This window comes from Arthrobacter sulfonylureivorans (assembly GCF_022637435.1).
GTDB lineage: Bacteria > Actinomycetota > Actinomycetes > Actinomycetales > Micrococcaceae > Crystallibacter > Crystallibacter sulfonylureivorans.
This window is the reverse complement of sequence record NZ_CP093326.1, coordinates 2,330,226-2,387,896: the sequence shown is the minus strand read 5'-3', so window position 1 is coordinate 2,387,896 and position 57,671 is coordinate 2,330,226. Positions and strand designations below refer to the sequence as shown.

The following is a 57,671-nucleotide window of genomic DNA, read 5'->3' as shown; positions in this document are numbered from 1 at the left end:
TCCCCTGGAAGCGCCGCGTCCCCGGTGTCGGCTTCCCGTGCGGTCGAGTTGTTGGCCTACTTGGTACTGCATGCCGGGTCCCTGCTGCCGCGCCAGCATCTGGCAGGGGTCTTCTGGCCCGATTCCTCCGGCAGCCAGTCGCTGACCAATCTTCGCCGCGAGCTGCATCAGTTGAAGGGGCTGCTGGCCGGCGCCGGTTGCCTGGTGGCGGAAGACGGTGCCCTCGGCTGGCGGGACAGCCCCGGTTGCCTCGCGGACGTCCGCGAATTCGCCGTTGCCCGGGATCTGGCCGAAGATGCCCAGCGAGCGGGGGACATGCAGCGGTTTCTCGTCCATGCCCAGCAGGGCATCACGCTCTACCGTGGTGAACTGATGCCGGGACATTATGCAGACTGGGTGCTGGAATCAAGGGATAGCCTTCGGAACGACTTCGTCAGGTTCTGCGACGGTTCCGCGGCCGCTTGGCTGGCGGGCGGGGAGCTGGACCGCGCTGCGGCGGTGGCGCGGCGGCGCATCCACGCCGAGCCGCTTGAGGAAGCGGGCTATCGGCAGCTCATCCGTGTGCAGGCCGCCCAAGGGGACCGGGCCGCGGCCATGCACACCTACCATGAGTGTTCCGCTGTATTGGAGCAGCAGTTGGGCGTCGGGCCCGATGCAGTTACCGTCAAGCTCGCACAGGACCTGCTCGGTACCCGTCGACCCGGCGGACCGGTCCAGGCCAGCAGCCCGGCTTCCGGAGCGGCCAGTGGGCTCCGGACAGCGGCCGCGCGGGCGTTGTCTGCCCGATCCGTTGCCGGGCCGGGAACTCGCTCGACTTTAGTCGGCAGGGAGCAGGAGATGGCGCTACTGGAAGCGCGCTGGCAAGCGGCAGCCGCCGGACCGCCCGGCATGGTGGTGGTCGTGGGAGAACCGGGTGTGGGCAAGAGCCGCCTGGTGGAAGAGCTTGCCGCAACCGTCCGCAGTTCCGGTCATCTGGTGGCAACTGCCCGGTGCTTCGGGGCCCCCGGGCGAGTGCCGTGGGCGCCAGTCACGGCATGGCTGCGCAGCAGGGCGCTGAGATCATGGTTGGCAGCGCTTCCACCGCACTGGCAGGCGGAGGCTGCCCGGTTGGTGCCCGATCTGCTGTCCGGTGCAGCGGCAGCGGAGGCCGCTGCTGGCGACGAGGTGGGCCGGGTAGACCGCGCCATGGTCGACTCCTGGCAGCGGAACAGATTCTTCGAAGGGCTGGCACAAGCGGTCGGGGGAACAGGCAGGCCGGTCCTGCTCATTTTGGAAGATCTGCAATGGTGCGACGCAGAGACAGCCGCCTGGCTGGCGTTCCTGCTGATGGCGGCCCGCAGCGGGCCCTTGTTGCTGGTAGCCACGATGCGCGGCCACGACAGCGCCACGGGGGAATCGGTCCGCGCGCTGCTGCACGGCATGCGGTCGTCAGGGCTGCTGACCGAGCTGGCTTTGGATCCACTCGCGGCAGTGGATGTGGGCCGCCTCGCGGAACAACTGTCCCGGCGCACCGTCACCGACGATGAGGCGGCGTGGTTGCTGGCAGCCACCGGCGGCTATCCGCTGTTCATTATCGAGGCAGCACGCGTGCTCCCGGACGGCAGCAGCGGTAGCCTCGAGTCGGTCTTGTCGCGGCGCTTGGCGCAATGCTCGGAGCCTGCCCGCGAGGCCGCCGGCTTGGCGGCCGCCTATGGGCGGGATGTCAGTCTGGACCTGCTCCGCGAGGCATGCGACCTGGACGCCGCCACGCTGGTGGATGCGGTCGACGAGCTCTGGCGGCAACGGATCCTGCGGCCGGCCGGCGCAGGCTACGACTTCTCCCACGACCTGCTGCGCAGCGCCGCCTACCATCAGGTGGAGCCTGCCCGGCGCTGGCTGCTGCATCGGCGGCTGGCCCAAGGACTGGAACTGCTCTATGCGGGTCGACCGGACGATGCCGCCGCTCAACTTGCCGAGCAATATTTACTCGGATCCCGCCCGGACCGGGCGCTGGAGTTCTTCCAACGGGCGGCCCTCGCCGCAGCCGCGGTCTTTGCCAATGCCGAAGCGTTGAAGTTCTTCGCCCGCTGCCTGGAACTGATCGGCGACCTGCCCGCCGGCAGCGGGCGGGACAGGTGGGAGCTGGCCATCCGGCGCCAGATGTCTCCGCCGCAGACGGCGCTCTATGGGTATTCGTCAACGCTGCTGCTGGAAACGGTGCAGCGGACCGCCGAATTGGCGGTGCGGGTACAGCAGCCCAAAACGGAAACAGCGGCGCTGATCGCGATGTTCGCCTGCCGTTTTGTGCAGGGCGCCACCGCGGAGTCGTACCGGATTGGACAGCGGGCCCTTGAACTGGCCGCGGTCGAGTCGGATCCCGACCTGCTGGGCCAGGCGCACTTCGCGGTTGCCGGCCCGGCGCTGAGCTTAGGGCGTCCGCTGGAAGCCATAGAGCACTTCCGGCGCTGCTACGAGGCCAACGCCGGAGGCTACTCCTTCATCCTGGGCACCAAGTTGGAGGTCCACGCCCGCGGCTGGGCGTCCCATGCGCATTGGCTTACTGGGGACGACGACGGTGCCGTCTCGCTGAGTGCCGAGGCGCTAACCCGTGCCCACGGCTCGGGGCACCCCTATAGTCTCGCCGTGGCTTTGAGCTACGCCGCGATGCTGCATCAGTTGCGCGGCGAGAAAGCGCGGGTGGCGGACTGCGCAGCGGAACTCGAACGGGTCTGCAGTCGATATGACTTCGCCTACTACCGGCAGTGGGGCTACATCTTGACGGGTTGGTTGGACGGCATCGGCGGTCTGGACAGGATCCGCGAAGGCATCAAGAACCTCCAGCGCCTGGACGCATTTGCCCGGATGCCCTATTGGCTGTCGCTGCAAGCCGATGTCTTGGCCGCCGGCGGAGATCGGGCTGCGGCACGGTCCGCTCTTGATGCGGCGCTCGCGGCAGCCGAACAGCGGGATGACCGATGGTGGCTACCGGAAGTGCTGCGGCAGCGTTCCCTACTGGAGCCCGCGGAAGCCGCAAACGGAACGCTGGACCGGGCACGACAGTTGGCCGAAGCACAGTCCAGCCCCGCCCTGATGCGGCGGATCATGCAGCAACGGGCATAGCGGGCACCAACTGACGGCCTCAACCCGGTGGGCGTCTGCGCTCGCAGCGTTCGCAGCCTGGCTCTGCAGGGCGAACGTCCACCGAACGCATGGCTCCCTAGCGTGGTGTGCACCGCGGCGGAACAGCGCGCCGTAGCAACGGGAGGACCCAAAGCACCATGAACACCATGACAGAAACAGCAGGCCGGACCGGAGGCGTAGCACCGCCCTACCCGGACCTCGCGGCCACGCTTCGCGGCAGGCTGATCACGCCCGAGGCGGAGGACTACGACGCGGCGCGCGCCGTCTACAACGCCATGATCGACCGGCGACCGGCGGCCATGGCCCGGGTTGCCGATGCGGCGGACGTGGTCTCCTGCGTGAACTTCGCGCGGACCCACGGGGTCCACCTGGCGGTCCGCGGCGGAGGGCACAATGCCGGCGGCCTCGCTGTGTGGGACGACGCCCTGGTCGTCGATCTCGGCGGTCTGCGCAGCACCACGGTGGACCCGGCCGGGCACACCGTACGGGTGGACGGCGGCTGCACCTGGGCCGACGTCGACCACGCCACCGTTGCGTTCGGAATGGCAACACCTAGCGGATTCATCGGCTCCACCGGCGTCGCCGGCCTCACGCTGGGCGGCGGAGTGGGCTACCTGACCCGTCGCTTCGGCCTCACAGTGGACAACCTGATCAGCGCCGACGTCGTCCTGGCTGACGGGCGACTGGTCACCGCCGACGCCGAACACTATCCGGACCTCTTCTGGGCCTTGCGCGGCGGCGGCGGGAACTTCGGCATCGTCACCTCGTTCCGCTTCCGGTGCCACAGCATCGGCGACAACGGGACGGTGATTGGCGGACCGATCATCTACGATTTGGCAGACATGCGGGAGGTTCTGCGGTGGTACCGCGAGCTTCTGCCCGGGCTGCCGGAAGAACTGAGCGGCTGGTTCGGAATCATCGCCGTGCCGCCGGCTCCGCCGTTCCCCGAGGAGCTCTGGGGCCGCAAGACCTGCGTCATCCTGTGGTGCTACACGGGGGAGCACTCCGTGTCCGACGCCGTGCTGGCACCCGTGCGCGAATTCGGGACACCGTTGGTGGACGGCCTGCAGCCAATGCCGTTTAACGTGCTGCAGACTGCGTTCGACGAACTCTTCCCCCCGGGGCTGCAGTGGTACTGGCGGGCGGACTTCGTGGAGGAGATCCCGGACGAGGCCATTAGCGTGCACGAAAAGTTCGGCGCCGAACTGCCTACCGGGTACTCGACCATGCACTTGTATCCGATCGACGGCGCGGCCGCGCGGGTGCCCGAAGACGCCACTCCGTTCGCCTACCGCAACGGAGGCTGGGCCGGCGTCATCGTCGGCGTGGACCCGGACCCGGCCAATGCTGAGCTGATCACCGGCTGGGCCACCTCCTACTGGGAGGAACTGCACCCGACCAGTGCCGGCGGCGCCTACGTCAACTTCATGATGGCCGAGGGGGAGGACCGTATCCGTGCGTCCTATCGCGGCAATTATGACCGTTTAGCGGAGATCAAGGCGGTGTACGACCCGGAAAACCTGTTCCACATCAACCAGAACATTCCACCGGCACGGTAGCGGGATTCGGCCTCGGCGGCGGACCAGCATGAATTTTGTGCTGGTCGCCGCTCTGCGTGCGGGCCCCGCCCACGTCGAACGTCGCAGCGTGGGCCGATGTCTTGGGCACGCCCCTTGTCCGGCCGCTCGAACCGTGCTTAGTCTGGCGGATAGGTGGCCGCCCGAACCGGCGCGGCCGTCCCGGCAACGAACGGTGGAGCGATGGCGAAGAACCAGCCCGAATTCGATCGGCGCATCCAGGACGAGCAGGAACATGGTCCGGGCCCGGACAAGACCGACGCGGAACGGGTCTCGGCCGATCAGGGCGCCTCGGCCAATCCCGATCCCCAAGACCAGAACATCACCGGTCTGGAACCGGGCGGCGGCGTTCCGCCCGGAGAAACTCCGCCTGCCGAGGACCAGATGAGCGCAGACCAAGGACACGAGGAATAACCCGGCCCGCCATTCCGGCGCCGGCCCGCTAACCCGGCCCGCCATTCCGGCGCCGGCCCGCTAACCCGGCCCGGCATCCCGGCCCGTTAGCCCGGCCCGTTAGCCCGGCCCGGCATCCCGGTGCGGGGGACCGGCGGGCCACACGGTCCCGGCTGGGCCTGCTGGCTAGACTGAGGCCGTGCTGAGAATCGGACTGACAGGTGGAATTGCCGCCGGAAAATCGCTCGCCGCCCGGCGGCTGGCGGAGCTCGGCGCCACCCTGGTCGATGCCGACGCAATCGCCCGCGAAGTGGTGGAGCCGGGCACCGACGGCCTGCTCGCCGTCGTCGAAGCATTCGGCCCGGAGATCCTGGACGACGAGGGCAGGTTGAACCGCCCGGCGCTGGGTGCCTTGGTGTTCAATGATCCAGCGCAACGCGAACGCCTGAATGCGATTGTGCACCCGCTGGTCCGCGCGCGGGCGGCCGAACTGACAGCAGCCGCAGGCGAGGGCGGAATCCTTGTCCAGGACATCCCGCTGCTGGTGGAAACCGGGCAGAGTCCCTCCTTCCACTTGGTCTTGGTCATCGACGCGCCCGAAGAAGAGCGGCTGCGGCGCATGGTTGAAGACCGCGGCATGACCGACGCGGATGCCCGCTCCCGGATGGCCGCCCAGGCCTCCTCGGCAGAACGCAGGGCCGCCGCTGACGTGGTGCTGGATAACACCGGCACACGTGAGCAATTGCTGGCTGCGTTGGACGTCCTCTGGGAGGAGCGGTTGGTGCCGTTCAACCAGAACTTGCTGGCCGGCAGGCTGGCTCCGCGCGTCGGGCCGCCGGTCCTGCTGGCCCCCCAGCCACAGTGGCCCGCGCAGGCAGCCCTGCTCGCCGAACGCATCAGGCGCACCGACCCGCGGATTCTGGCGGTCGACCACATTGGGTCGACGGCCGTTCCGGGCCTGCCGGCCAAGGACGTGCTGGACCTGCAGGTCACGGTGGCCAGCATGGCCGACGCCGATTCCGCCGCAGATGCCCTTGCCGCGGCCGGCTTCCCCCGTTGGCCCGGCAGCTGGCGCGACACCGCCAAACCGCAGCATCCGGAGCCGGGCGACTGGGCCAAGCGGCTGCACGGCAACGCCGATCCCGGCCGGGCCGTCAATGTGCATGTCCGGGCGGTGGGCTCGCCGGGGTGGCGCTTTGCCTTGCTGTTCCGTGACTGGCTGCGGGCCGATCCCGGCGCGGCCGAAGCATATGTGGCAGAGAAGCGGCGGCTGGCCGGCCTGCATGCCTCCGACGCATCCACCGGCCGCTACGCACGGGCCAAGGAAGGCTGGTTCAGCCAGACGGCGGACCCGCAGATGAATCGGTGGGCCGTGGACACCGGGTGGAAACCGCCCGCGCTCGGCGGCTAGAGACGCCCGCCCTCGGCGCCTAGAGTTGGCGCGCCTCGGCGGCTAGCGACGGCGCGGCTTCTCAGCCCGACGGAGGGGTGAACTGGCTGGCGGTGAAGACGGCTCCGAACGGGTCGCTGATCACCGCCTCCCGCGTCCAGTCCGTGTCGGTCCGGTCAACCACCTTCCCGCCCAGGCGTTCGGCGTCGAGCGCTGTCGCATCGCGGTCGGCCACAGCGAACGCCACGTGCCAGTGCGGTGCCTCCCCGGGGTCTGGGTCAGTGAGCCAGCCGATGGCGTCGGCGAATCCCGGCGGAACGTTGATGTCAGACTGGCGCTCGCGGATGTCCGGATCACTGGTTGCCTGCAGGTGGTCGCCATAACCGGGGACACGGATCATGTTGCCGAAGCCGACGTCGTCGAACTCCCAGCCGAAGACCCGGCCGTAGAAGTCAGTGGCCGCGCCAGCATCGGCGGTGTGCAGGTCGCTGAAGTTCCACGCTCCGGGCACGTTGACGATCTGGGCACCCGGCCGGCGCCTCGCCTGCCAGAGCCGGAACAAGATACCGGCCGGATCGGCACAGACCGTGGCGCGGCCGCCTTCCCCGGCGTCGGCCGGGCCGGAGAGCACCCGTCCGCCCGCGGCGCGGATCCTCTCCACCGCCGCCTCGGAATCGTCGACTGCCACGTACGTGTTCCAGGTGGGCTCAGCGCCGCCGGCGGCGCCTTCGCCGAGACCTGCGACGTCGCGGCCGTCCAGCTGGGCGATCACGTAGCGCGGGGAGACGCCCGGCGGTGTCGCGTCGGCGAACGTCCAGCCGAACAGCCCGCCGTAGAAGTGCTTGGCCTTCTCGATGTCCTGATGTTCGACGTCGATCCACGACGTCACGCCCTCGGGATAGGTCCGGACCGGGTCCATGGTGTGCCTTCCGTTGCTGGTCGGGTTGATGGACAGATCTACCGCACGCGGCCCTGCGCGGCAACGGTGCGCGGGCGTTGCGCGGAGCGGAGGGGTCGATTAGGCCCAGAGCGATTCAGGACCCACGCTGACCGGAATCGGGTCTACGGTTAATCGCATGAGTCTTGCGCAGGACATCAATCGCGTCGTAGCGCCCTTCGAGGTGGTCAGTGAATTCCAGCCTGCCGGCGACCAGCCGACGGCGATCAAGGAGCTGACCGAGCGGATCCAGGCCGGAGAGAAGGACGTGGTGCTGCTCGGCGCCACCGGCACCGGCAAGTCCGCCACCACCGCCTGGCTGGTGGAACAGGTCCAGCGGCCCACCCTGGTGATGGTGCAGAACAAAACGCTGGCGGCCCAGCTGGCCAACGAGTTCCGCGAGCTGCTGCCGAACAATGCAGTGGAGTACTTCGTTTCCTACTACGACTACTACCAGCCGGAAGCCTACGTGGCACAGACGGATACGTTCATTGAGAAGGACTCCTCCATCAATGAGGAAGTCGAGCGTTTGCGCCACTCGGCTACCAACGCGCTGCTGACCCGGCGCGACGTCATCGTGGTGGCCACCGTGTCCTGCATCTACGGTCTGGGCACGCCGGAAGAATACATCGCGGGCATGGTCACGCTCCGCAAGGGCGCCGAAATGAACCGGGACGACATGCTGCGCCGGTTCGTCGCCATGCAATACGCCCGCAACGACATCGACTTCCACCGGGGCACGTTCCGGGTCCGCGGCGATACCGTGGAGATCATTCCGATGTACGAGGAACTGGCGGTCCGGATCGAGTTTTTCGGCGACGAGATCGAGCAGATCCAGACGCTGCATCCGGTCACCGGGGAAATCATCCGCGACGAGACGGAAATGTACGTCTTCCCGGCGTCGCACTATGTGGCCGGCGAGGACCGGATGAGCCGGGCGGTCAGGGACATCGAGGACGAACTGCGCGACCGGCTGCAGGTGCTCGAGTCGCAGAACAAGCTGGTGGAGGCACAGCGGCTGCGGATGCGCACCACCTATGACCTGGAAATGATGCAGCAGATGGGGTTCTGCAACGGCATCGAAAACTACTCGCGGCATATCGACGGCCGCGGTCCGGGCACGGCGCCGCACTGCCTGCTGGACTACTTCCCGGACGATTTCCTGCTGGTGATCGACGAATCGCACGTCACCGTGCCGCAGATCGGCGCGATGTACGAAGGCGACATGTCCCGCAAGCGCAACCTGGTGGACTACGGTTTCCGCCTGCCGTCCGCGATGGACAACCGGCCGCTGAAGTGGGACGAGTTCCTGGAACGGATCGGGCAGACGGTCTACCTTTCCGCCACGCCGGGCAAGTACGAGCTGTCCAAATCCGACGGCTATGTCCAGCAGATCATCCGGCCCACGGGCCTGGTGGATCCCGAGGTGATCGTCAAACCGACCAAGGGCCAGATCGACGACCTGCTGGGCGAGATCAACGCACGGGTGGAGCGGAACGAACGCGTCCTGGTCACCACGCTGACCAAGCGGATGGCCGAGGACCTGACCGACTACCTCAACGAGCACGGCGTGAAGGTCCAGTACCTGCACTCCGACGTGGACACGCTGCGCCGCGTGGAACTGCTCCGTGAACTGCGGATGGGCACCTTCGACGTCCTGGTGGGCATCAACCTGCTGCGCGAGGGCCTGGACCTGCCCGAAGTCTCGCTGGTTGCCATCCTGGATGCGGACAAGGAAGGCTTCCTGCGCAGCAGCACGTCGCTGATCCAGACCATTGGACGTGCCGCCCGCAACGTCTCCGGCCAGGTGCACATGTATGCGGACAAGATCACGGACTCGATGGCCAACGCGATCGAGGAAACCAACCGACGCCGTGAGATCCAGGTGGCGCACAACAAGAAGCACGGCGTGGACCCGCAGCCGCTGCGCAAGCGGATCGCGGACATCACCGACCAGCTGGCCCGCGAAGACGCCGACACCCAGCAGCTGCTGAAGGACTTCGACTACGGCAAGGGTAAACGCGGGATTTCCGCGGCCGTGTCGAAGGACAAGATCCGCCGCGACGGGCTGGCCGCAGCGCCGGCCGAGGACCTGGGCGAGCTGATCGCGCAGATGACCGAGCAGATGCACGCCGCTGCGGCGGAACTGCAGTTCGAACTGGCCGCCCGGCTGCGTGACGAGGTCTCCGACCTGAAGAAGGACCTGCGGCAGATGCGCGCTGCCGGCCACGCCTGATGCGGCGTTGCCCGCCTCTGCAGAGCGGGTGGAGAGGACGACGACGGCGGTGCGCCCCGCCGTCGTCGTCCTGCCTTGCGCTACACTTGTCCGAGCGTAGGGGAGTATCCCGAACACTGTGAACGTCAGCACGCGGGGCATCGAAGCCCCGCCGGGCGCAGTGGCCTGGCCGATCAGGGCAGGCGGAGAGACTTGCGGCGAACACTCGCACCCGCGCACCGCACGCGCGCGGCATCTTCTGTGAAAGGCAAGGTTCCGTGTCGGACCAATTATCGCTGCCCTTTGAGATCATCTCGTTTGTGGTCCTGGGCATCATCCTGCTGTTTGACCTGCTCTACGTGGTCAAGCGGCCGCACGAACCGTCCATGAAGGAAGCCGGACTGTGGGTGGGCTTCTACGTCACCCTGGCCCTGATCTTCGCCGGCATGCTGTTCTGGCAGGCCGGGCCGGACTACGGCCAAGAGTTCGTCGCAGGCTGGATCACCGAATACAGCCTCAGCGTGGACAACCTGTTCGTCTTCATCATCATCATGGCCAGGTTCTCCGTACCGCGGAAGTACCAGCAGGAAGTGCTGATGTTCGGCATCATCATTGCGCTGATCCTGCGCGGTATCTTCATCCTGCTGGGCGCCACCGTGATTGCCCACTTCAGCTGGGTCTTCTACATCTTCGGTGCCTTCCTGCTCTGGACCGCCTGGAAGCAGGCCACCGACTCCGGCGAGGACGAGGAAGAAGGGTCCGAGTCCGGACTGGTGGCCCGGTTGACCAAGAAGCTGCCGGTCAGCGAGCACTACGACGGCAACAAGCTGCGGACCACGGTGGACGGCAAGCGCCTGTTCACCCCGATGGTCATGGTCTTCATCACCATCGGCATGACCGACCTGCTGTTCGCGGTGGACTCCATCCCGGCGATCTTCGGCCTGACCCAGAGCGCCTTCATCGTGTTCACCGCAAACATCTTCGCGTTGATGGGCCTGCGCCAGCTCTACTTCCTGCTCGGCGGGTTGATGGACCGACTGGTCTACCTGAAGCACGGCCTGTCAGTGATCCTGGCCTTCATCGGCGTAAAGCTGATCTTCCACGCCCTGCACGAGAACGAGCTGCCGTTCATCAACGGCGGCCAGCACATCGAGTGGATCCCGGAGATCAGCACCGGGTTGTCGTTGGCCGTGATCATCGGCACCCTGGTGGTCGCCACGGTCGCCAGCCTGCTCAGCCCCGCCGGGCGCCAGGCCGCCGTCGACGCGCGGCTGGCCAAGGACGCAGAACGGGCCAAGTCCGACGAGCCGGCCACGGACGCAGAACGGGCCAAGTCCGACACCGAATAACACACGTATGACCGGTTGACTGTCGACTAGGCTCGGCGTGTGAAAGAACAAAGCAACGCGGCGCTGAACGCAGACCCTCGCACGAGGGCCGTCCAGCGCCGCGTTGTCATTTCCCTGTCCCTGGCCCAGCTGTTCAGCGGCCTGGGCCACGGCGCGGGGCTGGCCATCGGCTCACTGCTCGCGGTAGAACTCACCGGCAGCGAGGCGCTGGCGGGAACGTCCACCATGGCGATTTCGCTGGCCGCCGCGCTGGCCGCCCTGCCGTTGGCCGGTGCCGCCGCCCGTTCAGGACGCCGGCGCGCGCTGGTCACCGGCCTGCTGCTGGCCCTGCTGGGTTCGGCGCTGATGGCGCTCGCACCGGTCACCGGATCTTTTGCGGTGCTGCTGGCCGGCTCGGCCCTGCTGGGGGTCGGAAACGCAGCCAACCTGCAGGCCCGCTTTGCCGCGGTGGACCTGGCCGAGCCCCAGCATCGGGGCAGGGACCTGGCTTTCGTCGTCTGGTCCATCACCGTGGGCGCCGTCGCGGGGCCCAACCTGATCCGGCCGGGCGCCGAGCTGGGTGCCGCGCTCGGGTTGCCGGAGTCGTCCGGCCCCTTCCTGTTCTCGATGGCCGGCATGGCCATTGGCGCCACCCTGCTGCTGATGGGGCTGCGGCCCGACCCGCTGCGCTACGCACGCTCGCGCGGCACCGGCCCCGGCCCCGAAGAATCCCTCCCGGTCCAACGCCGCGGAACGCTGCGCACCGGGATGGCCGCGGTGCGCCAGCAGCCGATGGCAATGCTCGGGCTGTCCGCGGTGGTGGGCGCCCACCTGGTGATGGTGGCGGTCATGTCCATGACGCCGGTTCACCTGCAAGCGCTGGACCAAGCGGGCGGACACCAGCACAGCCAGACCGACACGTTCGCGATCATCGGCTTCACCATCTCACTGCATATGGCCGGGATGTATGCGCTCTCGCCGCTGATGGGCTGGCTGACCGACCGGCTCGGTCGAACCCCAACCATCATCCTCGGACAGCTGATGCTGCTCGCCGCCGCCGCACTAGCGGGGGTGGGGGAGCAGGACACCTGGCTGGTGGGTGCCGGACTGATGTTGCTGGGCCTGGGCTGGTCTGCCTCGGTGATCGCCGGATCCACCCTGCTGGCCGAATCCGTCCCGGATGCGGGACGCATTCCTGCCCAGGGCTTGTCCGACACGCTCATGGGGGCGGCCGGGGCCTTGGGCGCCGCGTTCTCCGGACCGGTGCTGGCCGCTCTGGGGTTCGCGGGCCTGAACGCGGCCGCGGCAGTCGTCGCCGCGGTCCTGCTGGGTGCCGCTGCCACTGCCTGGCGGCGGGATGTGCGCGCGGGAGCTGTCAGCTAGTTCCGGACCATGCCGAGCAGCCGGGCGAAGATGGCCTCGCCGTCGTCGGCAATGCCGTCATGATGGAACTCGTCGGTTTCCCAGACCTGGAGCCCGTTGACCTGGCCTGCCGTCTCCAGCGACAGTCCGCGCTCTACGTAGATATCGTCGCGGTACACGGCGGCGGCCACCGGGACGGTGTTCCCGGCCAGGCGGCTGAGGTCGTAGAGGGCGGGCCAATCGGACTTGGCCGCGAGCAGGTCGGCGACCTCGCGGAGCGGGACCAGTGCCGGATCCTGCTCGAAGTACCAAGGGTAGATCATCTCGCCGGTCAGCAGCGGCTCCGCGGCCTCCGGGGCGAATTGCGGGAAGTCCCCCAGGACGCGCCACGCGGCCCAGTTCGTCGCTTCGCCCTGGGCGTAGATCGACTCGTGCATCAGCGCGTACAGCGGGTTGGTGGCCCGGCTGACCAGCGTCGCGACCTGCTCAAGGAAGGTATCGGAGAGCCGCTGGCCGGTCGGAGTCTGGACGAAGGCGTCTTCCAGCAGGTAGTGCAGCGCATCGACCCGGGTGTTGCCGCCCAGGAACTGCCCGGCCATTTGGAAGCGGCCAGTGGTCAGCCGCTCACCGGAGGGCAGGTACTCGGGCACCGCGTCCAGATGCCGTGCCACGGCGGTGACCCGCTCACGGTCCTGCGGATACCGGTCGAAGTACTCCCGGTTGCGTGCCTCCACCCGGGGGAAGGTGGCCCGGTAGACCCGGTCTGCTCCTCCCGCCAGTGGGGCCAGGCCGCCGGTGATCAGGACTTCCTGCAGCCCTTCCGGGGCGAGTGACAGGTAGGTCAGGGCGCAGAAACCGCCGTAGCTTTGACCGAAGATACTCCACGGACCGCTGCCGAGCTGCCGCCGGATCAGTTCGGCGTCCCGCACAATAGAGTCCGCGCGGAAACGCGTCAGGTAATCCGCCTGCTCCGCGGCGCCCCCGCGCAGCGGCAAGGTCTGCCGGTTCACCGGAGCGGATAGGCCGGTGCCCCGCTGGTCCAGCATCAGGATCCGGAAGGACTTGGCCGCTTCTTTCATCCAGCCGCTCAGCGAGGTGACCCGGTTGCCGCGGCCACCGGGCCCGCCCTGCAGGAACAGCAGCCAGGGCAGCCGTGAGGCCGAGTCGTCGTCGTGCTCCAAGGATGAATAGTCCCGGGCAAAGACCTCCAGCGTTTCGCCGCCGGGATCGGCATGGTCCAGTGGAACGGTGAAGAAATGCTCCGTTGTCCGCAGCCGGCGGAGGCGGTACGCGCCGGCCACCCGGTGTGGCTGCCCGGTCACAGGGACACTCGATCCACCGCCCCGAAGGCGGACAGGGCATCGCCGGTCAGCCGGAACGTTGACCATTCCTCCTGCGGGCGGGCGCCCAGGCTGCGGTAGAAATCGATGGACGGGCTGTTCCAGTTCAGCACCGCCCACTCCACCCGGGCGTAGCCGGACTCCACCGCATGGCTGGCCAACGTCTGCAGCAGGGACTTGCCGTAGCCGCGGCCGCGGGCCTCCGGCCGCACGTAGAGGTCCTCCAGATAGATGCCGTGGACGCCCTCCCAGGTGGAGAAATTCCGGAACCAGAGCGCGAAACCCTGCACGCCGCCGTCGTCTTCGGCGACGTGTGCGAAGACCGACGGCTGAGCCGAGAACAGCGCGTCACGCAGCTGGTCCGGTGTGGTCTTGACCGCGTCCGGTTCCTTCTCATAGACCGCCAGATCGCGGATCAATTCCAGGAGGACGGGGACATCGGCTTCTTCAGCAGGGCGGATCATAGACATGTTCAGAGCCTATCGTCCGGAAGCAGGCCGCGTTGGTAGGGTCGGTCCATGGACGGGACGTTGGGGAAATTCGTTGACAACTTCGCTGCGCTGGTGGCACTGGCACAACAGGCGCAGCAAGCCACGGTCCGCGGGGACAACCTCCTGGACCGGCTGGGCAGCTACCTGGAAACCGACGTCCGCGACCTGCCGACCGTCGTGGAGGAGATCCCGGGGCACCGGTTGGCGGACGCCGACATCATCCTGGCGGCCTTCGCCGGCGAGGACCCGGAGAGCGGGCTGATCGGAATCGGCGGCGGCGATCAACGCCACCACATGTCGCTGAGCGACATCCTGCAGCACGCTTCGCAGTACGGAGGCTTCCCGGTAGGCCAGCCGGACTACACCAACTTGGCCATCGGACCCGCGCAGCAGCGGCAGGCATTGGCCCTCGGCATGCGCTTGTTCCGCCGCAACGGCCACCCGCTGGCGGTGCTGATCCGGGCGGCAAATCCCCGCTTCGGACAAACTGCGGCCATGCTGGAAGTTTTGTCTCCCGAGCCGGACGCGGTGGCCGGGTTCCTGACCGCGTTTCGCGAGCGAATGCGCACCCAAAGCGTGCTGAAGGGACAGGTGGTTTCGTTCACCATGCAGGAATTCGGCGCCACCGGTGCCGGCGTGACCTTCCACGAGCGCCCGCAGGTGGCAGCCTGCGACGTGATCCTTGCCCCCGGGGTCCTGGCACGGATAGCCCGGCATGTGGTGGAGATGGCCGAGGCGCGCGACAACCTGCGCAGACTGGGCCAGCACCTCAAGCGGGGCGTCCTGCTGTACGGCCCGCCCGGCACCGGAAAGACACATACCGTCCGCCACCTGCTCTCCCGCAGCGAGGGCACAACGGCGATCCTGCTCTCCGGCGGTTCCCTCGCCTTCATCTCCGAGGCGGCCAGGATGGCCCGCGCACTGCAGCCGTCGATCGTGGTGCTGGAAGACTGCGACCTGATTGCCGAAGACCGCAGCTTTGGCCACGGGCCCCAGCCACTGCTGTTCGAAGTCCTGGACGCGATGGATGGGCTCGACGACGACGCCGACGTTGCCTTCGTGCTGACCACCAACAGGGTGGAAGCGCTGGAACACGCGCTCGCGCAGCGGCCCGGCCGGGTGGATCTGGCGGTGGAGATCCCGCGGCCGAACACCGAGCAACGCGAGGCCTTGATCCGGCTCTACGCGCGCAGCCTTGCCTTTGGAAGCGAGGCAATAGCGCAGGCCGCGGAACGAACCGCCGGCACCACCGCATCGTTCGCCCGCGAGCTGGTACGCCGGACGGTGGTGGCCGCGGCCGCCAGAGGCAGCGAACCCGGCGACGCGGACCTGCTGGCCGCAGTCGACGAACTGATGGCCGACGGCGAAGCCCTCACCCGCAGCCTGCTGGGCAGCGATGGCGGCGGCGGAGGACCGGGCGGACCCCTGTCGCGGATGCAGGCCGCAGGGCCGCCGGCAGCGACCGGTTCCAGCGGCTACTTCGCCTACGCCAGCGAGCTGCAACTGGACTCGGACGAATCCTAGGCACAAGCTGGGGAACCTCTCCCGGACTCGGTGTTTGGCCGGCAGGTCTGCGAGCGGACCTGCTCAGGCTCCGCCGACGGGGCCGACGTCGAGAATTCGGACGGCAGCGGAACCGGTTTCGTTGCTGGCGGCCAAGTCCACCTCTGCGCTGATGCCCCAGTCCCGGTTGCCGGCCGGGTCGTCGAAGATCTGCCGCAGCTTCCAGACCGCCGGCTGCTCCTCGATGATCAGCAACGCCGGGCCGCGTGCGTCGGGCCCGGTGCCGATGTCGTCGTATTCCTCGAAGTAGGCGTCCATCGCGTCGGCCCAACGGTCTGCATCCCAGCCTGCCTCGGCATCCAGGGCGCCCAGCTCTTCTTCCTGCTCGTCGGCAAAAAGCTCTACCCGGCGGAACAGCTCGTTTCGCACCATCACGCGGAAGGCCCTGATGTTGTCGGTCAGCTTCGGCGGCTCTTTGGTGAGCACCGATTCGGCGGCGTGTTCGGCGGCCAGATCGGCTGCGCCCTTGCCGGCGGCCAGTTCTTCCCACTCGTCCAGCAGGCTGGAGTCCACCTGGCGTACCAGTTCACCCAGCCACGCAATGATGTCGGCCAGGTCCTCGCGCAGCGCGTCGGCTGGCACCGTCTGGCGCAGGGCCTTGTAGCCGTCGGTCAGGTAGCGGAGAACAATGCCTTCGCTCCGGGCCAGTCCGTAGAACTGCACAAACTCGGCAAAGTTCATCGCCCGTTCGTACATGTCCCGGATGACCGATTTCGGCGCGAGTTCGAAATCGCCCAGCCATGGGGCTCCGTGCCGGTAGGTCTCGAAGGCTGCCTCGAGCAACTCGGCCAGCGGCCGCGGATAGGTGACCTCGTCCAGCAGGGCCATCCGCTGGTCGTACTCAATTCCGTCCGCCTTCATGGCGGCCACCGCTTCGCCGCGGGCCTTCTTTTCCTGGGCCGAGAGGATTTGGCGGGGTTTCTCCAGCGTGGCCTCGATGATTGACACCACGTCCAGGGAGTAGCTGCCGCCGTCGGGGTCCAGAAGGTCCAGACTGGCGACGGCGAACGGAGAGAGCGGCTGGTTCAGGGCGAAGTTCGGCTGCAGGTCCACCTTCAGCCGGACAAGGTGACCGTTCTCATCCGGGGCGTCCAGCCGTTCCACCAGGCCGGAGACCACCAGCTCCCGGTAGATGCCCAGTGCCTTCCGGATCAGCTTCAGCTGCGAAGCGCGCGTTTCGTGGTTGCGGGTCAGCAGCCGCTTGGCGGCGGCGAACGGGTCCCCGGGACGCTCCAGAACGTTCAGCAGCATCGCATGGCTGATCGTGAAGCTGGATGTCAGCGGCTCAGGGTCGCTCTCCACCAGCTTGTGGAAGGTCGGCTCGCCCCAACTCACAAAGCCGGTCGGCGGCTTCTTCTTCACCACCTGGCGCAGCTTTTTCTGGTCGTCGCCAAACTTCGCCACGGCCTTGGCCATCGCCTTGGTGTTCTCCACCACGTGTTCCGGGGCCTGCACGACGACGGTGCCCGCCGTGTCGTACCCGGCCCGGCCTGCGCGTCCGGCGATCTGGTGGAATTCGCGGGCGTTGAGCAGGCGGGTGCGCACGCCGTCGTACTTGCTCAAGGCAGTGAGCAGCACGGTGCGGATGGGCACGTTGATGCCCACGCCCAAGGTGTCCGTCCCGCAGATGACCTTCAGCAGTCCGGCCTGGGCCAGTTGTTCCACCAGCCGGCGGTATTTGGGCAGCATGCCCGCGTGGTGGACGCCGATGCCGTGCCGGACCAGGCGGTTGAGCGTCTTGCCGAAACCGGCCGCGAAGCGGAAGCCGGAGATCAGCTCCGCAATGCGGTCCTTCTCCTCGCGGGTGCAGACGTTGACGCTCATCAGGTTCTGGGCGCGCTCGATGGCCTCCAGTTGGCTGAAGTGCACCACGTAAACGGGCACCTGCTTGGTGGACAGCAGTTCTTCCAGCGATTCCTGCACGCTGGTCTGCACGTAGTAGTAGTGCAGCGGAATCGGGCGCTCAGCGGAACTCACGGTGACCGTCGTCTTGCCGGTGAGGTCGGTGAGTTCCTTCTCGAACCGGGTGACGTCGCCCAGCGTCGCGGACATCAGCAGGAACTGCGCCTGGGGCAGTTCGAGCAGCGGGACCTGCCACGCCCAGCCGCGCTGCGGATCGGAGTAGTAGTGGAACTCGTCCATGATCACCGTGCCGAGGGCCGCCGCGGAGCCTTCGCGCAGCGCGATGTTGGCCAGGATCTCGGCGGTGCAGCAGATGATTGGGGCATCCTGGTTCACCGCCGAGTCGCCGGTGACCATGCCGACGTTCTCCGGTCCGAAGATGTCGCACAGGGCGAAGAACTTTTCCGACACCAGCGCCTTGATCGGGGCCGTGTAGTAGCTGACAGACCCGGTGGACATGGCATGGAAGTGGGCGGCGATCGCCACCATCGACTTTCCGGACCCGGTGGGGGTGGCCAGGATGACGTTGTTTCCGGTGACCAGCTCCATGACGGCTTCGTCCTGGGCAGGGTAGAGCGACATGCCGCGGGATGCGACCCACTCGGTGAACCAGGTGTAGACGTCGTCGGGATCTGAGGCAGTGCCGGTGTCCGGCAGCAGTTGGAGAAGATTCATGTTCTCTCCAGCTTAGGCGCTGGCGCGGCGGGACCATGCGGGGCGCCGGTCGGCATCATCCGTGGCGTAACGTACTGCCCATGCACTGGGACCCGCACAAGTACGTTGAGTACGCCGGCTACCGGAACCGTCCGTTCTTCGACCTGACCGGCCGCATCGCTGCCACCGAGCCTGCCCTCGTGGTGGATCTGGGCTGCGGCCCCGGCAATCTGACGGCTGCGCTCGCCGAGCGCTGGCCCGGTGCCAGGGTCACCGGGGTGGATTCCTCGGCGGAGATGATCCGCCAGGCCAGGCAGCGGGACAATCCGGCCAACACGGAGTTTGTGCCCGGGGATATCCGCGACTGGACACCGCCGGACGGGCTGGATGTGCTGGTCTCCAATGCCGCACTCCAGTGGGTGCCAGGGCACCAGGACCTGATGCGTTCGTGGCTGCGTGCCCTGAAGCCCGGTGCATGGCTGGCCGTCCAAGTGCCGGGTAACTTTGCTGCACCCTCGCATGCGCTCATGCGGGCGCTGGCCGGTGCGCCGCACTGGCACCGTCGGTTGGACGGGGTGCTCCGGCATGAGGATGCCGTGTCCGAACCGCAGGACTACCTGGAGCTGCTGTTGGACGAAGGCTGTGAGGCCGATGTCTGGGAGAGCACCTACCAGCAACTGCTGCACGGCCCGGATCCGGTCCTGGAATGGGTCCGGGGCACCGGGCTGCGTCCGGTCCTGGCGGCTTTGCAGGCCGCCGAAGCGGCCAAGTTCGAATCGGAGTACGCCACGCTGCTGCGCGATGCCTACCCGGAATCCGAACATGGCACAGTCTTTGGTTTTCGCAGGATTTTTGCCGTGGGGCGCAAGCTCGGCTGAGGCTGACTGGTCCCAGGTTTCCTCCGACACGTTCCCCTCCGTTGCCCCGTCTGGTGGCGGGGTGTGGGGCCGGGTCAGGGCGTGGGCGTCCCGCCATTGACGTTCAGCGTCTCGCCGGAAACGTAGCTTGACTCCGGCGAGGCCAGGTAGACGTAGGCCGGAGCGAGCTCAGTGGGTTGTCCGGCGCGGCCCAGCGGCACGTTCTTGCCGAACTCGGGCAGCTTGTCCTTGGGCTGGCCTTCGCTGACCTGTAGCGGAGTCCAGAAGGGCCCGGGGGCCACCGCATTGACCCGGATGCCCCGGCTGGCCAACTGCTGGGCCAAGCCCTTGGTGAAGTTGTTGATGGCGGCCTTGGTGGAGGCATAGTCCAGCAGGAAGGGCGACGGGTTGTAGGCCTGGACCGACGTGGTGTTGATGATCGTCGAACCGGGCGGCATGAGCGGCACCGCCGCCTTGGTAATCCAGAAGATGGCGAAGATGTTCGTGCGGAACGTGTCCTCGAACTGCTCGTCGCTGATGTCTTCGATCTGTTCGACGGCGATCTGCCGGCCGGCGTTGTTGACCAGGATGTCCAGGCCGCCCAGTTGCTCGACCGCCTTGGCTACCAAATCCCGGGAGGCGGCGGCGTCCGAAATGTCGCCCGGCAGCAGCACCGCCTTCCGCCCGTCTTTCTCGATCACGGACGCGATGTGCTGGGCGTCGGATTCTTCCGCAGGCAGATAGGAAAGGGCGACGTCGGCGCCTTCCCGCGCGAAACCAATGGCAACGGCTGCACCGATGCCGGAGTCGGCCCCGGTGATGAGGGCCCTGCGGCCGGCCAGCCTGCCGGTGCCGCGGTACGACTCTTCGCCGCGGTCGGTCTTCGGTTCCAATTCCTTGTCCAGCCCGGGCTCCGGCTGGCTCTGCTTCGGCGGCGAGATGCTGGGGTAGCGGTCAACGGGGTTCTGGAACGTGTACTGATCCGATGTCATCGGTGGCTCCTTCCTGCGGCCGGTTCCGGAGGCACCCGGCAGCCATGGCTGCGTTGAAGCGGGACGGTGAGGTCCGGACGGCCAAGATGGTCAGTATGCTGATCGTATCGCCACCCTACGCCGTAGAGCATCGGCCGCAAAGCCCGGCCGCCAGAGCCGGACGGCTCGTCAGCTGGACCGCAACAACCCGGAAAGGGCGTCACCATGGCTCCGCTTGACCTGATACCCCTCCCTGTCGACTGGCGCCGGGCGCTGGTCCTGATGGCGCATCCCGATGATCCCGAGTACGGGATCGCGGCGGCTGTCGCCGAATGGACCGGACAGGGCAAGGACGTCGCGTACGTCTTGGCGACCCGGGGAGAGGCCGGCATTGCCGGCCTGCCTCCCCATGAGGCCGTTCCGCTGCGCGAACAGGAGCAGCGGGCCGCCTGCCAAGCGGTGGGGGTCGAGGAAGTGTCGTTCCTGGATTATCCGGATGGCCGGCTGGAGGAAACGCTCCAGCTGCGCCGCGATCTTGCCCGCGAGATCAGGACCTTTCGGCCCGACGTCGTAGTGACACTGAATCACCGGGACACCTGGGGTCCGGGAGCGTGGAACTCGCAGGACCATCAGGTCATGGGCCGGTCGGTCCTGAATGCAGTGGCCGATGCCGGCAACGAATGGATCTTTCCGGAGTTGGCAGAGCAAGGGCATCGGCCGCACACCGTTTCGTGGACGGCAGTCGCCTCCACCCGGCCCACGCATTATCTCGACGTCGGACAGCGTGCGCTGGACTGTGCGCTGCGCTCGCTGTCCGCGCATCGTCGCTATCTGGAGGCGCTCAGCGACCGGCCCGTGGAGGAACAGGCGGCGGAGCAGCTCGCCCTGGTGACCGGCGGCCGGCCCCGCATCAGCTTCGAAGTGTTCGGGCTGTAGCGGGGGCATTGAGGTTTCCTGCGTCAACTCGCGGAAAAGGTCAGCAAGCTTTCTACTTTGCGTGAGGCGATGTAATCTGGCTGCACCTGTTGAAATCCTGAACCGAAAGAGGTGCTGTCATGGGTATTGGCGACAAGTTCGATGCTGCGAAAGACAAGGTCACGGGCAAGGTAAACGAAGCCGTCGGCGACGCGACCGATGACAAGTCGCGCGAGATGAAGGGCAAGGCCCAGCAGGTCGAGGGCGAGGCCAAGGACAAGCTGGCCGATGCCAAGGCCCATCTGAACGAGGACGCCGACCGGGCCACCGATGACACCGAAGGTGGCGGCTTGCGCTAAGCGTTTCGCCAACTGGGGAGCCTCCGTGGACTACTGGTTCGCGGAGGCTTCCGGCGTCAAGCGAGCGAGACCTGGTTGTCGAGACCCCGGCTCCAGTCAGGTGTTTTGGGCCGGGATGCCTGTAGTGTCCCGTGCTTTAGCGTGTCACCATCCCGACGCCGCAAAAGATGGCGCCGCGATGTTTGGTGATTCGTTGCCATTCGTTGCCGCGGGGGAGAAGCGCTTGTAAGCTCACTGCAGTGGAGCCGAATCGGCTCCCGGGGCTACCTGGAGGCAGCGCGTGGACGGGTCAACTGCCGGTCGGTCAGGAGTGGCGCGTTTAGGTTCGGGGGGAACCTAATGCGGCATCGTCACCTGCCTCCCGCGGACGAGTTTCCGGTGGAGTTGGCTCTCCTCGGCGACCCCGAGCTGCTGGCGTTGTACGGCAGGGCCATGCGGCAACTCGAACGGGAGAGTATCCAATTCGGGGCGGCGGAGCCAGAGACCGAGTTCCGCCTTGAGGAGCTGCGCGTCGAGTTGGACCGGCGGGACAGCAGGGATGCGCTGAAGGCCAGCAAACGTCGAATCCGCGGGCTCTACGGCGGGATCGGAAGCGAGCCGCCGGATTCGCTGTATGGCGGAGACTTCTAGGCCGGTCTCCTGGCCACCTCGAAGTCGCCGTGGCGGGCATAACGCGAGAAGCAGAAACATGGCGCCGTCCTCTTCGCTGCCGTGTGTGCGGTGCCCGAAAAGCGCCTGACTGCGGCTTCGGGTGGATGCAAGCTGCCCGCGCCTGTGGCGGCAGAAGCCACTCCCTTGCTGTGTGCCGCCTCATGTGCCGCACTCCCCGGCTTCGGTATAGTTATAGACAGTAGCCTTACCAATATTGATGTTGATGAGAAGGGGCGGACGATCATGATCGCCAACGACAGTTCACGTGCCCATGCCGGCGAGTACGATTTCGGGGGATCCGGGGGCGCGTTGCCGGATCCTTGGTGCTCCGCCTGCAACAGCGACGAGTACCTGGTTTTCGACGATGTCACGCTGCTTCCGCCGGGGCCGGGCGCTCCTGCACTGCCGCGGTGGGACGTTAGCTACTGGTGCAGTCATTGCGAGGGCTATTACGGCCATCAGACCTTCAAGGTGCCCGCGTCGGAAACAGGGACGGTAGGGATCGATTTCGGTGCCGAGGGCTACATGCACTGCGGGGAACCGATGCAGCCGGTGGAACGAGTCGATCAAGCCATCCTCGATCCTGTCGATGCAAGTTCGCCGGAGACCGGCCCGCTGCCGACGGTACGCGTAAACGTTGAAATCCTGCGCTGCCGCTGCGGCTTCAAGATGGAGGTACCCGTCTGAGGCTGCGGCGGAGCAACATCCGTGCTCCCGGCATATCCCGCCGGCGGCACGGGACCGGATTCTCCTACCGCCACCCCGATGGTTCGAAACTTTCCGGCGACGAGCTCCGCAGGGTCAAGGCGCTGGCGGTTCCACCGGCATGGTCCGACGTGTGGATCTCACCGGCGGAGAACGGCCATATCCAGGCTGCGGGAACGGACGACGCCGGGCGGCGGCAATACATCTACCATCCCCGTTGGCGCGAACTCAGGGACCGGGAGAAGTTCGAACGCGCGCTGGCCTTCGGCCGAACCCTGACGGCTGCACGCCGGAGGGTGACGTTGCTGCTCAGGTCGGGGGACACCACTCCGGAGGTGGCCTGCGCCGCGGCGTTCCGCTTGCTTGACAGTGCGTCATTGCGGATCGGCTCCGACGTCTATGCCGAGGACAACGGGTCCTACGGGGTGACCACCTTGCTGGTGCGCCATGTCCTAGTGCACGAGGACACCATCAAGCTGGATTTTCCGGGCAAGAGCGGGCTGCAGTGGGACGTGGAAGTGAAGGATCCGGACCTCGCCGCATGGCTGGCCATGGCCAGAGGGAAGCAGGCGGATGATCCCGCCGTTGGCTACCGCAACGACGACGGGAGCTGGTCCGGACTGGCGGCTTCCGAGCTGAACGATTTCATTCATGGGCTCTGCGGGCAGGATTTCAGTGCCAAAGATTTCCGGACTTGGCAAGGGACCGTCGCCGCCGCGGTTGAACTGGCTCGCTATGACGGCAAGCCCGGCATCACGGCCCGGCGCAAAGCAGTGGTGGCCGCCATCAAAGCCGTGGCAGAGCGCCTTGGCAACACGCCCGCCATTGCCCGCTCATCGTATGTCGATCCGCGGCTGGTGGACCGCTTCATGGACGGCCAGATTCCGGATGCCGTCACCTATTCCGCGGCCGAGCGCAGCCTGCCGTCTTTCCTTGGCAACGAGGAACAGAAATAGCCCGCGGCGCTAGAATGAGAGAGCCCCGGCAGGCGGGATTCCCCCCAACGTCCACGTCTGTCGGGGTTGTTGACGCCTGCCTACCAGCCGCGGGATTTCCACTCGTCCAGATGGGGCCGCTCCGCGCCAAGCGTTGTTCCCTTGCCGTGTCCGGGATGGATCACGGTGTCGTCAGGCAGGTATCCGAACAATCGGTCGTGGACGTCGTTGAAGAGGGTGGCAAAGCGCTCCGGATCCTTCTGTGTATTGCCCACTCCGCCGGGAAACAGCGAGTCGCCGGTGAAAACATGTGCGGGGCCGTCCGGGGCGCGGTAGAGCAGCGCCACCGAGCCGGGGGTGTGTCCTCGCAGCTTGATGGCCTCCAGCGAGAATCCATCGAACCGGCCCACGTCCTGATGCTCGAGCGAAACATCGGTCGGCACTTCGATCGCAGGAATATCCTCCGCGCCGGCGGCTGTCTTGGCCCCGGTGGCGGCTACCGCGTCCGGCAAGGCGCGGACATGGTCCCAATGGCTGTGCGTGGTGATGATCAACTCGACTTTGGCGGGACCGGCCGCATCCGCGGCCCCGTCGCGCAGGAGATGTTCAATGGCCGGAAAGTCGTCGGCAGCATCAATCAGTACCTGCGCGCCGGATTTTTTGGCTGTCAGCAGATAAACGTTGTTATCCATGTCGGAAACCGAAATGCCGCGGATAGTGACTGCAGGATCTTCATGAAGCAACATGCGTCCCAGCCTACCTACAGTCGACCCGGGCGGCTCCGGATGTCATTCTGGTTGTAGCAGTGGACAGGCCGGTTGCTGCGGACACGACGAGGAGGGGGCGCGGGCGATGGAAGCGAGTGGTTTTGACTGGCGGATGAACCGTGACAGCGCCGTGCCGCTGTTCGAGCAACTGAGGCTGCGGATCATTGAAGCGGCCGATGCCGGGGAATTGCCGGTGGGCACCAAACTGCCGCCCGTCCGGCGGCTGGCCGATCATTTGGGTGTGGTGCCGAATACGGTGGCCCGCGCGTACCGGGAGCTGGAAACCGCCGGCCGGGTGGAAACGCACGGCCGGGCCGGCACGGTGGTCAGCGCCGGAGCGGGCAAGGCCCGGCAACAATTGGGCGACGCCGCCGAAGCATTCGCGCTGGCGGTTCACGGTCAGGGAATCGGCACGAAGGAGGCCCTGGCCGCCGCCAAGGCCGCCATGGAACGCCACGGCATCAAGTAGCGCTGTATCAAGTAGCCGGATAACACCTAGCAGATCAAGCAGGAGACCCGGGCCCCACCGAAGCCGGCCCAAGAATCGTTGCCGAGCCGCGCCGTCGTGCTTTGCGATGGCGCCAGGCCGCGCCAAATGCGGACAGTGGTTGTCCGCGGTAGCCGCCGGCCGTGACCGATGTAATACAAGTTCGAACGAATTTTCGATTAGAGTAGATACCGTGCTAAAAGCAAGTGAAACGTCCGTCCCGGCGACCGATTCGGAGTCCGCCACCCCCGTTTCCCACCCCGCGGATATGTCACGCTTGGTCGTCAAGGGCGCCCGCGAGCATAACCTCCAGAACGTCAGTGTGGATCTTCCCCGCGACTCCATGATCGTCTTCACCGGGCTGTCCGGCTCCGGAAAGTCGTCCCTGGCTTTCGACACGATCTTTGCCGAGGGCCAGCGCCGGTACGTGGAATCGCTGTCGTCCTACGCGCGGATGTTCCTGGGTCAGGTGGACAAGCCCGATGTCGATTTCATCGAGGGACTGTCGCCTGCGGTGTCGATTGACCAGAAATCCACCAGCCGGAACCCGCGATCCACCGTCGGAACCATCACGGAGATCTACGACTACCTGCGCCTGCTGTGGGCCCGGGTGGGCCGGCCCTTCTGTCCGCAGTGCGGTGAGCCGGTGGAGAAACAGACGCCGCAGCAGATTGTGGATCAGCTGCAGGAGTTGCCCGAGGGGACGCGCTTCCAGGTCCTGGCACCGGTGGTGCGCGGCCGCAAGGGCGAGTTCGTCGACCTGTTCAAGGAACTGAGCGCCAAGGGATTTTCCCGCGCCAAGGTGGACGGCAAGCAGGCGCAGCTGTCCGAACCGCCGAAGCTGGGCAAGCAGTACAAACACACCATCGAGGTGGTGGTGGACCGACTGGTGGCCAAAGACGGTATCCACCAGCGGCTGACCGACTCGGTGGAGACCGCCCTGGCGCTGGCGGAGGGCCGGGTGCTGGCCGACTTCGTGGACGTCGACGAGGACGACCCGGGCCGTACCCGTGCCTTCTCCGAACACCTGGCCTGCCCGAACGAGCACCCGCTGGCCATCGACGAGATTGAACCGCGCTCGTTCTCGTTCAACAATCCGTTCGGCGCCTGCCCCGCCTGCACCGGCATTGGCAGCAAGCTCGAAGTCGACGTGGACCTGGTGGTCCCGGATCCGGACCGGAGCCTGGCCGACGGCGCCATCGCCCCCTGGTCGCTCGGCAAGGCCACCCAGGAATATTGGACCCGGCTGCTCGAAGGTCTCTCGCACGAGCTCGGATTCTCCATGGACGAGCCGTGGAAGAACCTGCCGAAGAAGGTCCGCGACGCCGTGCTGCTCGGCAAGGACTTCAAAGTGGTGGTGCAGTACCGCAACCGCTTCGGACGGGAGCGTAAATACTCCACCGGCTTCGAAGGCGCCTTCCAGTACATCCACCGCAAGCATGAGGAAACCGAGTCCGAAATGGCCCGGGACCGCTACAAGGAATACATGCGGGAAGTGCCCTGCCCGGAGTGCAACGGCGCACGGCTGAACCCTGCCTCGCTGTCCGTGCTGATCAACGGCAAGTCCATTGCGGACGTTTCCGCCCTGCCGCTGCGCGAGGCCAGCTCCTTCCTGGACGGCCTGGACCTGACGTCCCGCGAAGCGCAGATTGGCCACCAGGTCCTCATCGAGATCCAGGCGCGGCTGCGCTTCCTGCTGGATGTTGGCTTGGAGTATCTGAACCTGGAACGGGCGGCCGGCACGTTGTCCGGCGGCGAGGCCCAGCGCATCCGGCTGGCAACCCAGATCGGTTCCGGTTTGGTCGGCGTCCTCTACGTGCTGGACGAGCCCTCGATCGGCTTGCACCAGCGGGACAACCGGCGGCTGATCGAGACCTTGACCCGCTTGCGCGATCTGGGCAACACCCTGATTGTGGTTGAGCACGACGAGGACACCATCGCTGAGGCCGACTGGATTGTGGACATCGGACCGGGTGCCGGTGAACACGGCGGCGAAGTGGTCCATTCCGGTTCCCTGCAGGAACTGCTGGAGAACACACGTTCCATCACCGGCGACTACTTGTCCGGCCGCCGCCGGATTGAGCTTCCCGCCAAGCGCCGGAAGGTGGACAAGAAGCGTCAGTTGAAGGTGGTCGGTGCGCGGGAGAACAATCTCCGCGGCATCGACGCGCAGTTCCCGCTGGGCGTCTTCACCGCGGTCACCGGCGTCAGCGGCTCCGGCAAATCGACCCTGGTCAACGACATCCTCTACAAGGTGTTGGCCAACAAGCTCAACGGGGCCAAGCACGTTGCCGGCCGGCACACCAGGGTGGAAGGGCTGGACCAGCTTGACAAGGTGATCCACGTGGACCAGAGCCCGATCGGACGCACCCCCCGGTCCAATCCGGCCACCTACACGGGTGTCTTCGACAACATCCGCAAGTTGTTCGCCGAGACCAACGAGGCCAAGCTTCGCGGCTACCTGCCCGGCAGGTTCTCCTTCAACGTGAAGGGCGGCCGCTGCGAAGCGTGCTCGGGCGACGGCACACTGAAGATCGAAATGAACTTCCTGCCGGACGTCTATGTCCCGTGCGAGGTCTGCCACGGCGCGCGCTACAACCGGGAGACGCTGGAAGTCCACTACAAGGGCAAGACCATTGCCGAGGTGCTGGACATGCCGATCGAGGAGGCGGCGGATTTCTTTGCCGCGTTCACCCCGATTGCCCGCCACCTGCGGACCCTGGTGGACGTCGGGCTGGGCTATGTCCGGCTGGGCCAGCCCGCCACCACGCTGTCCGGCGGTGAGGCGCAGCGCGTCAAGCTCGCCAGCGAACTGCAGCGGCGCTCGAACGGGCGCAGCGTTTATGTGCTGGACGAACCGACCACCGGCCTGCACTTTGAGGACATCCGGAAGCTGCTGCAGGTGCTGCAGGGTCTGGTGGACAAGGGCAACACCGTGATCACCATCGAACACAACCTCGATGTGATCAAGAGTGCGGACTGGGTAGTGGATATGGGTCCCGAAGGCGGCTCCGGCGGCGGTCAAATCATTGCCAGCGGTACACCTGAGCAGGTTGCGGCAGCCGAGGGGAGCCATACCGGCCGGTTCCTGGCGGAGGCAATCGTTCGCCAGTGAGCCGCGACGGGATGACATATTCCGCCGCAGGAATGGATTCCGGCCGATCCGCGGATTTGTGGGAAAATGCCCGGGTGACTCATTTGCCTGCGCTGGTCTTGTTCGACCTTGACGGAACCCTTGTTGACCCCGCGGGCGCTATCACCAGTGGAATTGCCGGTGCCTTGGAGTGTGCCGGACTGCCCGTTCCGTCGGAGGACATGCTGGGGACGTTGGTGGGACCGCCGCTCGGCGATTCGTTGCGTGGCGCGGGCGTGCCGGAGGACAGGCTCGGCGAAGTGATCGCCCTGTACCGCGCGGGCTACCGTGCGCACGGGATGGCGGCAAGCCGCGTGTACCCCGGCATCGCCGAATTGCTGGAGCGGCTCCTGGCGGCGGGCATGACGTTGGCGGTTGCCACGCAGAAACCGACCGGCCTGGCCCGCGAACTCCTCCGCCTGAAGGGCCTGGACACTTTCTTCGAGGGCATCCACGGCGCCGACGGCGACGATCCGGCACCTGACGATCCGGGACTCGGCAAGGTGCCGATCCTGCAGGCTGCGCTGGAGGCCGCGGACGAATTCGGGCCGGTGATGATGGTCGGCGACCGACTCTACGACATGGCTGCTGCGCGCCATCTCGGCATTCCGGGCATCGGGGTCAGTTGGGGATTCGCCGCCGACGGCGAGTTGGAAGCCGCCGGTGCTTCCGCCGTCGTGCATTCCATGCCGGAACTCGAAGCCGTCATCGGACGGCTGGCGGTTGGCCAACCCGAGGCTGCCTCGGCCGGTGGACCGGTTCCGGCCGCATGAAGACGTTCGAACTGACCCGTGCCTCGTTCCGCGCCGCCCTCCGGGGCAGTTGCCGGCCGACCATTGAAGGCATCGACAACTTTCCCGACGCCGGTCCGGTGATCGTCGCCCCGAACCATCTGTCCTTTCTGGACAGCATCATCATCCAGGCCATGATGCCGCGCAAGGTCGCTTTCTTTGCCAAGGCCGAGTACTTCACCTCGAGGGGGCCCAAGGGGGCTGCCATGCGCTGGTTCTTCAGCAGTGTGGGCTCGATTCCGGTGGAACGGGGCGAGCAGGCGGCCAGCGTGGCGGCGCTGCAGAGCGCGGTGGACGTGCTGGGGCGCAACGAGGCTTTTGGGATCTATCCTGAAGGAACACGGTCCCGTGACGGCAAGCTTTACCGCGGGCGAACCGGTGTGGGATGGCTGGCCCTGACCACCGGAGCACCGGTGCTGCCGGTAGGGCTGATCGGCACCGAACAGCTTCAGCCCGCCGGAAGGATGACGGTCCGGCCGAAACACTTCACCGTCAGGATCGGCAAACCGCTGTACTTCGAGCGGACCGGGCCGCAGCATTCGCTGCCGGCACGCCGCTCGGCGACGGACCAGATCATGGACGCGATCGCGGACCTGACGGGCCAGGACCGCTCACACAGCTATAACAAGACGCCGTCGGAGTAACCGGCCGGACGGCAGATCAGGACTGAGATGACGAAGGGAGTGACCGACAATGGCTGATCCGGCGTCCTACCGTCCGCGGACGGGGGAGATCCCCACCAATCCCGGCGTCTACCGCTTCCGGGACGAGCACGGCCGCGTCATCTACGTGGGCAAGGCGAAGAACCTGCGATCGAGGCTCAACAACTACTTCGCCAGTCCCAAGAACCTGCTGCCCAAGACCTATGCGATGGTGCATACGGCGGCTTCGGTGGAGTGGACGATCGTGGGCAGCGAACTGGAAGCCATCCAGCTCGAGTACACGTGGATCAAAGAGTTCACGCCGCGCTTCAACATCATGTTCCGGGACGACAAGTCCTACCCCTACCTGGCCGTGACCATGGGGGAGAAGTTCCCGCGCGTCCAGGTGATGCGCGGGGAGCGGCGCAAGGGCGTGAAGTACTTCGGCCCGTACTATCCGGCCAAAGCGATCCGCGAAACCGTGGACACGCTGCTGCGGGTTTTCCCGGTCCGTAGCTGCAGCACCGGCGTGTTCAACCGCGCCCAGCGCACCGGCCGGCCGTGCCTGCTGGGCTACATCGACAAGTGCTCGGCGCCCTGCGTAGGGCGGATCTCGCCGGAGGACCACAAGGCGCTGGCCGCCGAGTTCTGTGCGTTCATGGGCGGGGAAGCCGACCGGTTCATCCGTGCGCTGGAAAAGAAGATGGCGGCGGCGGTGGCTGAACTCGACTACGAGTCGGCGGCGCGGCACCGCGACGACATAGCCGCGCTGCGGCGGGTCTTCGAACGCAATGCCGTGGTGCTCAGCGAAGACACCGACGCCGACGTGTTTGCGCTGGCGCAGGACGAGCTGGAGGCGGCCGTCCAGGTGTTCCACGTGCGCGGCGGCCGGATCCGCGGCCAGCGGGGCTGGGTGGTGGAAAAGGTCGAGGACCAGAGCACCGCGGACTTGGCCGAGCACCTGCTGCAACAGGTGTACGGCGACGCCGACGGACCGGACCGGATCCCGCGCCAGGTGATGCTGCCGCAGGAGCCGGAGAACGCCGCCGAGCTGCAGGCCTGGCTGAGCACGCTGCGCGGCAGCAAAGTGCAGATCCACGTGCCCAAACGCGGCGACAAGGCTGCCTTGATCTCCACCGTCCGGGAAAACGCCGAACAGGCCCTGGCGCTGCACAAGAGCCGGCGGGCCGGGGACATCACCACGCGTTCGGCCGGCCTGCAGCAACTGCAGGAGGCGTTGGATCTTCCGGTCGCGCTGCTGCGGATCGAGTGCTACGACATCTCCCATGTCCAGGGCACCAACGTGGTGGCCTCCATGGTGGTGGTGGAAGACGGGCTGCCGAAGAAATCCGATTACCGCCGCTTCGCGATCACCGGCGACGCCGCCCGCGACGACACCTCGGCCATGTACGACGTCATCAGCCGGCGGTTCCGGAACTATTTGGTTGATCAGGGACGCCTGGCAGCTCCGGCCGCCGCCGAACCAACCGCTGCGCCGGCGCAGCCTCCCGCGGACGGCGGGGACACCGCCGTCGTGCGCGGCGAGGCCGTGCCGGACGCGGCCGTGACGAAACAGACCGTGCTGGAAGAAGCGGTGCCGAACGACACCGTGCTCGAGGAGACCTTGACGCCGGCGCCGAAGACCAAGTTCGCCTACCCGCCCAATCTGGTGGTGGTCGACGGCGGGCCGCCGCAGGTTGCCGCGGCCTCCCGCGCACTGGCCGACCTGGGCATCAGCGACGTGTTCGTGGTGGGCCTGGCCAAACGGCTGGAAGAGGTGTGGCTGCCCGGCGACGATTTCCCGGTGATCCTGCCGCGCACGTCCGAGGGGCTGTTCCTGCTGCAGCGCATCCGCGACGAGGCCCACCGCTTCGCGATCGCCTACCATCGGCAGAAGCGAGGCAAGGCCATGACGGTCTCCGTGCTGGACGGTGTGCAGGGACTGGGGCCGGCCAAGCGTAAGGCACTACTGAAACATTTCGGCTCGGCGAAGAAGCTGAAGGCAGCCAGCGTCGAAGAGCTGCAGCAGGTGCCGGGCATCGGCCCCGCGATGGCCGCGTCACTGAGGCGGCAGCTGGCGCCCGGGGCCGCGGACGACGCCGCGCCGGCAGTGAATATGGCGACCGGCGAAATCATCGAATCTTAGTTAGGCTAGAGCTGAAATCGAGGGGTGTGTGGTCGGGATGGATGGTACGACGATGACGGTGGACGAGGATCTGACGCCGGAGAAGCCGGTGGAATCCGAACTCCTGGTGGTCACCGGCATGTCGGGAGCCGGCCGGACCACGGCGGCCCACGCGCTGGAAGACCATGGCTGGTACGTGGTGGACAACCTGCCGCCGCAAATGCTCGGCACGCTGGCCGAACTGGTGTCGCGGATGCCCCAGTCGCTGCCCAAGCTGGCCGTGGTGGTGGACGTGCGCAGCCAAAGCCTGTTCCGCGACATTCGCGAGGCACTGCATGCCCTGGCCGCCAGCGGGGTCCACTACCGGATGCTGTTCCTGGACGCCTCAGACGACGTCTTGGTCCGACGCTTCGAACAGGGCCGGCGGCCCCACCCGCTGCAGGGCGACGGCCGCATTTCCGACGGCATCACCGCCGAACGTGAGCTGCTGAGCAGTCTGAAGGACTCAGCCGACCTGGTGGTGGAGACCACCGAAATGAACGTGCACGCCCTCGCCACGGCGATTACGGAACTTTTTACCGACTCCGGCCCCATCGTGCTGCGCATCAACGTGATCAGCTTCGGCTTCAAGTACGGGCTGCCGGTGGACGCGAACTTCGTCGCCGATGTCCGCTTCATTCCGAACCCGCACTGGGTACCCGCACTGCGCCCCTTCACCGGGCTGGACGAGAAGGTCCGTGACTACGTGCTGGTGGATTCCGGCGCCGAAGAGTTCGTCAACCGCTATGTGGACGCGCTGGAGCCGGTGCTGGAGGGCTACCGCCGGGAAAACAAGCACTACGGAACCATTGCCATCGGATGTACCGGTGGCAAGCACCGGTCGGTCGCGGTCGCCGAGGAAATCGGCAAGCGGTTGGCCCAGTTGCCCAGCGTCAGGGTGACCGTCCAGCACCGGGACCTGGGGCGCGAATAGTGGCAATCCTGACCGGACCGTTGCCGCTGGTTCCGGTCCCGGGTACCTCCCGCAGCCGGACCGGGGAGAGCGGGGCACCGCCCTCCGTGGTCGCGTTGGGCGGCGGGCACGGGCTGTCCGCCTCGCTGGGTGCGCTGCGCCTGCTCACCACCGAGTTGACCGCCATTGTCACGGTGGCCGACGACGGCGGATCCTCCGGCCGCCTGCGCGAGGAGTTCGGCGTGCTGCCGCCCGGGGACCTGCGGATGGCGCTGGCCGCCCTGTGCGACGACACCGACTGGGGCCGGACCTGGCGCGACGTGATGCAGCACCGCTTCAAGTCGTCCCCGGGGTCCGAGCGGTCGCTGGACAACCATGCCCTGGGAAACTTGCTGATTGTCACCTTGTGGGAGTTGCTGGGGGACCCGGTGGCGGGACTCAAGTGGGCCGGCGCCCTGCTGGGGGCGCGCGGCGAGGTACTGCCGATGGCCACCGTGCCGCTGACCATCGAGGGCGACGTGCTGGTGGAGGACGAGGACGGGCGGTTGCGGAGCGCGCTGATCTCCGGCCAGTCCCGGCTCGCCGCGGCCGGCCGGAACAGCCACGTGAATGACGTTCGCCTGCTGCCCGACGACGCCCCGGCCTGCGTGGAGGCGCTCAACGCCGTCGAACTTGCCGACTGGGTGATCCTGGGTCCCGGCTCCTGGTATACCTCCGTGCTGCCGCATCTGATGCTCAAGGAGATGCGCGAGGCGCTGTGCAACACCCCGGCGCGGCGGTGCCTGACCATGAACCTCTCGGTGGATACCAAGGAGACGTCAGGCATGACCGCGGCTGACCATCTGGCGGCCCTGAAGCGCTGCGCTCCCGGCATGCGTTTCGACGCGGTGCTGGCCGATCCGCGGGTGATCGAAAACGGGGAGCAGTTCGAGGAAGCCGCCGGAGAACTCGGTGCGCGCGTGGTCTTCGGTAGAGTAGGAAGCTCAGGCGGACGCCCCGTACACGATCCGTTGAGACTGGCGAGTGCCTACCACGACATTTTCGAAGGCCACAAGGATTAGGTAAGGACTAGGTGCATGGCGCTGACCGCAGCAGTCAAGGATGAGCTTGCTCGCCTCGACATCAAGAAGTCCCAGGTCCGGAAGGCGGAGGTCTCCGCGACGCTCCGTTTTGCCGGCGGACTTCACATCATTTCCGGCCGCATTGTTATTGAGGCGGAAGTTGATCTGGCTGCGACGGCCCGGCGGCTGCGTACCGCCATCGCGGAAGTATATGGGCACAGCGGCGACATCATCGTGGTCTCCGGCGGCGCCCTGCGCCGCGGGAACCGCTACGTGGTGCGCGTCGTCAGGGACGGGGAGTCCCTGGCTCGGCAAACCGGCCTGCTGGATGGCCGCGGCCGTCCGGTCCGCGGGCTGCCTTCCGTGGTGGTCAACGGTTCGGCTGCCGACGCCGAGGCGGTGTGGCGCGGCGCTTTCCTGGCGCACGGATCGCTGACCGAGCCCGGCCGCTCGTCCGCGCTGGAAGTCACCTGCCCCGGTCCGGAAGCGGCGCTGGCGCTGGTCGGTGCGGCCCGCCGTTTGGGCATTGGGGCCAAAGCACGCGAGGTCAGGGGCGTGGACCGGGTGGTGATCCGGGACGGTGACAGCATCGCCGCGCTCTTGACCCGGATGGGCGCCCATGATGCGCTGATGGTGTGGGAAGAACGCCGGATGCGCAAGGAAGTGCGGGCCACCGCCAACCGGCTGGCCAACTTCGACGACGCCAACCTGCGGCGCTCGGCCCAGGCCGCGGTGGCGGCTGGCGCACGGGTTGAGCGGGCGCTGGAGATCCTCGGTGAAGATGTGCCCGAGCACTTGCGCTACGCCGGCGAACTGCGGGTGGCGCACAAGCAAGCCTCGCTGGACGAACTCGGCCGTCTGGCGGACCCGGCGATGACCAAGGATGCCATCGCCGGCCGGATCCGCCGGCTGTTGGCCATGGCCGACAAACGGGCGGCAGAGTTGCGCATCCCGGGGACCGAAGCCAATGTCACGCCGGAGATGCTGGACGACTAGATACGGGATGGGCAGCCCGCCGGGTCCGGCGGTACGGTCAACGAAGACCGGTTTGAGAGCTGCCGGACGGAATCCTCCGTCCGGTTGGACAATCCGACCCAGCCGCGGACCGCGGCCGGGAGAAGACGGAGGAAACCATGAGCACGTACGAACTGCCCGAGCTCGACTATGATTACGCAGCCCTGGAGCCGCATATCTCGGCCCGGATCATGGAGCTGCACCACTCCAAGCACCACGCCACCTACGTGGCCGGCGCCAACACCGCGCTGGAGCAGCTGGCCGACGCCCGCTCCAAGGGCGAATTCGGCAACGTGCCGAAGCTGTCCAAGGATCTGGCCTTCCACCTCGGCGGGCACACCAACCACTCGATCTTCTGGAAGAACCTCTCCCCGGAAGGCGGCGACAAGCCCACCGGCGAACTGGCCTCGGCGATCGATGAGTACTTCGGTTCCTTCGACGCGTTCCGCGGCCACTTCGGCGCCGCAGCGCTGAGCCTGCAGGGCTCGGGCTGGGCCGTGCTGGCCTACGAACCGCTGGGCGGCAATCTGGTCATCGAGCAGCTCTACGACCAGCAAGGCAACATCCCGGTGGGCACCATCCCGCTGCTGATGCTGGACATGTGGGAGCACGCCTTCTACCTGGACTACGTCAACGTCAAGGCCGACTACGTCAAGGCGTTCTGGAACATCGTCAACTGGGCCGACGTCGCCGCCCGCTTCGACGCCGCCCGCACCGGCGCTTCCGCGCTGATCACCCCGGCCAAATAGGGCCGCACCCACAAGGCACCGGCCGGGCCCGGATCATGGGAAACCCCGCACCGGTCGCACTCTCCTCCAGGAGGTAGACGCACATGACTACTCGAGTTGGTATCAACGGATTCGGCCGGATCGGCCGCAGCTACTTCCGCGCAGCTCTGGCCAAAAAGTCGGAGCTGGAAATCGTGGCCATCAATGACTTGACCGACGCGGACACGCTGGCCCACTTGCTCAAATACGACAGCGTGCTGGGCATCCTTCCGGAAACGGTGGAGGTGGACGCCGGCAACCTGATGGTCGGCGGCCGGAAGATCCGCGTCCTGTCGGAGAAGGACCCGGCAGCCCTGCCGTGGGGCGATCTCGACGTGGACATCGTGATCGAATCCACCGGGCGGTTCAACAAGAGCGGCGGCGCCCGCAAGCACATGGAGGCCGGCGCCAAGAAGGTCTTGGTCTCCGCGCCCGCCAAGGACGAGGACATCACCATCGTGATGGGCGTCAATGACAGCGAGTACGACGCCGATGCGCACCACCTGATTTCAAACGCCTCCTGCACTACCAACTGCCTGGCACCGCTGGCCAAGGTGCTGCACGAGAAGTTCGGCATCGAGCACGGGCTTATGACCACCATTCACGCCTACACCGCCGACCAGAACCTGCAGGACGGCCCGCACCGGGACCTGCGGCGCGCCCGGGCGGCGGCCATCAACCTGGTGCCGACGTCAACCGGCGCGGCGAAGGCCATTGGGCGGGTGCTCCCCGAGCTGCAGGGTAAGTTGGACGGCTTCGCGGTGCGGGTGCCAGTGCCCACCGGGTCCATGACGGACCTGACCGTCACGCTGTCCCGCGAAGCGACGGTAGAAGAGGTCAACGCGGCCTTCAAGGACGCCGCCGCGGACCCACACTGGGCCGGAATCCTGACCTATACCGAGGACCCCATCGTGTCGTCCGATATCGTCACAGACCCGGCGTCTTCGATCTTCGACTCGGGACTGACTAAGGTTATGGGTAACCAGGTGAAAGTTGTTGGCTGGTACGACAACGAGTGGGGCTACTCCAACCGGCTGTTGGATCTGACTGTCCTGATCGCCTCAAAGCTGTCCTAGGCACGGCACCACCCGTCCTCCGCACGAAGGTAGAAATGACTGCACATTCTCTCGATGAACTGTTGGCCGCCGGAGTCCGTGGACGCCACGTGTTGGTCCGTTCGGACCTGAACGTCCCCTTGGAGGGCGAATCGCCTCAGCTGAAGGTGTCCGACGACGGACGCATCCGCGCGTCGCTGCCGGTCATCACCAAGCTGGCGGAGGCCGGGGCCCGGGTCATCGTGACGGCCCACCTTGGCCGGCCCAAAGGCGCGCCCGAGGAGAAGTTCTCGCTGCGCCCCGCGGTCGCCCGGCTGAAAGAGCTGGCGGCTGTCACGGTCAAGTTCGCCGAGGACACGGTGGGTCCGGCTGCCCGGGAGGCAGCCGCCGGCCTGCAGGACGGCGAAGTGCTGGTGCTGGAGAACGTGCGCTTCGATCCGCGCGAAACCAGCAAGGACGACTCCGAGCGTGAGGCTTTTGCCGCCGAACTAGCCGCCCTCACGGCCGACGACGGTGCCTACGTGGACGATGCGTTCGGTGCCGTGCACCGCAAACATGCTTCGGTCTTCGACATCACCCGCCTGCTCACTGCTTACCAGGGCGACCTGGTGCGAACAGAGCTCCAGGTGCTGAACCGCCTCACCGAGGCCCCGCAACGGCCGTATGTGGTGGTGCTGGGCGGATCCAAGGTCTCGGACAAGCTGGCCGTGATCGAGAACCTGCTGGGCAAGGCCGACTACCTGCTGGTCGGCGGCGGAATGGTCTTCACCTTCCTCGCGGCCCAAGGCCACAAGGTCGGCGCCAGCCTGCTGGAAAAGGACCAGCTGGACACGGTGCGCGGCTACCTCGCCCGTGCCAAGGAACTGGGATGCACGTTCATCCTCCCCACCGACATCGTGGTCGCGGAGAAGTTCGCCGCCGACGCGGCGTGGGAAGTGGTGCCCGCAGACAGCATCGAATCGGCATCGTTCGGCGCCGATGGCATTGGTTTGGACATCGGTCCGGAGTCGGCCGAAGCCTTCGCCCACCAGATCCATTCGGCTAATACGGTCTTCTGGAACGGGCCGATGGGCGTGTTCGAATTTGATGCCTTCGCCAATGGGACCCGCACGGTGGCCAAGGCCCTCACCGGAAGCGACGGCTTCACCGTGGTCGGCGGCGGCGATTCCGCCGCTGCGGTGCGTACCCTGGGCTTCGACGACGACGCCTTCGGCCATATCTCAACCGGCGGCGGTGCCAGCCTGGAATACCTTGAAGGCAAGGAACTGCCCGGCCTCGCCGCACTGGACCGCTGACGGCAGCCGGGCCCCTCGCCGCCAGGCGAGGGTGGTTCCGGCATTGCCCAAGCCACAGCGCGGCCCGGCCGCGCAGAACGACGCCCAGCACCACAGATGGAGACCGCAGTGACCACTTCGACCAACGGCAAGTTCGACCGCAAACCGCTGATCGCCGGCAACTGGAAGATGAACATGGACCATGTCCAGGGCATCACGTTGCTGCAGAAGTTGGCCTGGACGCTCAGCGATGCCCGGCACGACTACGCCCGGGTGGAAGTGGCGGTCTTCCCCCCGTTCACAGATTTGCGCGGCGTACAGACGCTGGTCAACGGAGACAACCTGAAGCTTGTTTACGGTGCACAAGACCTCTCGCCGCATGACTCCGGCGCGTACACCGGGGACATTTCCGGACAGTTCCTGGCCAAGCTGGGCTGCACGTATGCGCTGGTGGGCCATTCCGAGCGGCGCGAAATCCACGGCGAGGCCGACGCTCTGCTGAATGAGAAGCTGAAGGCGGCCTACCGGCACAAGCTGACCCCCATTCTGTGCGTCGGCGAGGGCCTTGAGGTGCGCCAAGCCGGAAGCCACGTGGAGCACACGCTCAGCCAGTTGCGTGCCAATGCGGCCGGCCTCGATGCCGAGCAAGCGGCCAGGCTGGTCATCGCTTACGAACCGGTCTGGGCGATCGGTACGGGGGAGGTGGCCGGTCCTGAAGACGCTCAGGAGATGTGCGCCGCCCTCCGCGCCGAGATGGCCGTGCTGTTCGATGAGAGTGTGGCAGCCGGCGTCCGTCTGCTCTACGGCGGGTCCGTGAAGGCGGGTAACGCTGCCGCAATCCTGAACGAGCGCGACGTAGACGGCGTGTTGGTTGGCGGGGCCAGCCTGGACGCGGGCGAATTTGCTAATATTGTCAGGTTCGAACACCATCTGCTGACAAAGTGATGTCTGCCCGCCACTGGGATATCCCGACAGCTGACGAAAGGCCACTGTGGAAGCTCTGAAGATCACTCTGCAAATCCTGCTCGGCATCACCAGCCTGCTGCTGACCCTGCTCATCCTGCTCCACAAGGGGCGCGGTGGCGGCATGTCCGACATGTTCGGCGGTGGCATGACCACCAGCCTGGGATCTTCCGGCGTCGCAGAGCGAAACCTCAACCGGTTCACGGTGGTTCTTGGACTGGTCTGGGGCACGGTCATCGTGGCTCTCGGCCTCATGATGCGTTTCAGCGCGGAATCCTAAGCGACTTTTCTTCCGGCCCTACCGTTAACCGGACCGGTTTCGGCGGGGCCGGAATTCCGAGAGACTTTGCCCAACCCCTTAACCCTGCGCTGTTCCCACCGTAGACTGGTGCCCGATGCAGGGGGCATCCATTCTGGTAATCGGGGGCAAACATGGTTGATCCGTCGAATTCCTTCCGGGCCGTCCGGGTCGGTTCCGAAACGGGCGCCGGGCTTGCCGGGTGGCAGGCCGTGACGGGCCGGACGGTGGTGCCGGTCACCAAAGTCCCGGTCACCTACTGGTGCCCGAAGGGACACCAGACCACACCGGTTTTCGCCAATCTCAGCGAAGCCGACATCCCCACTTCATGGGATTGCCCGCACTGTGGCCAGACGGCCGCCCGGGAACCTGGCGGGGGCGGTGCCGAGGCCCGCAGCAGCGACGAGCCCTATAAGAGCCACCTGGAGTACGCCAAGGAACGGCGCAGCCCGGACGAGGCCGAGGCTGTGGTGGAACAGGCCCTGGAGAAGTTGCGGCGGCGCCGGCGGGAAGCACTTCGTCGGGCGGAGTCGGGCCGCCAGCGCCGGGGCGACTAGAGGCTCGCAGGGCAGCCTTCGACACGATGGCACACGGTCGACGGTCGACGGTCGCGCCGGCCGATGGCAGATTTAGGTTCCTAGTCGTCGCCGTCGTCGGCCGGGGAGAGCAGCGTCTCCGGCAGCTTGGATGCCGCGTCCTGATCCAGCAGCCATACGGTGCGCTTGCGCCCGCGTGCGCCGGCGGCGGGAACCTGCACCGGGCTGGCCCCGGCCAAGGCCAGCCCCACCGCGCCGGCCTTGTCACTGCCGCCCACCACCAGCCACACTTCGTCCGCCGCATTGATCGCGGGCAGCGTGAGGGAGACGCGCTCCGGCGGCGGCTTCGGGGCATCGGTTTCACCTACTGCCGAGCGGTCTTCCGTACGGATGCCGGCCATTTCGGGAAACAGCGATGCAATGTGTGCGTCAGGGCCGACGCCCAGCAGCAGCACATCCAGCTTCGGCACCGGGCCACTCGTGCCCTCGTCGGCCGCAGCCCGTCGGAGGGCTGCGGAGTAGGCGACGGCGGCCGCATCCGGGTCGGCGTATTCTCCGGCGGCACCGAAGGGGTGCACTCGCGCCGGGTCCAGGGGAAGCCGGTCCAGCAGTGCCTCGCGTGCCTGCCGCTCGTTACGGTCCGGGCTGTCCTTCGCGACGAAGCGTTCGTCGCCCCACCAGACATTCACCTTCGACCAGTCGAAGCCGGCAGGAAGTCCAACCGCGGCGACCGCCTTCAGCGTGTTGATACCCAGGCTGCCGCCGGTGAGCACCACGGTGGCTTCGCCGCGTTCGGCCTGGATGGCCGCCAGCCGATCGACAAGCCTCTGCGCGGTCGCGCCCGCGAGGGCGGCGACGTCGGAATGGACTATGACGTGTGGTTCAGCGGTCACTGCGGCGCACGCTCCTCAAATTGGTCCGGGGCAATCCATCGGTCAATACTTCACCGAACACGTCATCCGGGTCGAGCCGGCGCAGCTCTTCGGCCAGGCACTCTTCCAGCGGCCGGCGCGGCAGCGAGATCCGCTGGACCGGTTGGCCGGGCATCAGCAGCTCGGCCACGCTGGGGCCGGGACGCAGGATGCGGATGTCGCCGGTTGTCCGCGAGATCTCCACCCCCCTGATGCCGGTGCCCGCGAGGGCCTCCACGATGGTCACCGGCGCGTTCAAGGCCTGCGTCAGCCACGCGGCCAGCAGGACGGTGCTGGGGGAGTCCGACGCCCCCTCTACCGCAACGGATGTCACCGGGGCCGGCTCCAGCTGGTCAAAGACCGCAGCCAGCTGGACGCGCCAGCTGGTTAACCGCGTCCAGGCCAGATCCGTATCGCCGGCGGTGTAGGTGTTACGCAGGCTGAACAGCGCCTGCTGCGGGTCGGCCTCATTGCCGGAATCCGTGATGCGGCGGTGGGCAATCCGGCCGATCGACGTGCGCGAAGCATCCTTGGGCATGCCGTGCGGCCACCAGGCCACAATCGGGGCATCGGGCAGCAGCAGGGCGGCCACCAGGGACTCGCTCTCGGCAGCCAGCTGGCCGTAACCGTACAGCACGATGACCTCGGCTGCCCCGGCGTCGCCGCCGACCCGAATTTGGGCGTCGAGGCGGGTCTTCGCCTCCGAACCTGCATCCACCAGCGCAATGATCCGGCAGGGATGCTCGCGGCTGGCGGCGTTGGCAGCGAAGATGGCCTCCTCCTCGTGGCCCGACGAGGTCACCACCACCAGCGTGAGCACGCGGCCCAGCGCCACGACGCCGCCCTGCTCGCGCATGGCCACGATCTCCTTCGACACCTTCGACGTGGTGGTGTCTTTCAGGTCTTTGATCACGGCCTTCTCCAAGTGCGTCCGTCACGGGCCAGCAGTTCATCGGCCGACGCCGGTCCCCAGCTGCCGGGGGAGTACGGCTCCGGCCTGGTCCGGCTCTCGGCCCAATATTCCTCGAACGGGTCCAGGATCTTCCACGAGAGCTCAACCTCCTGGTGCCGCGGGAACAGCGGCGGCTCACCGAGCAAGACGTCCAGGATCAGCCGCTCGTAGGCCTCGGGACTCGACTCGGTAAACGCATGCCCGTAGCCGAAGTCCATCGTGACGTCGCGGACTTCGGTTTGGGTGCCGGGCACCTTGGAACCGAAGCGGATGGTGACGCCTTCGTCCGGCTGCACGCGGATCACCACCGCGTTTTGGCCGAAGTCGTCCTCACTGTGGTTCGGGAACAGCAGGTTCGGTGCGCGCTTGAACACGACGGCGATCTCGGTCACCCGGCGGCCCAGCCGCTTGCCGGCACGCAGGTAGAACGGAACACCGGACCAGCGCCGGGTGTGGATGTCCAGCCGCAGCGCAGCATAGGTCTCGGTGACCGAATCGGGATTAAAGCCTTCTTCCTCCAGATAGCCGGTGACCTTTTCACCGCCCTGCCAGCCGCCGGTGTACTGCCCCCGGGCCGAATGGGCGGAGAGATCCTCGGGCAGCTTGACGGCGGCCAGCACCTTCTCCTTTTCCGCCCGCAGGTCCTCCGCGTTGAAGGAGATCGGTTCCTCCATGGCGGTCAGGGCCAGCAGCTGGAGCAGGTGGTTCTGGATGACGTCGCGAGCCGCGCCGACGCCGTCGTAATAGCCCGCACGGCCGCCAATACCGATGTCTTCCGCCATGGTGATCTGCACGTGGTCCACGTAATTGGCGTTCCAGAGCGGTTCAAACAGCTGATTGGCAAAGCGAAGCGCCAGCAGGTTCTGGACGGTTTCCTTGCCCAAATAGTGGTCGATCCGGAATACCGCGTCCGGCGGGAAAACCGATTCAACGATGTTGTTCAACTCGCGTGCGGACTGCAGATCATGGCCGAAGGGCTTTTCGATGACCACCCGACGCCACGGCGTGCCGGGCTCATCTTCGGCGGCCTGGGCGAGGCCGTGCGAGGAGAGCATCTGGCACACCTGCTCGAAGGCCTTGGGCGGGATCGAGAGGTAGAAGGCGTGGTTTCCCTGGGTCCCGCGCTGTTCATCGAGCTCCTTCAACGTGGCGCCCAACTGCTCGAAGGCGTCGTCGTCGTCGAATGCACCTTCGACAAACCGGATGCCGGCAGCCAGATGCGTCCAGATGTCCTCGCGGAACGGAGTGCGGGCGTGCTGCTGCACGGACTCTTTAACCTGGGCCGCGAATTCGGCGTCGTCCCACGGCCGGCGGGCAAAGCCGACCAGCGCGAAGCTGGGCGGCAGCAATCCGCGGTTGGCCAGGTCATAGACCGCCGGCATCAGCTTCTTCCGCGCAAGGTCTCCGGTCACGCCGAACAGCACCAGGGAACACGGGCCGGCAATGCGGTCAAGCCGACGGTCGCGGGGGTCCCGCAGCGGGTTGGCCGGACGGCGGTGTGCAGTGGAAGGTGCCATGACTACTTTCCGGCGAGGCGGGAGACGGCGTCGATCACCTGGCGCAAACCTGCCGCACGGTCTCCCAAATGAAGGCGCAGGACGGGTCGGCCCGCCTCGCGCAGGACGTTGGCGTCGCCGGCTGCCTGGGCGGCGATGAGTTCGCCGAAGCTGAACGGCCGGCCCGGGATGGGGACGTCCGCGGCTGCTTCGCCGGTCAGTTGCAGGTAGACGCCGGTGGCCGGTCCGCCCTTGTGGAACTGGCCGGTGGAGTGCAGGAAGCGCGGTCCCCAGCCGAAGGTCACGGGACGGCCGGTGGCTTCGGCCAACACGGGGCGGATCCGTTCCAGTTCGGCCTGGCCGAAGCGGTCCAGGTAGGCCTGCACGCTGACGTAGCCGTCCGGCCCAAGTTTGCCCAGCAGGTCCCGGAGCGCGTCGTCGAGCGAGCTGCCCATGCCCAGCCCGCTGCCGCGGACCTGGACGGCGCCGTCGGTGAAGTCGGGAAGCAGGGCCTCCGGACGCTCTTCCAGCAGTCCGCGCGCGGCGACCTTGGCCGCCTCCACGTCCGGCTGGTCGAAGGGGTTGATGCCCAGCAGGCGGCCGGCCACCGCCGTGGCGTACTCCCAGAGCAGCAGCTGGCTGCCCAGGCTGCCGCCGACGGCAACTTCGTCAGCGCCGAGGGTTACCTCGTGATCGGGTGAGACCAGCCGGATGACCAGCACGTCGGCGGCCTTGGAGACTGTCTCGGGATCACCGGAGTTGACCACCACCGGCAGCAGGCCGGTGCCCAGCTTGCCGGTGGACTCGGCAATCAGCTGTTCGGCCCAGTCGCCGAAGCCGACAATGCCGGAGCCTTCGTCGGCAATGGCCACTTTGTTGCGCAGCGGCTCAGTGCTGGCCAGGGCCGCACCCAAGGCCAGGGCCATGTTGTCGGCGGAGTCCTCGGAGAGTACTTCGGCGGCCTCTTCGGCGTCGTCAAGCAGCTTTTCGATGTCCACACCGGCCAGCCCGGAAGGGACCAGCCCGAAAGCGGTCAGCGCGGAGTAACGCCCGCCGACGTCGGGATCGGCGTTGAACACCGCCCGGTAACCGGCCTCCCGGGACGCCTGATCCAGCGGTGACCCGGGATCGGTGACCACAATGATCCGCGAAGCGGCGTCCAGACCGGCGTCGGCAAATGCCTGTTCGAAGACCCGGCGCTGCGAATCTGTTTCCAGCGTGGAACCGGATTTGGACGCCACGATGAAGGCGGTGTCTTCAAGCCGCTCCGCCAGGGCGGCGGCTACCTGCTGCGGATCCGTGCTGTCGAGCACGGTCAGTTCCACCCCGGCGGTATTGGCGATGACTTCGGGAGCCAGTGAGGATCCGCCCATACCGGCCAGCACGAACCGGGTCACGCCTTCGGCAGCAAGTTGCCTGCGGAGCTCAAGAATGTCCGCCACCAGCGGCCTGGAGAGCGCCGCGGCATCCACCCAGCCGAGGCGGATTGCGGCCTCCGCTTCTGCCTCCGGACCCCACAAGGTCTTGTCCTGGTCGGCAATCCGGGACGCGACCCGGTCCTCGACCAAGGTGTCGATGTGCCGGCGGACAGCGGCCAGCGCCGCTCCCGATGCTTCGAAGGCCAGCGAGCTCATGCCTTCCGAGCCCCCGGCGCTTGGTCCAGGGCGGTCTGGACGGTCTCCCGCAGCTGCTGCCAGCTGGTGACGAACTTCTCCAGGCCCTCGTCCTCGAGCAGTTCGACCACTTCGTTGTAGGAGATGCCCACCTTGGCGATCTGATCCAGCACCTTGTTGGCTTCCCGGTAGCTGCCGGTCACCCGGTCACCCTCGATCTTGCCGTGGTCGGCGACGGCTTCCAGCGTCTTCTCCGGCATGGTGTTGACCACGTTGTTGGCCACCAGTTCGGTAACGTACAAAGTGTCCGGGTAGTCCGGGTTCTTCACCCCGGTGGAAGCCCACAAGGGTCGCTGCGGCCGGGCACCGGACGCGGCCAGGACCTGCCAGCGTTCGGTGGCGAACTGCTCTTCGTAAATCTGGTACGCCAGCTGCGCATTGGCGACGCCGGCCTTGCCCTTCAGCGCGGTTGCTTCCTCGGTGCCGACCGCGTCCAGGCGCTTGTCGATCTCGCTGTCCACGCGGGACACGAAGAAGGAGGCCACCGAGTGGAGGCTGGCGAGATCCTTGCCGTTTTCCTTGGCTTGCTCCAGCCCCAGCATGAAGGCGTTGATCACTTCGCGGTAGCGCTGCAGCGAGAAGATCAGCGTGACGTTGACGCTGATGCCGGCCGCGAGGGTCTCGGTGATCGCCTCCAGGCCTTCGGTGGTGGCCGGAATCTTGATGAACGCGTTCGTCCGGCCCACTGCCTTGTGCAGGTGCTTGGCCTCGGCGACGGTGCCGCGGGTGTCGCGGGCCAGCCGCGGGTCCACCTCAATCGACACACGCCCGTCCACGCCGTCGGTGTCCGTGGCGAGTCCGGAGAACAGGTCGCAGGCTTCGGCCACGTCGGCCGTGGTGATGGCGAAGACCGCCGTGTCCACGTCGGCGCCATCGGCGGCCAGCTGGTTGACCTGTGCCTCGTAGCTGCGGCCGTCCTGCAGGGCCGAGGCGAAGATGGACGGGTTGGTGGTGACGCCGACGACGTTCATCTCGTCGATCAGGGCCTTCAGGGTCCCGGAACTGATCCGTTCGCGGGAAAGATCGTCGAGCCAGATGGAGACACCGGCATCGGAGAGAGCCTGGGTATTCGGGTTGGACATCGCGTTCTCCTTAGGAGTTGTTAATCTGTGCGAGCGAGTCGCGGGCGGCCTCGACAACGGCCTCGGCCGTGATACCGAATTCGCGGAACAGGGTCTTGTAGTCGGCGGAGGCACCGTAGTGCTCCAGGGACACGCTGCGGCCGGCGTCGCCGACCAAGCCGTCCCAGCACTGCGAGATGCCGGCCTCCACCGAGACCCGGGCCTTGATTCCGGCGGGCAGCACGGACTCGCGGTAGGCGGCGTCCTGGCGGGCGAACCACTCAAGGCAGGGCACGGAAACGACGCGGGTGGCAATGCCTTCCGCCTGCAGCGTTTCACGCGCCTGGACGGCCAGCTGCACTTCGGAGCCGGTGGCCAGCAGGATCACCTGCGGCCTCGCGTCCGTGCCGCCGGACTGGGCCTCGGCCAAGACGTACGCGCCCTTGGCCACGTTGTCGGCAGAGGCGAAGCCCGCTTCTCCACGGTCGTAGACCGGCAGGTTCTGCCGGGTGAGCACAATGCCGGCCGGGTTGCTGTGGTTCTCCAGCATCGCCTTCCACGCCTGCGCCACTTCGTTGGCATCGGCAGGGCGCACGACGTCGAGGCCCGGGATGGCGCGCAGGCTCGCCAGCTGCTCCACCGGCTGGTGGGTGGGTCCGTCTTCGCCGAGGCCGATCGAATCATGCGTCCAGACGTAGATGGAGGGAACGCCCATCAGCGCGCCCAGCCGGATGGCCGGCCGCTGGTAGTCGCTGAAGATCAGGAACGTTCCGGAGAAGGCTCTGGTGTTGGAGCTAAGCACAATGCCGTTGACGATGGACGCCGCCGCGTGCTCGCGGATGCCGAAGTGCAACACCCGTCCGTACGGGCCGCCGGACCACATTTCGGTCTGCCGCGACTCCGGAACGAAGGACGGAGCGCCCTCGATGGTGGTGTTGTTCGATTCTGCCAAGTCGGCCGAGCCGCCCCACAGCTCCGGGAGCACCGGGCCAATGGCGTTGAGTACCTTGCCGGAAGCAGCTCGCGTGGACACGTCCTTGCCGGCGGGGAACTCGGGCAGTGCCTGCTCCCAGTCCTTCGGCAGCTCCGAGGCCTGGACACGGTCCAGCAGTGCGGCGTTTTCCGGGTTGGCTTCCCGCCATGCCTGGTAGCCGGTGTCCCAATCCGCGCGGGCCTGCTTGCCGCGTGCGGCGACCTGCCGGGCATGGTCCAGCACGTCCTGCTCCACGGCGAACTGCTGCTCCGGATCGAAGCCGAGCACGTCCTTGACGGCGGCAACTTCCTCAGCGCCCAGCGCGGAGCCGTGGATCTTGCCGGTGTTCTGTTTCTTCGGGGCCGGCCAACCAATGATGGTGCGCAGCGAGATGATCGAGGGCCGCGACGTTTCGGCCTTAGCGGCCTTCAACGCCTCGAACAGGGCCGGTATGTCTTCGGCGTACTCGCCGGTGTTGGTCCAGTCCACGCGCTGGGTGTGCCAGCCGTAGGCCTCGTAGCGCTTGAGCACGTCCTCGCTGAAGGCGATGTCGGTGTCGTCCTCGATGGAGATCTTGTTGTCGTCGTAGAGCACCACCAGGTTGCCCAGCTCCTGGTGGCCGGCCAGCGACGAGGCCTCGGAGGTGACGCCTTCCTGCAGGTCGCCGTCGGACGCGATCACCCACACCGTGTGGTCGAAGGGGCTCTCGCCGGCGGCAGCATCGGCGTCGTACATGCCGCGCGTGCGGCGCTGCGCGTAGGCGAAACCGACGGCGGAGGCGAGGCCCTGGCCCAGCGGGCCGGTGGTGATTTCAACGCCCGCCGTGTGCTTGTACTCCGGGTGGCCCGGGGTGAGCGAACCCCAGGTCCGCAGCGCCTTCAGGTCGTCCAGTTCCAGGCCGTAGCCGGAGAGGAACAGCTGGATGTACAGCGTCAGCGACGTGTGGCCGGGGGAGAGGACAAAGCGGTCGCGGCCCACCCACTGCGGGTCCGTCGGATCGTGCCGCATGAACTGCTGGAAGATCAAGTAGGCGGCCGGCGCCAGGCTCATGGCGGTTCCGGGGTGGCCGTTGCCGACCTTCTCCACGGCATCGGCGGCGAGAACGCGCACCGTGTCCACCGCCCGCTGGTCCAGCGATGTCCACGACAATTCCTGATCTTGCATATGTGGCACCGGTGGGGCCCTTTCTGATCGACATAGCAGTACCGACGGTCCGGAAAAGGCGCCCGCAACCGCGGACCTGGTGGACCATTCGCCGTTGATACTGCTTGAGCATTGTTGCGCCATATCCCCGCGGACTGGCACTAGATCCCCACTCTATCCGTTGAGCCTGCAATGCGCAGGACGCTTTACGGTGCGCGCAGTCACACAGGCGCTCATAGTTTTTGCGCCGGACGACGCGGCCACCGCGTGCGTCGGTTTCTACGACAGATAGAAGGAGTATGATGTAGGTGCACCTTGACCCGCCCCCAGCGGCCGGGCGTTTTCGTGTGTCAGACGGACTCCAGCAGAACTGAGTGGTTTTTCCTTGAATATGCAGACCGTGCCGGACCAGGCGTTGGCCGTTCCGGCCAAGCCCGGCTTTTCGCGCAAGGCCAAAGCGTACATAGCGCTCACCAAGCCCCGTGTCATGGAACTGCTGCTGGTCACCACCCTGCCGACCATGATCTTCGCCTACGGCGGCTTCCCGGACCTCTGGTTGATGGCCGCCACGATGATCGGCGGCGCGCTGGCCGCTGGATCCGCCGGCTCCTTCAACTGCTACATCGACCGGGACATGGACAAGCTCATGCACCGGACGGAGAACCGGCCTCTGGTGACCGGCGAGCTCACGCCTCGCGAGGCTCTGGTGTTCTCCTGGGTGCTCGGCATTGTGGCCGTGGCGCTGCTCTGGTTCGGCGCGAATCCGCTGGCCGGCATGCTGGGCGTCGGCGCGATCTTCTTCTACGTGGTCATTTACACGCTGATCCTCAAGCGCCGTACCTCGCAGAACATTGTCTGGGGCGGCGCTGCCGGATGCTTCCCGGTGCTGATCGCCTGGGCCGCAGTGACCAACACGGTGGCGTGGCCCGCCGTGATCTTGTTCATGGTCATCTTCCTGTGGACACCGCCGCACTACTGGCCGCTGTCCATGAAGTACAGCGACGATTACAACGCCGCCAACGTCCCGATGCTGGGCGCCATCGCCAGTGCCCGCCAGGTATCCGTGCAGGTTGTCCTTTACGCCTGGGCCACGCTGGTCTGCTCGCTGTTGCTGGCCCCGGTCGGCGGCGCCGGCTGGGTGTACACCATCGTGGCGTTGCTGAGCGGCAGCTGGTTTGTCTATGAATCGCACCGGCTGTACTCGTTGGCCAAGCGCGGTACCGAAACTCCGGCCGCCACGAACAAGAGCGCCATGCGCGTGTTCCACGGCTCCATCAGCTACCTGACGGTGCTGTTCCTGGCACTGGCCCTGGACCCCTTCATCGGCGGCCCCGTCTTCGGCTGACCGCCGTACAACTCGCGACGGCGTTGGCTGCCTCGGGTTGGCTGCGCCCGGTTTCGCGGCGCCGTCGTTGCCTCCAGCTAGCTATACCCGGTTTCGCGGCGCCGTCGTTGGTTGCGTCGGGCCGCTACGCCCGGTTTCGCGGCGCCTTCGTCCCGCTATGTCCAGACGCCCCGCCCGCTGACCTAAGATAGCGGCATGAATCCCTTCCGCGGTTTAATTGCCTATCCGGTGACTCCCTTCCACGACGACGGCGCCGTCAACTTTCCAGAGTTGGGCCGCCACGTTTCCGCGGTGGCCGAGTCACCTGTCGACGCCATGACGGTGCTCGGCAGTTCCGGGAACTTCGCCTATCTGGACCGCGCGGAGCGGAGGGATGTCATCACAGCGGCTGTGGATGCGGCCAAGGCGGTGCGCCCCGGCCTGCCGGTGTGTGCCGGCGTGAGCGCCGTGGGCACCCGTGAACTCCTGCAAAACATCGACGACGCCGTTGCCGCGGGTGTCGATGGGCTGCTGGTTTCCACCGTCTCCTACTATCCGTTGACCGACGAGGAAGTCGCAGCCCAATGCGTTGCGGCCGCCCGGCAGACTGCGCTCCCGGTGTGCCTGTATAGCAATCCGCGCACCACCCAGTTCAGCTTTAGCTTGGAGTTGGTGGCAGAACTCGCAGCTGAACCGAACATTGTGGCGGTGAAGGAATCTGCTCCTGACCCGGGTGTCTTCCGCACACGTTATGAAGAACTCCGACGGCTGCTGCCCGCAGAGGCGAAGGACTTCAGCCACGGCATGAGCGGAGATGCCTTGATCGCTGAAGCCGGATTCGCCGCCGATGCCTGGCACGGCGGACCGATCGCCGTCTTGCCAGCGCACTACCGCCTGCTGCGCGATGCGCTGGAGGCCGGCGACGCGGAAGCGACAGACGCGGCGCGCTCCGTGCTGGCACCGTTGATGAGTTACTTCGGGACGCTCAGGCCCCTCAGCAACCTGTACAGCCTGGCCAGGGCGGCTGGAATCGACGCAGGCGACCCGCGCCTGCCACTGCAACCGCTGCCCGGAAGCAGTCGTCGGGAACTGGCCCGACTGCTCGAAGGCATTGAAGCATTCCGACCGGCCGAACGGGCGTCGGCGGGGGAGTAGCGCCGCGGCGGCGGGGACGCCGGGCCACCACCTGCCACGCCGGGCCTGCCTCCTGTTGCCGGGCACACCTCCTGTCTGCCACGTGGGGTCCCCCACACCGCCTCTGTAGCTCAGGACGCCGTCTCCGGTCCCAGCAATGATTTCGCCCGGATGCTCTCGGCCGCCTTCCCAGCTCCCCTGCACTGCTATCACCGGCAACTCTGACTTCCGAAGTGGGACGAGCCCAAATTGTCCTACCCGGCTGGTTGAGTTGGGTTATGGATGGGATGGCGGAGCGGGAACCGGTTTCCGGGGAGGGCCGGCGGTTGCCCACGCAGCAGGAGCGTGAGGCGGCGATCGCGCGGATTCTGGCCGGGATGAAACCGGCCCGCAAGGAACCGGTGCCGGAACGCTGGCCGGAACCGGTGTTCGAGCCGGGCCCGGACCCGTACGCGGGCCTTCAGATCCCACCGGTCCCGGATGAGGAGCTTGACCAGGGGAACCGGGCCTACCGGGAGGACTTCGCGGCCTGGGAACTCGACGACAAGGTTGACCGGCCACCGGGGCTGGGGGCGGTGCCGGCGGAGTTCGCGGAACTGCCAAACCTGCCCGAGGGGTGCTGGATGCCGGAGGGCTTGTTCGAGTCGAAAGCAAACGCGGACTATTACGCCCAGCGCCTCGAAACCCTGGTGGGCGCGGAACCGGCGGTGCTGCTGGCCATGCTGACCGGTTCGGAAACCGCGTCGCTGGGCTATCAGGAAACGGTGGAGCATCTGGCCGCGGTGCAGCGGGTGGAGTGTTGGCTGGACGCCCGGAACGTGGCGTTGGAGGCCCGGCTGGGGCAGACCGCGCTGGGACAGCTGCCGCCGCCGACGCCGGGCTGTAAGACGTTGCGGCAGCGGCAGTTGCTGGCCGCCACGTCGGCCGCCGAGGAACTGGGCTGCCTGCTGGGGCTGGAAGAGCAGCAGGCGAGGGCCCGGCTGGACCAGGCCACCGACCTGCACGAATCGTTCCCCGCCACACTGGCGGCGATGGAGGCCGGGGACCTGGACCGTGATCAGGCAGCGGTCATCGTCGTCCAGGGCCGGTCCCTGCCGGAGGAAGCGATGGCCGGGTTTGAAAAGAACCTGTTGGGCAAAGTGAAGGGCCGCTCGCTGCGGTCGTTGCGGGGCATGGCCCGGCGGCTGCGCGAACGCACGCACCCGGAAACCATCGTGAAGCGCCGCCGGCGCGCGGAGGAACGGCGGAACGTGGGCGTGGAGCCGGCACCGGACGGGATGGCGTGGCTGAACGCGTACCTGCCCGCCGAGCAGGCCTCCGCGATCGATGACCGGCTCACCCGCGCCGCCGGGCACCTGCGTGGCCAGGACGGCGAGACCCGGTCGACGGGGCAGTTGCGGGCCGACGTGTTGACCGACCTGCTCGTGCACGCGGGCATGGACACCGGCCCGGCGGCCGGGATCCACGCCGAACCCTCGGTCACCGTCCCGGTGCTGGCGCTGCTGGGGTTGAGCGAGGAACCGGCCACGCTGGACGGGTTCGGTCCGATCCCGGCGGACGCGGCCCGGCAGCTGTGCGCGGACGCGAAGTCGTTCTACCGGATCCTGACCCATCCGGAGACCGGGGCCAGGCTCTCCTACGGCCGCACCCGGTACCGGCCGCCGGCGGATCTGGCCAGGGCGGTGCGCAAACGCGACGAGATGTGTCCGTTCGCCGGCTGCCGCAAACAAGGCAAGGCCTGCCAGATCGACCACACCCAGGCGTTCCGCGCCGACGGCGGCCGGGGCGAAACCGATGCCGGGAACCTCGGTCCGCCGTGCGAGACCCACCACGGGCTGAAAACCCGCGCGGGCTGGAAGATGACACAGCCCACGCCCGGGGTGTTCGAGGTGACCACCCCGGCCGGCCGGACCTACACCGACCGGCCCGGCGAAGACAACGACGCACCCGGCCAACCGGCCTATCCGCCCGCCGTCACCGCCGCGCTTCCGAAAGACCACAGGCAACGAATCGAACCGCTTGTCGTTCAACCGTCGACGGGATCCGGGCCAGCGGACAGCTCCAGCGATGACGGTTGGTTGCCGCCCTGGCACCCGGTCCACAAGAATCAAGCAGCAGGCCACCCGAACGAACCACCGGCAACCGATCGGCTGCACGACGGGCCGTCAGCGAACCAACAGCAGGACCCGCCACCCTTCTGAAGTCAAACGACCTGAGAGAGGTCAGACCGGTTGGCCAGATCTCTTTATTGTTGTGACGGTAAGCATGCCAGCACGCCGCCGGTGCGTCCGACGTTGAAGTTCGCAACCCGTTCGGAGGAGTCGCCGTGGTCCTGCGGGTTCGTCCACGGGGTGTTTCCGCCGAGCGAACTCAGCGCAGTAACCAGTTCGTCCTGGTCACCTTGTTCAAAAATAAGAGTTCCGTCTGCAGCCGCCCCATACAGAGTCGCGCCCGCCAAGCAGTCAGCCTGCAACTCATAGGCCTGAGACCGCAGGCTGGGGTCGAGCCGGTTCGCGATTGCATGGCTCCATTCGTGAGCGATGACCAAGTAAGGCCAAGCGTCTCCGAATTGGAATCCGCGCTCCATGAGCGAAGCGTCCCAGGCCACGTAATCCTCTGGAATGCAATAGAAGGCGTTGCCCGGCTGAAGTGGCTTGCCCGCGCAAGTGGGTGCGTTGCTTGGGTCTCTGCCGTCGTATAGTCCCACGACCGTCGGCGGCGTGTATGTCCCAGTGAACAGTTCACTCCAATGCGTGCGCCAGAACTGATCCGTGATCGCCTGGGCTGTCTGAATATCGGCCAACTCTTCCGAGGTGATGGCGTTCGTGTCGTTCCCGGCCTGACCTGCACCAGAAGCATCATTCCCTGATACTTCCGCGGACGGGGTTTGCCCGTATTGCGAATAATCGCCGAGTGTCTGCACACCGGGCCCCTCGATAGGGGTATCACCCCCGTCCGCTCCGGATCCTATTTCTGCGGAGTCCGCCCCGCCCTGATTAGCGGTCGAAGAGCCGGAATCGCCGGAACCTCCGCAACCGGATAATCCCAGGGTCATTGCCAGCAGAAGACCTGCAATCACGCCCCATCTGTTTTTGGTTTCACCAGTCATGACCTCACTCGACTTTCCAGCAGTATTATCCTGAGATGGAATTGCGACCGGGATATCACCTACAGGTAAAGGGGTGCAAGGGGCAGAGGAGAGACAACCGGTTCAGCGATTTAGATAAAACACTTCACCGACCCGAAGGGGTCAGCCCGAACGGGCGCCGAGGCCCTTAGCCGAGGCCCCCTAGGGATGTCAGTCGTGTTCAGCCGCGGTATTCAGATCCGTCTCAGCAGGTACCGGTGCTGCCGCGCGGCCGTCTTCGGGACGGCGAACAATTGCACCGTCACGGTCGCCCCCACGAGCCCGAGGAGCTCGCCGACGTCGATTTAAGGGATCACGGGCTTTCTGGGCCCGCTCAGCCTGCCAGCCAGTACTGTGCTACTGATCCCTCGTGGTCAGGGCGACGATGGAGGGTCACGCTTGTCGACTCGACCGGTTATCCGCACCTTGTCGACTCGATCGCCTACCAGGCGGCTAGAGCGGGAACTTGCCGGTCGAACGGTCCCAGACGTTCGTCGCAGCAACGGTCAGCAGCGCCGAGCCGAGCATGTGCAGCAGCACCAGGCCGATCGGCAGGCCGGTGAAATGCTGCAGGTAGCCAATGCCGCCCTGAAGCACAATCACTGCGGCCAGCCACCACAAACCGGTGCGAAGCTGCCGTGAGGTTGCGTGGCGGTAGGCGAGCACCAGTGCCAGCACTGTTACGGCGACCAAAAGGTAGACCGGCACCACGTGGATCCGTGTGACCAGATCGGCGTTGAAGTCATGGCGGGGTGCGCTGGCGTCACCGGCGTGGGGGCCGGTGCCGGTCACGATGGTGCCCAACACGATGGAGGCGGCGGAGGCAGCGGCGATGGTCCAGCCCAGCGTGCGTTGGATGCTCGGGACTGGAGCGACGGCTACAGCAGTGCCACCGCGCAAATACATCCCCGTCCGGTTGACCAGCAGGGTGGCAACCGCCACGAGTGCGGCTGAAGCCAGGAAATGCAGGCTGACCACCCAGGGGTTCAAGCCGGTCCAGACGGTGATGCCGCCAATCAGGGCCTGCACCGGGATCACGCAGAGCAGTCCAACAGCGAGGCCGAACAGGGTGCGGTGCGACCGGCGCATGCGCCACAGCGAGACCAACATGGCGACCGCGATGATGGCCAGGATGAACGTGAGGGTGCGGTTGCCGAATTCGATCAGCCCGTGGATGCCCATTTCGGGCGTCGGTGTCATGGAGCCGGGCACGCAGTTGGGCCATTGGGAACAGCCCAGGCCGGACTTGGTCAGCCGCACGGCGCCGCCGGTGATGATGATGCCGATCTGCGATACCAGCGACGCAATGGCCAAGCCATGGACGGTTCGGTTGACGGAGGTCGGCAGCCGGTCCAGGAGGTCGTGGGACTTGGGGGTGGCGGTGGTCATTGACTTAGCTCCATTTGAACCAGCGGATGGCGGCAAGGCTGGCCACTACGGTCCAGACCAGCAGCACGATTGATGCGGTGAGATTGAACTGCGCGTCGATCAGGGCGCTGCGCAGGGCGTCGCCCAGTGCGGTCGAAGGCAAAAGGTGGGCGGCGGGCTCGAAAACATCGGGCCAACTGGCCACCGGGAAGAGGATACCTCCGGCGGCGGCCAGCAGCACCCAGAGCAGGTTGGTAATGGCCAGCGTGGCCTCGGGCCGGACCGTGCCGGCGATCAGGAGGCCTAGCGATGTGAAGGCCGCGGCACCCAGCACCAGTTGCGCAGCCGCCGGCAGCAGGCCGCCCAGCGCAGGCTGCCAGCCGAGGAACAACAGGGCGGTCCCACCCACCACCACAACTTGGATGACCATGATGGCCAGCACCGCAATGATCTTTCCGAGGATCAACCCGCTCTGCCCCAGCGGGGTAGTGGACAGGAACCGCAGGACGCCGTAACGGCGGTCAAATCCGGTGGCTATCCCTTGGCCGGTGAGCGCGGTGGACACCGTGCACAACGCCAGCACGCCCGGTGCTGCCATGGCAATCCGGTCGTCCGTGTACGTGTCGAGCAGCGGTGTGACGGTGAGGCCGATGAGCGCCAGCAGCGGCAGGACGATGGCAATCAGCAACTGTTCGCCGTTGCGCAGCATGCCCATCGTCTCGTAGCGGCCCTGAAGGGCGATCCGGCGGATCAGGGTGGCGGGTGCGCTCATCGCAGATCCTTACCGGAGATATCGAGGAAGACATCCTCAAGCGAGCGTGGCGCCATGTGGATAGAAGCCGGCATGACATTGTGGGCTGCCCATTCCGCGGCCAATGCGGCCAGCACACCAGGGGTCAGTTGACCGGCCACTGTGTAGCGCCCGGGAACATTTTCGACGGCGGTGAACGGCTTGGGCAGGTCGAGGGACAGCCCGGGGGGAGCGTCGAAGGTGAGCATACGTTCGACGCCGGCGCTTTCGTCCGTGGCTGCGGTCAGTTCCGCGACCGTGCCGTGCACGACGGTCCGGCCGGCGTCGATGATGAAGACGTAGTCGGCCAGACGCTGGGCATCGTCCATGAGGTGCGTGGTGAGGATGATGCCCAGGCCTTCGGCACGCAGTTCCTGGATCAGGTCGAACACTACTGCCCGGGACTGTGGATCCAGGCCGGCGCTCGGCTCGTCCAGGAAGAGCACTTCCGGATCGCCCACCAACGCGGCCGCCAGGGCTACTCGTTGTTTCTCTCCGCCGGAAAGTCGACGGATGGGTGTGTTGGCGAAGCCCTGAATACCGAGCCGTTCTGCGAGCTCGTCCACGCTGCGCGGGTTCTGGTACATCCCCGCGACGTGCTGCAGCAGCGCCAGCGGCCGGATAGCCTGCGGAAGTCCGCCTTCTTGGAGCATGACTCCCACGCGGCTGCGGAGCGCTGCTCCCGCCTGGTACGGATTTTCGCCGAGGAGTCGGACGGTCCCGCCGTTGGGAGGCATCAGACCCTGCGCGCAGGCTAAAGTTGTGGTTTTGCCGGCACCGTTCGGTCCGAGGAGTGCGGTAACCTGCCCGGGGTAGGCGCGTAGATGGACCCCGTCAATGACGCGGACCATCTTGTTGTCCAGAGCTTCGACCGGCCCCAGATCTTTCACGAGTCCCTGGATGTCGAGGCAGGGTTCGGAGGTAGGCACCCGAACATTCTACGGGACGTAGAGCGGGCAGGCTAAGGGCGCGCACAGGCTAAGGAGCGCGGACAGGATAAGGAGCGCGGACAGGATAAGGAGCGCGGACAGGATAAGGAGCCCGGACCGGCTAAGGACTGCCTTACTGGTGGGCCGGAATAGAATACGTCATGATTGTGTTGTGTATTCCATGAGCAGTAGTGCTTCTTTGCGTGCCCAGGCGCCCGAGTCCGAGGAGCGGACCCGGGACCGGGTTTTGAATGCCGTTTTGGAACACGGACCGGTCAGCGCTGCTGGCCTCGGCAGGATCCTCGGATTCACTCCAGCGGCCGTTCGGCGGCACCTTGACGCCCTGTCCCGCAAGGGCTTGATCGAGGTCAAGCTCACCGCCAATTCCGCCACCGGCGCTGGGCGCCCGGCCCGAAAGTACGTGCTCAGCAGGCAGGGCCAGACCCGGCTGGGCGATGACTATCTGGATATTGCCCGGACGGCGTTGGCTGCGTTGGGCGAGGCTGCCGGCAGCGAGGCGGTCGCAGAGTTTGCCCGGAACCGGTACCGGGACATGGAGGAACGCTACCGCCCGATCGTGGAGGCAGCGGGGCCCGGAATCGAAGAGCGGGCCAAGGCACTGGCGGAGGCGCTGAGCGCCGACGGCTTTGTTGGATCCACCACGGTGGTTGGATCCAAGGCGCCGCACAGCACGATGCTGGCAGTCCAGCTCTGCCAAGGGCACTGCCCGGTGCAACAGCTGGCAGCGGACTTCCCGGATTTCTGCGACAGCGAAACTGAAGTTTTTTCCCGGCTGCTGGGCGTGGATGTCAGGCGACTCTCCACGCTGGCCGGCGGGGGGCATGTTTGTACGACCCACATCCCGGTGGGCCGAACAAGGTCTGCGGTTCGACCCGTCGAACCCGCGACAGGAACCAGACGAGTATCCATCAATCTGCAAGAGAGGCCGTGATGACGGACCAAGTGGATCAGAGTATGAGGAACGCGGTCGGGACGACCGATGTACCCGACACCACCATTTCCGAAATCTTGGAAAAGAACCCCGAGCTGCATGGCATCGGAACGTACGAATACGGCTGGTCGGACGCCGACACCGCCGGCGCCAATGCGCGCCGCGGCTTGAATGAAGAAGTGGTCCGCGACATCTCGGCCAAGAAGAACGAGCCCCAGTGGATGCTGGATCTGCGCCTGAAGGGCCTGAAGTACTTCGACCGCAAGCCGATGCCGACGTGGGGCGCCGATCTTTCCGGCATCGATTTCG

At 66.6% G+C, this 57,671-nt stretch carries 49 protein-coding genes (1 of these 49 only partly in view); 33 read left to right on the top strand and 16 right to left on the bottom strand.

Annotation, left to right across the window (positions count from 1 at the left end):
• Positions 1-24: 24 nt before the first annotated feature.
• The 4 genes from MNQ99_RS11140 to coaE all read left to right on the top strand — a co-directional run bounded on the left by MNQ99_RS11140 (position 25) and on the right by coaE (position 6,501).
• Entirely contained in the window at positions 25-3,099 is a 3,075-nt protein-coding gene (locus MNQ99_RS11140; protein WP_241912992.1) for an ATP-binding protein, read from the top strand.
• A gap of 167 nt (positions 3,100-3,266) precedes the next feature.
• Positions 3,267-4,679 carry an FAD-binding oxidoreductase gene (locus tag MNQ99_RS11135; RefSeq protein WP_241912991.1) on the top strand — a complete coding sequence of 471 codons (1,413 nt, stop codon included), beginning with the start codon at positions 3,267-3,269 and terminating at the stop codon, positions 4,677-4,679.
• Between the two features lie 201 nt (positions 4,680-4,880).
• Positions 4,881-5,111 (top strand): DUF6480 family protein, encoded by a 231-nt coding sequence (locus MNQ99_RS11130; protein WP_241912990.1) that lies wholly within the window; start codon positions 4,881-4,883, stop codon positions 5,109-5,111.
• Between the two features lie 178 nt (positions 5,112-5,289).
• Entirely contained in the window at positions 5,290-6,501 is a 1,212-nt protein-coding gene (gene coaE / locus MNQ99_RS11125) for a dephospho-CoA kinase (protein ID WP_241912989.1), read from the top strand.
• A gap of 61 nt (positions 6,502-6,562) precedes the next feature.
• Here coaE and MNQ99_RS11120 read toward each other — a convergent pair whose 3' ends face one another.
• Positions 6,563-7,399, bottom strand: a complete 837-nt coding sequence (locus MNQ99_RS11120; protein WP_241912988.1) for a VOC family protein — start codon at positions 7,397-7,399, stop codon at positions 6,563-6,565.
• A gap of 157 nt (positions 7,400-7,556) precedes the next feature.
• On the opposite strand from MNQ99_RS11120, the gene uvrB reads away from it, so the two are divergent.
• From uvrB to MNQ99_RS11105, 3 genes are all read left to right on the top strand, one after another.
• Positions 7,557-9,653: an excinuclease ABC subunit UvrB gene (gene uvrB / locus MNQ99_RS11115; RefSeq protein ID WP_241912987.1), complete on the top strand. Its 2,097-nt coding sequence runs from the start codon at positions 7,557-7,559 to the stop codon at positions 9,651-9,653.
• A 257-nt stretch (positions 9,654-9,910) separates the two neighbouring features.
• Complete coding sequence (locus MNQ99_RS11110; protein WP_241912986.1) at positions 9,911-10,981, top strand: TerC family protein; 1,071 nt, start codon at positions 9,911-9,913, stop codon at positions 10,979-10,981.
• Between the two features lie 39 nt (positions 10,982-11,020).
• Positions 11,021-12,343, top strand: coding sequence for an MFS transporter (locus tag MNQ99_RS11105; RefSeq protein WP_241912985.1), 1,323 nt, complete (start codon positions 11,021-11,023; stop codon positions 12,341-12,343).
• Here the strand turns inward: MNQ99_RS11105 and MNQ99_RS11100 are convergent.
• Together MNQ99_RS11100 and MNQ99_RS11095 are read right to left on the bottom strand one after the other, a co-directional pair.
• Complete coding sequence (locus tag MNQ99_RS11100; RefSeq protein WP_241912984.1) at positions 12,340-13,644, bottom strand: alpha/beta fold hydrolase; 1,305 nt, start codon at positions 13,642-13,644, stop codon at positions 12,340-12,342. The genes MNQ99_RS11105 and MNQ99_RS11100 overlap by 4 nt on opposite strands.
• The gene (locus tag MNQ99_RS11095; protein ID WP_127514587.1) at positions 13,641-14,132 is read right to left on the bottom strand and encodes a GNAT family N-acetyltransferase; all 492 of its coding nucleotides are present in this window, start codon (positions 14,130-14,132) and stop codon (positions 13,641-13,643) included. Before MNQ99_RS11095 ends, MNQ99_RS11100 begins: the two co-directional genes overlap by 4 nt.
• Positions 14,133-14,180: 48 nt before the next feature.
• Here MNQ99_RS11095 and MNQ99_RS11090 point away from each other — a divergent pair, with 48 nt between their 5' ends.
• Positions 14,181-15,677: an AAA family ATPase gene (locus tag MNQ99_RS11090; RefSeq protein WP_241912983.1), complete on the top strand. Its 1,497-nt coding sequence runs from the start codon at positions 14,181-14,183 to the stop codon at positions 15,675-15,677.
• Between the two features lie 63 nt (positions 15,678-15,740).
• Here the strand turns inward: MNQ99_RS11090 and MNQ99_RS11085 are convergent, their stop codons facing one another.
• The gene (locus MNQ99_RS11085; protein ID WP_241912982.1) at positions 15,741-18,293 is read right to left on the bottom strand and encodes a DEAD/DEAH box helicase; all 2,553 of its coding nucleotides are present in this window, start codon (positions 18,291-18,293) and stop codon (positions 15,741-15,743) included.
• Between the two features lie 80 nt (positions 18,294-18,373).
• Here MNQ99_RS11085 and MNQ99_RS11080 point away from each other — a divergent pair, with 80 nt between their 5' ends.
• Complete coding sequence (locus MNQ99_RS11080) at positions 18,374-19,150, top strand: trans-aconitate 2-methyltransferase (protein ID WP_241912981.1); 777 nt, start codon at positions 18,374-18,376, stop codon at positions 19,148-19,150.
• Between the two features lie 74 nt (positions 19,151-19,224).
• On the opposite strand, the gene MNQ99_RS11075 is transcribed toward MNQ99_RS11080, so the two are convergent.
• Entirely contained in the window at positions 19,225-20,121 is an 897-nt protein-coding gene (locus tag MNQ99_RS11075) for an SDR family oxidoreductase (RefSeq protein ID WP_241912980.1), read from the bottom strand.
• A gap of 204 nt (positions 20,122-20,325) precedes the next feature.
• On the opposite strand from MNQ99_RS11075, the gene MNQ99_RS11070 reads away from it, so the two are divergent.
• The 5 genes from MNQ99_RS11070 (at position 20,326) to MNQ99_RS11050 (ending at position 23,686) form a co-directional block, all read left to right on the top strand.
• A complete protein-coding gene (locus MNQ99_RS11070) occupies positions 20,326-21,036 on the top strand; it encodes a PIG-L deacetylase family protein (RefSeq protein WP_241912979.1) in 711 nt (236 codons plus the stop codon).
• A gap of 119 nt (positions 21,037-21,155) precedes the next feature.
• Positions 21,156-21,374: a CsbD family protein gene (locus MNQ99_RS11065; protein WP_127514579.1), complete on the top strand. Its 219-nt coding sequence runs from the start codon at positions 21,156-21,158 to the stop codon at positions 21,372-21,374.
• A 339-nt stretch (positions 21,375-21,713) separates the two neighbouring features.
• A complete protein-coding gene (locus MNQ99_RS11060) occupies positions 21,714-22,004 on the top strand; it encodes a hypothetical protein (protein WP_164745500.1) in 291 nt (96 codons plus the stop codon).
• A gap of 264 nt (positions 22,005-22,268) precedes the next feature.
• Positions 22,269-22,712, top strand: coding sequence for a hypothetical protein (locus MNQ99_RS11055; RefSeq protein WP_127514575.1), 444 nt, complete (start codon positions 22,269-22,271; stop codon positions 22,710-22,712).
• The gene (locus MNQ99_RS11050) at positions 22,676-23,686 is read left to right on the top strand and encodes a DNA topoisomerase IB (RefSeq protein ID WP_338423127.1); all 1,011 of its coding nucleotides are present in this window, start codon (positions 22,676-22,678) and stop codon (positions 23,684-23,686) included. Before MNQ99_RS11055 ends, MNQ99_RS11050 begins: the two co-directional genes overlap by 37 nt.
• Positions 23,687-23,766: 80 nt before the next feature.
• Here MNQ99_RS11050 and MNQ99_RS11045 read toward each other — a convergent pair whose 3' ends face one another.
• A complete protein-coding gene (locus MNQ99_RS11045) occupies positions 23,767-24,411 on the bottom strand; it encodes an MBL fold metallo-hydrolase (protein WP_241912977.1) in 645 nt (214 codons plus the stop codon).
• 106 nt (positions 24,412-24,517) lie between these two features.
• Between MNQ99_RS11045 and MNQ99_RS11040 the strand changes: the two genes are divergently transcribed.
• The 14 genes from MNQ99_RS11040 (at position 24,518) to MNQ99_RS10975 (ending at position 39,550) form a co-directional block, all read left to right on the top strand.
• Entirely contained in the window at positions 24,518-24,901 is a 384-nt protein-coding gene (locus MNQ99_RS11040) for a GntR family transcriptional regulator (RefSeq protein WP_127514569.1), read from the top strand.
• A 286-nt stretch (positions 24,902-25,187) separates the two neighbouring features.
• On the top strand, positions 25,188-28,034 hold the full coding sequence (uvrA, locus tag MNQ99_RS11035; protein ID WP_241912976.1) for an excinuclease ABC subunit UvrA: 2,847 nt from the start codon (positions 25,188-25,190) through the stop codon (positions 28,032-28,034).
• A gap of 74 nt (positions 28,035-28,108) precedes the next feature.
• Complete coding sequence (locus MNQ99_RS11030; RefSeq protein WP_338423090.1) at positions 28,109-28,825, top strand: HAD hydrolase-like protein; 717 nt, start codon at positions 28,109-28,111, stop codon at positions 28,823-28,825.
• The gene (locus tag MNQ99_RS11025; RefSeq protein ID WP_241912975.1) at positions 28,822-29,487 is read left to right on the top strand and encodes a lysophospholipid acyltransferase family protein; all 666 of its coding nucleotides are present in this window, start codon (positions 28,822-28,824) and stop codon (positions 29,485-29,487) included. The genes MNQ99_RS11030 and MNQ99_RS11025 overlap by 4 nt, the downstream gene beginning before the upstream one ends.
• 49 nt (positions 29,488-29,536) lie before the next feature.
• A complete protein-coding gene (uvrC, locus tag MNQ99_RS11020; protein WP_241912974.1) occupies positions 29,537-31,630 on the top strand; it encodes an excinuclease ABC subunit UvrC in 2,094 nt (697 codons plus the stop codon).
• 52 nt (positions 31,631-31,682) lie between these two features.
• Complete coding sequence (gene rapZ, locus MNQ99_RS11015; protein ID WP_127514558.1) at positions 31,683-32,582, top strand: RNase adapter RapZ; 900 nt, start codon at positions 31,683-31,685, stop codon at positions 32,580-32,582.
• Complete coding sequence (locus MNQ99_RS11010) at positions 32,582-33,622, top strand: gluconeogenesis factor YvcK family protein (RefSeq protein WP_127514556.1); 1,041 nt, start codon at positions 32,582-32,584, stop codon at positions 33,620-33,622. Before rapZ ends, MNQ99_RS11010 begins: the two co-directional genes overlap by 1 nt.
• Before the next feature lie 15 nt (positions 33,623-33,637).
• Complete coding sequence (whiA, locus tag MNQ99_RS11005; protein ID WP_127514553.1) at positions 33,638-34,618, top strand: DNA-binding protein WhiA; 981 nt, start codon at positions 33,638-33,640, stop codon at positions 34,616-34,618.
• A gap of 137 nt (positions 34,619-34,755) precedes the next feature.
• Entirely contained in the window at positions 34,756-35,385 is a 630-nt protein-coding gene (locus MNQ99_RS11000; protein WP_241912973.1) for a superoxide dismutase, read from the top strand.
• A gap of 83 nt (positions 35,386-35,468) precedes the next feature.
• Positions 35,469-36,479: a type I glyceraldehyde-3-phosphate dehydrogenase gene (gap, locus tag MNQ99_RS10995; RefSeq protein ID WP_127515606.1), complete on the top strand. Its 1,011-nt coding sequence runs from the start codon at positions 35,469-35,471 to the stop codon at positions 36,477-36,479.
• Between the two features lie 35 nt (positions 36,480-36,514).
• The gene (locus tag MNQ99_RS10990) at positions 36,515-37,753 is read left to right on the top strand and encodes a phosphoglycerate kinase (protein WP_241912972.1); all 1,239 of its coding nucleotides are present in this window, start codon (positions 36,515-36,517) and stop codon (positions 37,751-37,753) included.
• 108 nt (positions 37,754-37,861) lie between these two features.
• Positions 37,862-38,677 carry a triose-phosphate isomerase gene (tpiA, locus tag MNQ99_RS10985; RefSeq protein ID WP_241912971.1) on the top strand — a complete coding sequence of 272 codons (816 nt, stop codon included), beginning with the start codon at positions 37,862-37,864 and terminating at the stop codon, positions 38,675-38,677.
• Between the two features lie 46 nt (positions 38,678-38,723).
• The gene (gene secG, locus MNQ99_RS10980) at positions 38,724-38,975 is read left to right on the top strand and encodes a preprotein translocase subunit SecG (RefSeq protein ID WP_127515609.1); all 252 of its coding nucleotides are present in this window, start codon (positions 38,724-38,726) and stop codon (positions 38,973-38,975) included.
• 152 nt (positions 38,976-39,127) lie between these two features.
• Positions 39,128-39,550, top strand: coding sequence for an RNA polymerase-binding protein RbpA (locus tag MNQ99_RS10975; protein ID WP_241912970.1), 423 nt, complete (start codon positions 39,128-39,130; stop codon positions 39,548-39,550).
• A gap of 80 nt (positions 39,551-39,630) precedes the next feature.
• Here MNQ99_RS10975 and pgl read toward each other — a convergent pair whose 3' ends face one another.
• From pgl to tkt, 6 genes are read right to left on the bottom strand one after another with little or no spacing between them, the layout of a single operon-like run.
• Entirely contained in the window at positions 39,631-40,422 is a 792-nt protein-coding gene (pgl, locus tag MNQ99_RS10970) for a 6-phosphogluconolactonase (RefSeq protein ID WP_241912969.1), read from the bottom strand.
• Complete coding sequence (locus MNQ99_RS10965; RefSeq protein ID WP_127515612.1) at positions 40,412-41,353, bottom strand: glucose-6-phosphate dehydrogenase assembly protein OpcA; 942 nt, start codon at positions 41,351-41,353, stop codon at positions 40,412-40,414. Before MNQ99_RS10965 ends, pgl begins: the two co-directional genes overlap by 11 nt.
• Complete coding sequence (zwf, locus tag MNQ99_RS10960; protein ID WP_127515613.1) at positions 41,350-42,909, bottom strand: glucose-6-phosphate dehydrogenase; 1,560 nt, start codon at positions 42,907-42,909, stop codon at positions 41,350-41,352. The genes MNQ99_RS10965 and zwf overlap by 4 nt, the downstream gene beginning before the upstream one ends.
• 2 nt (positions 42,910-42,911) lie before the next feature.
• Complete coding sequence (locus tag MNQ99_RS10955) at positions 42,912-44,522, bottom strand: glucose-6-phosphate isomerase (RefSeq protein WP_241912968.1); 1,611 nt, start codon at positions 44,520-44,522, stop codon at positions 42,912-42,914.
• The gene (tal, locus tag MNQ99_RS10950) at positions 44,519-45,643 is read right to left on the bottom strand and encodes a transaldolase (RefSeq protein WP_127515615.1); all 1,125 of its coding nucleotides are present in this window, start codon (positions 45,641-45,643) and stop codon (positions 44,519-44,521) included. The genes MNQ99_RS10955 and tal overlap by 4 nt, the downstream gene beginning before the upstream one ends.
• Positions 45,644-45,653: 10 nt before the next feature.
• On the bottom strand, positions 45,654-47,759 hold the full coding sequence (gene tkt, locus MNQ99_RS10945; protein WP_241912967.1) for a transketolase: 2,106 nt from the start codon (positions 47,757-47,759) through the stop codon (positions 45,654-45,656).
• Between the two features lie 370 nt (positions 47,760-48,129).
• Here tkt and MNQ99_RS10940 point away from each other — a divergent pair, with 370 nt between their 5' ends.
• From MNQ99_RS10940 to MNQ99_RS10930, 3 genes are all read left to right on the top strand, one after another.
• A complete protein-coding gene (locus tag MNQ99_RS10940; protein WP_241915335.1) occupies positions 48,130-49,083 on the top strand; it encodes a heme o synthase in 954 nt (317 codons plus the stop codon).
• A 195-nt stretch (positions 49,084-49,278) separates the two neighbouring features.
• Positions 49,279-50,217 (top strand): dihydrodipicolinate synthase family protein, encoded by a 939-nt coding sequence (locus MNQ99_RS10935; protein WP_241912966.1) that lies wholly within the window; start codon positions 49,279-49,281, stop codon positions 50,215-50,217.
• A gap of 257 nt (positions 50,218-50,474) precedes the next feature.
• A complete protein-coding gene (locus MNQ99_RS10930; RefSeq protein ID WP_241912965.1) occupies positions 50,475-52,397 on the top strand; it encodes an HNH endonuclease signature motif containing protein in 1,923 nt (640 codons plus the stop codon).
• Positions 52,398-52,441: 44 nt separating this feature from the next.
• Here the strand turns inward: MNQ99_RS10930 and MNQ99_RS10925 are convergent, their stop codons facing one another.
• The 4 genes from MNQ99_RS10925 to MNQ99_RS10910 form a co-directional block, all read right to left on the bottom strand.
• Positions 52,442-53,305, bottom strand: coding sequence for a neutral zinc metallopeptidase (locus MNQ99_RS10925; RefSeq protein ID WP_241912964.1), 864 nt, complete (start codon positions 53,303-53,305; stop codon positions 52,442-52,444).
• A 471-nt stretch (positions 53,306-53,776) separates the two neighbouring features.
• Entirely contained in the window at positions 53,777-54,712 is a 936-nt protein-coding gene (locus MNQ99_RS10920) for a COX15/CtaA family protein (protein WP_127512504.1), read from the bottom strand.
• A gap of 4 nt (positions 54,713-54,716) precedes the next feature.
• Positions 54,717-55,463, bottom strand: coding sequence for an ABC transporter permease (locus MNQ99_RS10915; protein ID WP_127512505.1), 747 nt, complete (start codon positions 55,461-55,463; stop codon positions 54,717-54,719).
• On the bottom strand, positions 55,460-56,410 hold the full coding sequence (locus MNQ99_RS10910) for an ABC transporter ATP-binding protein (protein WP_127512506.1): 951 nt from the start codon (positions 56,408-56,410) through the stop codon (positions 55,460-55,462). The genes MNQ99_RS10915 and MNQ99_RS10910 overlap by 4 nt, the downstream gene beginning before the upstream one ends.
• Positions 56,411-56,591: 181 nt before the next feature.
• On the opposite strand from MNQ99_RS10910, the gene MNQ99_RS10905 reads away from it, so the two are divergent.
• Complete coding sequence (locus tag MNQ99_RS10905) at positions 56,592-57,362, top strand: helix-turn-helix transcriptional regulator (protein ID WP_241912963.1); 771 nt, start codon at positions 56,592-56,594, stop codon at positions 57,360-57,362.
• Positions 57,363-57,385: 23 nt separating this feature from the next.
• Positions 57,386-57,671, top strand: partial view of a Fe-S cluster assembly protein SufB gene (gene sufB, locus MNQ99_RS10900; RefSeq protein ID WP_127512508.1) — the start only. The gene runs 1,175 nt beyond the window's last position; the window shows 286 of its 1,461 coding nt (coding positions 1-286); it begins with the start codon at positions 57,386-57,388; its stop codon lies beyond the right edge, outside the window.

Bases quoted from the DNA above. Each gene is read 5' to 3' on its own strand.
- MNQ99_RS11045 (WP_241912977.1), bottom strand. From the start codon at position 24,411: ATGTTGCTTCATGAAGATCCTGCAGTCACTATCCGCGGCATTTCGGTT.
- MNQ99_RS10930 (WP_241912965.1), top strand. From the start codon at position 50,475: ATGGATGGGATGGCGGAGCGGGAACCGGTTTCCGGGGAGGGCCGGCGG.
- gap (WP_127515606.1), top strand. From the start codon at position 35,469: ATGACTACTCGAGTTGGTATCAACGGATTCGGCCGGATCGGCCGCAGC.
- MNQ99_RS10925 (WP_241912964.1), bottom strand. From the start codon at position 53,305: ATGACTGGTGAAACCAAAAACAGATGGGGCGTGATTGCAGGTCTTCTG.
- rapZ (WP_127514558.1), top strand. From the start codon at position 31,683: ATGACGGTGGACGAGGATCTGACGCCGGAGAAGCCGGTGGAATCCGAA.
- MNQ99_RS11075 (WP_241912980.1), bottom strand. From the start codon at position 20,121: ATGACATCGGATCAGTACACGTTCCAGAACCCCGTTGACCGCTACCCC.
- MNQ99_RS10940 (WP_241915335.1), top strand. From the start codon at position 48,130: ATGCAGACCGTGCCGGACCAGGCGTTGGCCGTTCCGGCCAAGCCCGGC.
- MNQ99_RS11025 (WP_241912975.1), top strand. From the start codon at position 28,822: ATGAAGACGTTCGAACTGACCCGTGCCTCGTTCCGCGCCGCCCTCCGG.
- MNQ99_RS11040 (WP_127514569.1), top strand. From the start codon at position 24,518: ATGGAAGCGAGTGGTTTTGACTGGCGGATGAACCGTGACAGCGCCGTG.
- MNQ99_RS10905 (WP_241912963.1), top strand. From the start codon at position 56,592: ATGAGCAGTAGTGCTTCTTTGCGTGCCCAGGCGCCCGAGTCCGAGGAG.
- MNQ99_RS10990 (WP_241912972.1), top strand. From the start codon at position 36,515: ATGACTGCACATTCTCTCGATGAACTGTTGGCCGCCGGAGTCCGTGGA.
- MNQ99_RS11000 (WP_241912973.1), top strand. From the start codon at position 34,756: ATGAGCACGTACGAACTGCCCGAGCTCGACTATGATTACGCAGCCCTG.
- MNQ99_RS11055 (WP_127514575.1), top strand. From the start codon at position 22,269: ATGATCGCCAACGACAGTTCACGTGCCCATGCCGGCGAGTACGATTTC.
- tkt (WP_241912967.1), bottom strand. From the start codon at position 47,759: ATGCAAGATCAGGAATTGTCGTGGACATCGCTGGACCAGCGGGCGGTG.
- MNQ99_RS11060 (WP_164745500.1), top strand. From the start codon at position 21,714: ATGCGGCATCGTCACCTGCCTCCCGCGGACGAGTTTCCGGTGGAGTTG.
- MNQ99_RS10955 (WP_241912968.1), bottom strand. From the start codon at position 44,522: ATGAGCTCGCTGGCCTTCGAAGCATCGGGAGCGGCGCTGGCCGCTGTC.
- MNQ99_RS10975 (WP_241912970.1), top strand. From the start codon at position 39,128: ATGGTTGATCCGTCGAATTCCTTCCGGGCCGTCCGGGTCGGTTCCGAA.
- MNQ99_RS11070 (WP_241912979.1), top strand. From the start codon at position 20,326: ATGGCTCCGCTTGACCTGATACCCCTCCCTGTCGACTGGCGCCGGGCG.
- MNQ99_RS11090 (WP_241912983.1), top strand. From the start codon at position 14,181: ATGGACGGGACGTTGGGGAAATTCGTTGACAACTTCGCTGCGCTGGTG.
- MNQ99_RS10915 (WP_127512505.1), bottom strand. From the start codon at position 55,463: ATGAGCGCACCCGCCACCCTGATCCGCCGGATCGCCCTTCAGGGCCGC.
- MNQ99_RS10920 (WP_127512504.1), bottom strand. From the start codon at position 54,712: ATGACCACCGCCACCCCCAAGTCCCACGACCTCCTGGACCGGCTGCCG.
- MNQ99_RS11135 (WP_241912991.1), top strand. From the start codon at position 3,267: ATGACAGAAACAGCAGGCCGGACCGGAGGCGTAGCACCGCCCTACCCG.
- MNQ99_RS11130 (WP_241912990.1), top strand. From the start codon at position 4,881: ATGGCGAAGAACCAGCCCGAATTCGATCGGCGCATCCAGGACGAGCAG.
- MNQ99_RS11080 (WP_241912981.1), top strand. From the start codon at position 18,374: ATGCACTGGGACCCGCACAAGTACGTTGAGTACGCCGGCTACCGGAAC.
- MNQ99_RS11085 (WP_241912982.1), bottom strand. From the start codon at position 18,293: ATGAATCTTCTCCAACTGCTGCCGGACACCGGCACTGCCTCAGATCCC.
- whiA (WP_127514553.1), top strand. From the start codon at position 33,638: ATGGCGCTGACCGCAGCAGTCAAGGATGAGCTTGCTCGCCTCGACATC.
- MNQ99_RS11065 (WP_127514579.1), top strand. From the start codon at position 21,156: ATGGGTATTGGCGACAAGTTCGATGCTGCGAAAGACAAGGTCACGGGC.
- MNQ99_RS10935 (WP_241912966.1), top strand. From the start codon at position 49,279: ATGAATCCCTTCCGCGGTTTAATTGCCTATCCGGTGACTCCCTTCCAC.
- MNQ99_RS11120 (WP_241912988.1), bottom strand. From the start codon at position 7,399: ATGGACCCGGTCCGGACCTATCCCGAGGGCGTGACGTCGTGGATCGAC.
- tal (WP_127515615.1), bottom strand. From the start codon at position 45,643: ATGTCCAACCCGAATACCCAGGCTCTCTCCGATGCCGGTGTCTCCATC.
- zwf (WP_127515613.1), bottom strand. From the start codon at position 42,909: ATGGCACCTTCCACTGCACACCGCCGTCCGGCCAACCCGCTGCGGGAC.
- uvrC (WP_241912974.1), top strand. From the start codon at position 29,537: ATGGCTGATCCGGCGTCCTACCGTCCGCGGACGGGGGAGATCCCCACC.
- MNQ99_RS11095 (WP_127514587.1), bottom strand. From the start codon at position 14,132: ATGTCTATGATCCGCCCTGCTGAAGAAGCCGATGTCCCCGTCCTCCTG.
- uvrA (WP_241912976.1), top strand. From the start codon at position 25,188: ATGTCACGCTTGGTCGTCAAGGGCGCCCGCGAGCATAACCTCCAGAAC.
- uvrB (WP_241912987.1), top strand. From the start codon at position 7,557: ATGAGTCTTGCGCAGGACATCAATCGCGTCGTAGCGCCCTTCGAGGTG.